The 56,591-nt window shown below is 64.6% G+C and carries 53 protein-coding genes; 25 read left to right on the top strand and 28 right to left on the bottom strand.

All coding sequences use genetic code 11. From position 1 onward, the window contains the following. Window positions 1–15 precede the first annotated feature (15 nt). Window positions 16–3,120, bottom strand: coding sequence for an efflux RND transporter permease subunit (locus VEC01_RS18610; RefSeq protein ID WP_324902408.1), 3,105 nt, complete (start codon window positions 3,118–3,120; stop codon window positions 16–18). Further along, entirely contained in the window at window positions 3,117–4,301 is a 1,185-nt protein-coding gene (locus VEC01_RS18605) for an efflux RND transporter periplasmic adaptor subunit (RefSeq protein WP_324902407.1), read from the bottom strand. Before VEC01_RS18605 ends, VEC01_RS18610 begins: the two co-directional genes overlap by 4 nt. Before the next feature lie 143 nt (window positions 4,302–4,444). On the opposite strand from VEC01_RS18605, the gene hpnC reads away from it, so the two are divergent. From hpnC to hpnE, 3 genes are all read left to right on the top strand, one after another. Beyond that, window positions 4,445–5,287, top strand: a complete 843-nt coding sequence (gene hpnC / locus VEC01_RS18600; RefSeq protein WP_324902406.1) for a squalene synthase HpnC — start codon at window positions 4,445–4,447, stop codon at window positions 5,285–5,287. A gap of 35 nt (window positions 5,288–5,322) precedes the next feature. Further along, complete coding sequence (gene hpnD, locus VEC01_RS18595) at window positions 5,323–6,156, top strand: presqualene diphosphate synthase HpnD (protein ID WP_324902405.1); 834 nt, start codon at window positions 5,323–5,325, stop codon at window positions 6,154–6,156. 95 nt (window positions 6,157–6,251) lie between these two features. After that, on the top strand, window positions 6,252–7,556 hold the full coding sequence (gene hpnE / locus VEC01_RS18590; protein ID WP_324902449.1) for a hydroxysqualene dehydroxylase HpnE: 1,305 nt from the start codon (window positions 6,252–6,254) through the stop codon (window positions 7,554–7,556). A gap of 4 nt (window positions 7,557–7,560) precedes the next feature. Here the strand turns inward: hpnE and radA are convergent, their stop codons facing one another. Both radA and alr read right to left on the bottom strand, forming a co-directional pair. Continuing rightward, entirely contained in the window at window positions 7,561–8,931 is a 1,371-nt protein-coding gene (radA, locus tag VEC01_RS18585) for a DNA repair protein RadA (RefSeq protein ID WP_324902404.1), read from the bottom strand. A 33-nt stretch (window positions 8,932–8,964) separates the two neighbouring features. Next, window positions 8,965–10,041 (bottom strand): alanine racemase, encoded by a 1,077-nt coding sequence (alr, locus tag VEC01_RS18580; RefSeq protein WP_324902403.1) that lies wholly within the window; start codon window positions 10,039–10,041, stop codon window positions 8,965–8,967. Window positions 10,042–10,199: 158 nt separating this feature from the next. On the opposite strand from alr, the gene lplT reads away from it, so the two are divergent. After that, window positions 10,200–11,462 carry a lysophospholipid transporter LplT gene (gene lplT / locus VEC01_RS18575; protein ID WP_324902402.1) on the top strand — a complete coding sequence of 421 codons (1,263 nt, stop codon included), beginning with the start codon at window positions 10,200–10,202 and terminating at the stop codon, window positions 11,460–11,462. Here lplT and VEC01_RS18570 read toward each other — a convergent pair. Genes VEC01_RS18570 through tsaB form a run of 4 tightly spaced genes read right to left on the bottom strand, consistent with a single transcriptional unit; the run spans window position 11,459 to window position 14,367 of the window. After that, window positions 11,459–12,412, bottom strand: coding sequence for a DUF1853 family protein (locus VEC01_RS18570; protein WP_324902401.1), 954 nt, complete (start codon window positions 12,410–12,412; stop codon window positions 11,459–11,461). The two genes, lplT and VEC01_RS18570, sit on opposite strands and share 4 nt — an antisense overlap. Further along, window positions 12,399–13,196: a uracil-DNA glycosylase gene (locus tag VEC01_RS18565; RefSeq protein WP_324902400.1), complete on the bottom strand. Its 798-nt coding sequence runs from the start codon at window positions 13,194–13,196 to the stop codon at window positions 12,399–12,401. The genes VEC01_RS18570 and VEC01_RS18565 overlap by 14 nt, the downstream gene beginning before the upstream one ends. Next, window positions 13,193–13,684, bottom strand: a complete 492-nt coding sequence (rimI, locus tag VEC01_RS18560; protein WP_324902399.1) for a ribosomal protein S18-alanine N-acetyltransferase — start codon at window positions 13,682–13,684, stop codon at window positions 13,193–13,195. Before rimI ends, VEC01_RS18565 begins: the two co-directional genes overlap by 4 nt. After that, window positions 13,681–14,367, bottom strand: a complete 687-nt coding sequence (gene tsaB / locus VEC01_RS18555) for a tRNA (adenosine(37)-N6)-threonylcarbamoyltransferase complex dimerization subunit type 1 TsaB (RefSeq protein ID WP_324902398.1) — start codon at window positions 14,365–14,367, stop codon at window positions 13,681–13,683. The genes rimI and tsaB overlap by 4 nt, the downstream gene beginning before the upstream one ends. A gap of 80 nt (window positions 14,368–14,447) precedes the next feature. Between tsaB and VEC01_RS18550 the strand changes: the two genes are divergently transcribed. Both VEC01_RS18550 and VEC01_RS18545 read left to right on the top strand, forming a co-directional pair. Beyond that, entirely contained in the window at window positions 14,448–14,645 is a 198-nt protein-coding gene (locus VEC01_RS18550) for a YjfB family protein (RefSeq protein WP_324902397.1), read from the top strand. 95 nt (window positions 14,646–14,740) lie between these two features. Further along, window positions 14,741–15,175 carry a thioredoxin family protein gene (locus VEC01_RS18545; protein ID WP_324902396.1) on the top strand — a complete coding sequence of 145 codons (435 nt, stop codon included), beginning with the start codon at window positions 14,741–14,743 and terminating at the stop codon, window positions 15,173–15,175. 12 nt (window positions 15,176–15,187) lie between these two features. Here the strand turns inward: VEC01_RS18545 and VEC01_RS18540 are convergent, their stop codons facing one another. Beyond that, window positions 15,188–17,443, bottom strand: a complete 2,256-nt coding sequence (locus VEC01_RS18540) for a xanthine dehydrogenase family protein molybdopterin-binding subunit (protein ID WP_324902395.1) — start codon at window positions 17,441–17,443, stop codon at window positions 15,188–15,190. Window positions 17,444–17,551: 108 nt separating this feature from the next. Between VEC01_RS18540 and VEC01_RS18535 the strand changes: the two genes are divergently transcribed. From VEC01_RS18535 to VEC01_RS18505, 7 genes are all read left to right on the top strand, one after another. Beyond that, window positions 17,552–18,151 carry a MarC family protein gene (locus VEC01_RS18535; protein ID WP_324902394.1) on the top strand — a complete coding sequence of 200 codons (600 nt, stop codon included), beginning with the start codon at window positions 17,552–17,554 and terminating at the stop codon, window positions 18,149–18,151. Between the two features lie 231 nt (window positions 18,152–18,382). Then, complete coding sequence (locus VEC01_RS18530) at window positions 18,383–18,814, top strand: type IV pilin protein (protein WP_324902393.1); 432 nt, start codon at window positions 18,383–18,385, stop codon at window positions 18,812–18,814. Then, window positions 18,808–19,332 carry a GspH/FimT family pseudopilin gene (locus tag VEC01_RS18525; protein ID WP_324902392.1) on the top strand — a complete coding sequence of 175 codons (525 nt, stop codon included), beginning with the start codon at window positions 18,808–18,810 and terminating at the stop codon, window positions 19,330–19,332. Before VEC01_RS18530 ends, VEC01_RS18525 begins: the two co-directional genes overlap by 7 nt. Further along, window positions 19,332–19,787, top strand: coding sequence for a type IV pilus modification protein PilV (pilV, locus tag VEC01_RS18520; RefSeq protein WP_324902391.1), 456 nt, complete (start codon window positions 19,332–19,334; stop codon window positions 19,785–19,787). Before VEC01_RS18525 ends, pilV begins: the two co-directional genes overlap by 1 nt. Next, window positions 19,772–20,989, top strand: coding sequence for a PilW family protein (locus VEC01_RS18515; RefSeq protein ID WP_324902390.1), 1,218 nt, complete (start codon window positions 19,772–19,774; stop codon window positions 20,987–20,989). Before pilV ends, VEC01_RS18515 begins: the two co-directional genes overlap by 16 nt. After that, window positions 20,977–21,576: a hypothetical protein gene (locus VEC01_RS18510; RefSeq protein ID WP_324902453.1), complete on the top strand. Its 600-nt coding sequence runs from the start codon at window positions 20,977–20,979 to the stop codon at window positions 21,574–21,576. The genes VEC01_RS18515 and VEC01_RS18510 overlap by 13 nt, the downstream gene beginning before the upstream one ends. 16 nt (window positions 21,577–21,592) lie before the next feature. Then, a complete protein-coding gene (locus tag VEC01_RS18505; protein WP_324902389.1) occupies window positions 21,593–24,865 on the top strand; it encodes a pilus assembly protein in 3,273 nt (1,090 codons plus the stop codon). An 88-nt stretch (window positions 24,866–24,953) separates the two neighbouring features. Here VEC01_RS18505 and VEC01_RS18500 read toward each other — a convergent pair whose 3' ends face one another. From VEC01_RS18500 to VEC01_RS18480, 5 genes are all read right to left on the bottom strand, one after another. Further along, window positions 24,954–25,328, bottom strand: a complete 375-nt coding sequence (locus tag VEC01_RS18500; RefSeq protein ID WP_324902388.1) for a Fic family protein — start codon at window positions 25,326–25,328, stop codon at window positions 24,954–24,956. After that, complete coding sequence (locus VEC01_RS18495; protein ID WP_324902387.1) at window positions 25,325–25,549, bottom strand: AbrB/MazE/SpoVT family DNA-binding domain-containing protein; 225 nt, start codon at window positions 25,547–25,549, stop codon at window positions 25,325–25,327. The genes VEC01_RS18500 and VEC01_RS18495 overlap by 4 nt, the downstream gene beginning before the upstream one ends. A 265-nt stretch (window positions 25,550–25,814) precedes the next feature. After that, a complete protein-coding gene (locus tag VEC01_RS18490) occupies window positions 25,815–28,022 on the bottom strand; it encodes a malate synthase G (protein ID WP_324902386.1) in 2,208 nt (735 codons plus the stop codon). 28 nt (window positions 28,023–28,050) lie between these two features. Continuing rightward, window positions 28,051–28,809: a sulfite exporter TauE/SafE family protein gene (locus VEC01_RS18485; protein WP_324902385.1), complete on the bottom strand. Its 759-nt coding sequence runs from the start codon at window positions 28,807–28,809 to the stop codon at window positions 28,051–28,053. Beyond that, window positions 28,806–29,495 (bottom strand): haloacid dehalogenase type II, encoded by a 690-nt coding sequence (locus VEC01_RS18480; RefSeq protein WP_324902384.1) that lies wholly within the window; start codon window positions 29,493–29,495, stop codon window positions 28,806–28,808. The genes VEC01_RS18485 and VEC01_RS18480 overlap by 4 nt, the downstream gene beginning before the upstream one ends. A gap of 116 nt (window positions 29,496–29,611) precedes the next feature. Between VEC01_RS18480 and VEC01_RS18475 the strand changes: the two genes are divergently transcribed. Next, complete coding sequence (locus VEC01_RS18475) at window positions 29,612–30,517, top strand: LysR family transcriptional regulator (protein WP_324902383.1); 906 nt, start codon at window positions 29,612–29,614, stop codon at window positions 30,515–30,517. Between the two features lie 238 nt (window positions 30,518–30,755). Continuing rightward, entirely contained in the window at window positions 30,756–31,223 is a 468-nt protein-coding gene (locus VEC01_RS18470; protein ID WP_324902382.1) for a cache domain-containing protein, read from the top strand. A 57-nt stretch (window positions 31,224–31,280) separates the two neighbouring features. Here VEC01_RS18470 and VEC01_RS18465 read toward each other — a convergent pair whose 3' ends face one another. Then, window positions 31,281–31,580, bottom strand: a complete 300-nt coding sequence (locus VEC01_RS18465; RefSeq protein ID WP_324902381.1) for a hypothetical protein — start codon at window positions 31,578–31,580, stop codon at window positions 31,281–31,283. A 21-nt stretch (window positions 31,581–31,601) separates the two neighbouring features. Continuing rightward, on the bottom strand, window positions 31,602–31,805 hold the full coding sequence (locus VEC01_RS18460) for a cold-shock protein (protein WP_088707577.1): 204 nt from the start codon (window positions 31,803–31,805) through the stop codon (window positions 31,602–31,604). Window positions 31,806–32,028: 223 nt separating this feature from the next. Between VEC01_RS18460 and VEC01_RS18455 the strand changes: the two genes are divergently transcribed. Beyond that, window positions 32,029–33,813 (top strand): ATP-dependent DNA helicase RecQ, encoded by a 1,785-nt coding sequence (locus tag VEC01_RS18455; protein WP_324902380.1) that lies wholly within the window; start codon window positions 32,029–32,031, stop codon window positions 33,811–33,813. On the opposite strand, the gene VEC01_RS18450 is transcribed toward VEC01_RS18455, so the two are convergent. The 5 genes from VEC01_RS18450 to VEC01_RS18430 all read right to left on the bottom strand — a co-directional run bounded on the left by VEC01_RS18450 (window position 33,795) and on the right by VEC01_RS18430 (window position 40,410). Then, entirely contained in the window at window positions 33,795–36,836 is a 3,042-nt protein-coding gene (locus VEC01_RS18450; RefSeq protein WP_324902379.1) for an EAL domain-containing protein, read from the bottom strand. The genes VEC01_RS18455 and VEC01_RS18450 overlap by 19 nt on opposite strands. Before the next feature lie 72 nt (window positions 36,837–36,908). Further along, window positions 36,909–38,615, bottom strand: a complete 1,707-nt coding sequence (locus tag VEC01_RS18445) for a diguanylate cyclase (RefSeq protein ID WP_324902378.1) — start codon at window positions 38,613–38,615, stop codon at window positions 36,909–36,911. A 225-nt stretch (window positions 38,616–38,840) separates the two neighbouring features. After that, window positions 38,841–39,587, bottom strand: coding sequence for a hypothetical protein (locus VEC01_RS18440; protein ID WP_324902377.1), 747 nt, complete (start codon window positions 39,585–39,587; stop codon window positions 38,841–38,843). Window positions 39,588–39,675: 88 nt separating this feature from the next. Then, on the bottom strand, window positions 39,676–39,996 hold the full coding sequence (locus VEC01_RS18435; RefSeq protein WP_324902376.1) for a nuclear transport factor 2 family protein: 321 nt from the start codon (window positions 39,994–39,996) through the stop codon (window positions 39,676–39,678). A gap of 57 nt (window positions 39,997–40,053) precedes the next feature. Next, complete coding sequence (locus tag VEC01_RS18430) at window positions 40,054–40,410, bottom strand: cupin domain-containing protein (RefSeq protein ID WP_324902375.1); 357 nt, start codon at window positions 40,408–40,410, stop codon at window positions 40,054–40,056. A gap of 241 nt (window positions 40,411–40,651) precedes the next feature. Here VEC01_RS18430 and VEC01_RS18425 point away from each other — a divergent pair, with 241 nt between their 5' ends. Continuing rightward, window positions 40,652–41,080, top strand: a complete 429-nt coding sequence (locus VEC01_RS18425; protein ID WP_324902374.1) for a hypothetical protein — start codon at window positions 40,652–40,654, stop codon at window positions 41,078–41,080. A 5-nt stretch (window positions 41,081–41,085) separates the two neighbouring features. Here VEC01_RS18425 and VEC01_RS18420 read toward each other — a convergent pair whose 3' ends face one another. Further along, window positions 41,086–41,994 carry an endonuclease gene (locus tag VEC01_RS18420; RefSeq protein WP_324902373.1) on the bottom strand — a complete coding sequence of 303 codons (909 nt, stop codon included), beginning with the start codon at window positions 41,992–41,994 and terminating at the stop codon, window positions 41,086–41,088. Between the two features lie 145 nt (window positions 41,995–42,139). On the opposite strand from VEC01_RS18420, the gene imuA reads away from it, so the two are divergent. The 6 genes from imuA to VEC01_RS18390 all read left to right on the top strand — a co-directional run bounded on the left by imuA (window position 42,140) and on the right by VEC01_RS18390 (window position 46,891). Then, the gene (gene imuA / locus VEC01_RS18415; RefSeq protein WP_324902372.1) at window positions 42,140–42,880 is read left to right on the top strand and encodes a translesion DNA synthesis-associated protein ImuA; all 741 of its coding nucleotides are present in this window, start codon (window positions 42,140–42,142) and stop codon (window positions 42,878–42,880) included. Further along, window positions 42,813–44,282 (top strand): DNA polymerase Y family protein, encoded by a 1,470-nt coding sequence (locus VEC01_RS18410; protein WP_324902371.1) that lies wholly within the window; start codon window positions 42,813–42,815, stop codon window positions 44,280–44,282. Before imuA ends, VEC01_RS18410 begins: the two co-directional genes overlap by 68 nt. Window positions 44,283–44,545: 263 nt before the next feature. Continuing rightward, the gene (locus VEC01_RS18405; protein ID WP_324902370.1) at window positions 44,546–44,869 is read left to right on the top strand and encodes a hypothetical protein; all 324 of its coding nucleotides are present in this window, start codon (window positions 44,546–44,548) and stop codon (window positions 44,867–44,869) included. Between the two features lie 266 nt (window positions 44,870–45,135). Then, window positions 45,136–46,044, top strand: a complete 909-nt coding sequence (locus tag VEC01_RS18400) for an alpha/beta fold hydrolase (protein ID WP_324902368.1) — start codon at window positions 45,136–45,138, stop codon at window positions 46,042–46,044. A gap of 72 nt (window positions 46,045–46,116) precedes the next feature. Beyond that, a complete protein-coding gene (locus VEC01_RS18395; protein ID WP_324902367.1) occupies window positions 46,117–46,341 on the top strand; it encodes a hypothetical protein in 225 nt (74 codons plus the stop codon). Between the two features lie 37 nt (window positions 46,342–46,378). Next, complete coding sequence (locus VEC01_RS18390; RefSeq protein ID WP_324902366.1) at window positions 46,379–46,891, top strand: hypothetical protein; 513 nt, start codon at window positions 46,379–46,381, stop codon at window positions 46,889–46,891. A 25-nt stretch (window positions 46,892–46,916) separates the two neighbouring features. On the opposite strand, the gene VEC01_RS18385 is transcribed toward VEC01_RS18390, so the two are convergent. Next, the gene (locus VEC01_RS18385; RefSeq protein WP_324902365.1) at window positions 46,917–47,606 is read right to left on the bottom strand and encodes a hypothetical protein; all 690 of its coding nucleotides are present in this window, start codon (window positions 47,604–47,606) and stop codon (window positions 46,917–46,919) included. 161 nt (window positions 47,607–47,767) lie between these two features. Between VEC01_RS18385 and VEC01_RS18380 the strand changes: the two genes are divergently transcribed. Then, window positions 47,768–47,992, top strand: a complete 225-nt coding sequence (locus VEC01_RS18380) for a hypothetical protein (protein ID WP_324902364.1) — start codon at window positions 47,768–47,770, stop codon at window positions 47,990–47,992. Window positions 47,993–48,053: 61 nt separating this feature from the next. Here the strand turns inward: VEC01_RS18380 and VEC01_RS18375 are convergent, their stop codons facing one another. The 4 genes from VEC01_RS18375 to VEC01_RS18360 all read right to left on the bottom strand — a co-directional run bounded on the left by VEC01_RS18375 (window position 48,054) and on the right by VEC01_RS18360 (window position 52,365). After that, window positions 48,054–49,076, bottom strand: a complete 1,023-nt coding sequence (locus VEC01_RS18375) for a cytochrome d ubiquinol oxidase subunit II (protein WP_324902363.1) — start codon at window positions 49,074–49,076, stop codon at window positions 48,054–48,056. Continuing rightward, window positions 49,069–50,445, bottom strand: coding sequence for a cytochrome ubiquinol oxidase subunit I (locus tag VEC01_RS18370; protein WP_324902362.1), 1,377 nt, complete (start codon window positions 50,443–50,445; stop codon window positions 49,069–49,071). Before VEC01_RS18370 ends, VEC01_RS18375 begins: the two co-directional genes overlap by 8 nt. Before the next feature lie 306 nt (window positions 50,446–50,751). Beyond that, window positions 50,752–51,957, bottom strand: a complete 1,206-nt coding sequence (locus VEC01_RS18365) for a polysaccharide pyruvyl transferase family protein (protein WP_324902361.1) — start codon at window positions 51,955–51,957, stop codon at window positions 50,752–50,754. A gap of 216 nt (window positions 51,958–52,173) precedes the next feature. Next, on the bottom strand, window positions 52,174–52,365 hold the full coding sequence (locus VEC01_RS18360; protein WP_324902360.1) for a hypothetical protein: 192 nt from the start codon (window positions 52,363–52,365) through the stop codon (window positions 52,174–52,176). A gap of 159 nt (window positions 52,366–52,524) precedes the next feature. Between VEC01_RS18360 and VEC01_RS18355 the strand changes: the two genes are divergently transcribed. Beyond that, on the top strand, window positions 52,525–55,680 hold the full coding sequence (locus tag VEC01_RS18355) for an error-prone DNA polymerase (protein WP_324902359.1): 3,156 nt from the start codon (window positions 52,525–52,527) through the stop codon (window positions 55,678–55,680). 27 nt (window positions 55,681–55,707) lie between these two features. Here the strand turns inward: VEC01_RS18355 and VEC01_RS18350 are convergent. Continuing rightward, the coding region (locus VEC01_RS18350) for a VCBS domain-containing protein (protein WP_324902358.1) at window positions 55,708–56,591 on the bottom strand (884 nt) is incomplete at its 5' end.

Below are 56,591 nucleotides of genomic sequence, written 5' to 3'. Positions count from 1 at the left end.
CCCTCCTCCTTCGCGTTACGGAATCACCGCCAGCTCCGGCCCGGGCTTCTTCACGCGGAACCATGCGGCGTACAGCGCCGGCAGGAACAGCAGCGTGAGCGCCGTCGCGATGATCAGTCCGCCCATGATCGCGACTGCCATCGGCCCCCAGAACACCGAGCGCGACAGCGGGATCATTGCCAGCACCGCCGCAGCCGCAGTCAGTATGATCGGGCGGAAGCGGCGCACTGCGGCTTCCACGACCGCATTCCAGGGAGCGGCGCCTTGCGCGATGTCATGCTCGATCTGGTCGATCAGGATCACCGAGTTCCGGATGATCATGCCGAACAGCGCGATCACGCCGAGCTGTGCGACGAAGCCGAACGGGCGTTGCAGGATCAGCAAGGCCATCGCCGCGCCCGCGACACCGAGCGGTCCGGTCAGGAACACCAGCAAGGCGCGCGAGAAGCTGTGCAGCTGCAGCATCAGCAAGGTGAAGATGATGAAAATCACCAGCGGCACGTTGGCAGCAATCGACTCCTGCGCCTTGCCGCTGTCGGCCGCGGCGCCGGCGAGCTCGATGCGGTAGCCGGCCGGCAGCGCTGCGCGCAGCTTGTCCAGTTCCGGACTGATCTGGCTCGACACGGTCGGGCCCTGGATGCCGTCGGCCACATCCGACTGCACGGTGATCGCCCATTCCCTGCCCTCGCGCCAGACCACGCCCGGCTCCCACACGAAACGGGCGCGCGCCACCTGCGCCAGGGGCACCGAACGGCCGCTGGCGGTCTGGATGTTGGCTTCGTTCAGCGCGCTGATGGTCGAGCGCTCCTCCACCGGTTGGCGCATCACGATATCAATCAGCTTGTTATCCTCGCGAAACTGGCCGATCGTGGTACCTGTCAGGATGGTGTTCGCCGCGCGCATGACCGTCTGCGTACTCACGCCCAGCGCGCGCAACTTGTCCTGGTCGACGTCCAGGCGCAGCACCTTCACCGACTCGTTCCAGTTGTCGTTGACGCCGATGGTATTCACATTGGCGCGCATGACTTCCTTTACCTGGTCGGCAATCGCGCGCACCTTGGCCACTTCGAAGCCGGTGACGCGGAACTGCACCGGATAGGGAACGGGCGGCCCGTTCGGCAGCAGCTTCACGCGTCCGCGCACCTCAGGGAAATCGTTCTTGAACGCGTCGACGATCTTCAGGCGCAAGGTCTCGCGCGCCTTCAGGTCCTTGGCCAGCACCACCACCTGCGACACATTGCTTTGCGGGAAGATCTGGTCCAGCGGCAGGTAGAAGCGCGGGCTGCCGGTGCCGACATAGGTCGTCACGCTTTCCACGCCTTCCTGCTTGCGGATGAAGTTTTCGAACTTCCTCGCCTGGCCCTCGGTTGCGGCAAACGCGGTCCCCTCCGGCATCCACAGTTCCACCATCAGCTCGGGACGGCTCGAGTCCGGGAAAAACTGCTGCTCGATGAAGCGGAACCCGAGCACGCCGAGCGCGAAGATGGCGAGCGTCGCGAGAATCGTGGTCTTGCGCCATTCCACGCACCAGTTCACCAGCCGGCGGAAGCGCACGTAGAACGGGCTGTCGAACAGCTCATGCTGGCCGTCCGCGTTGGTCGCCGGCTTCACCTTGAGCAGCACATAGCCGATGTAGGGGGTAAACAGTACCGCGACGAACCAGGAAATGATCAGCGCAAGCGCGTTTACGGAGAACATCGAGAAGGTGTACTCGCCCGCGGCCGATTTCGCCAGCCCGATCGGCAGGAACCCGGCGGCCGTGATCAGCGTCCCCGTCAGCATCGGCATCGCGGTCGATGTATAGGCGAAGGTCGCGGCGTCGAAGCGGGAAAAGCCCTCTTCCATCTTGCGCACCATCATTTCGACCGCGATGATCGCATCGTCGACCAGCAGGCCGAGCGCGATGATGAGCGCGCCCAGCGAAATCTTGTGCAGGTCGATGCCAAGGATGCTCATGAACAGGAAGGTCACCGCCAGCACCAGCGGAATCGTCAGCGCCACCACCAGACCCGGCCGCGCATCGATGCGGAACGGCCGCGTATGCAGGCCGAGCGACACGAAGCTGACGGCGAGTACGATCAGCACCGCTTCGGCCAGCGTGAACAGGAATTCATTGACCGAGGACGCGACCGCCTTCGGCTGGTCGGACACGCGCTCGAGCTCGATGCCGACCGGCAGCTTTTCCTTGATCGTGCCGACCGTGGCTTCGAGATTGCGGCCGAGCTGGATGATGTCGCCGCCCTTCTCCATCGACACGCCGAGGCCGATGACTTCCTTGCCGTTGTAGCGCATCTTGTCCTGCGGCGGATCCTTGTACTCGCGCTTGACGGTCGCGAAGTCGCCAAGCCGGAAGGTGCCGGCGCCGGCACGCAGTTCCAGGCTCTCCAGGTCCTTGACGGTCATCATCGCGCCGCTCACGCGCACCTGCAGGTTGTCGGTCGGCGTCACCAGCACGCCGGTGGACTCGACCGCATTCTGCGCGTTGAGCTGCGACACGATGGATTCGAACGGAATGCCGAGCTGTGCGAATTTCTTGCTCGAGAATTCGATGTTGATCTTTTCATCCTGCACGCCGAACATTTCCACCTTGGAGACGGACGGCACCTTCAGCAGCTGCTGGCGCACGAAGTCGGCATAGTCCTTGATCTCCGCATAGCTGAAACCGTCGCCGGACAGCGCGAAGATGGAGCCATAGGTGTCGCCGAACTCGTCATTGAAGAAGGGTCCGACCACGCCCGGCGGCAGCGTGCCGCGGATGTCGCCGATTTTCTTGCGCACCTGGTACCACGCGGGCGGCGTTTCCTTCGGCGGCGTCGATTCGCGCAGCTGCAGGATGATCAGGGTTTCGCCCGGCTTGGAATAGCTGCGGATCTTGTCGATGTAAGGCGTTTCCTGCAGCTTCTTTTCCAGCTTGTCGGTGACCTGTTCGGCCATCTGCAGCGCGGTGGCGCCCGGCCAGTAGGCGCGCACCACCATCGCCCGGAAGGTAAACGGCGGGTCTTCATCCTGCCCGAGGCGCCCGTAGGAGAGGATGCCGCCCAACAGCAACGCCACGATCAGGTAGCGCGTCAGCGGAATGTGTTCCAGCGCCCAGCGGGAGAGATTGAAACCACCCTTCATTTCGCCACTCCGATGGCGGAGCCGGCGTTGGCGGCCTGCGCCGCGACGGCGCTCTCCGCAAGCCTGTGATCCGAGCGCGCCGGATCGTCGCCGAGGATCTTGACCTTCTGCCCTGGCTTGAGCAGGTTGACGCCAGCGGTGACGATGGTCTGGCCCGGCGCCACGCCGCCGCCGACCAGGATGTCGTTGCCGGCCGTGCCGGCGATCTGCACCGGCACCAGCTTCACCATGCCGTTCTCCACCAGCCAGACCGAGGTCGCGCCCTTGTCCTGCAACAGCGCGGTCAGCGGCAGCTTGATCATGGGCTGCTCCGTCTTTGCGGCGAACGCGACATAGGCGGTCATCCCGAGCTTGATGTCATCCTTGGCGTTCGGGATCGAGATTTTCGCGGCATAGGTGCGGGTGGCGGGATCGGCCACCGGCGACAGCTCGCGCAGCTTGCCGGGGAAACTTTCGTTCGGCTTGGCCCAGGTACGCACGCGCACGTCGGAGATCCGGCGCAACGCATCGACCTTGTCCTCGGGGATGCCGATCACGATTTCCTTTTCGCCCGCCCGTGCCACGCGCACCACCGGGCTGCCCGCGCCGACCACCTGGCCGACCTCGGCATCCACGCCGGTCACCACGCCGTCGACATCCGACACCAGGCTGGTATAACCGGCCTGGTTGGTCTGGTTGCGATAGGCGGCCTGGGCCTGCTCGAAGCTCGCCTGCGCCGCCTTGAACGCGGTTTCCTTTCCGTCCAGCACAGCCTGGCTGACGAAATTCTTTTCGCGCAAATCCTGATAGCGCTTCAGTTCGGCTTTCGCCAGGTCGCGGTTGCTCTCCGCCGCCTTCAGCCCCGCATTCGCCTGCGCCTGCGCCAGCTGCAGATCCTGCGGGTCAAGCTGCATCAGCAATTGGCCGCGCCTGACCGTCGTCCCGACATCGACTTGCCGGGAAACGATCTTGCCGCCGACGCGAAAGCCGAGGCGCGATTCCACGCGGGGCCGGACGTCGCCGGAAAACTCTGCGAGAACCTCTACATTATCTGCTGCAAGCTTGACGGCGCGCACCGGGCGGATGTCTTCCGTCTTTTCCACGGGCTTGGAACAGCCTGCGAGGAACACGGCGCCCACCAGGGATAAGGCCGCGAGGCGGCTTAGCTTGTTCTGAAGACATGAATTGATCAGAGCGGCCACGGTTTTTCCTTTACTATTCGGGCTGAAAAATGCAATGTCAGAAATGGCCAAAACGCCATCGATATTAATGACTGACCGGTTAGTAATTATAAGCACGCCAGACGCGATTTGCCTATGGCTTTTTATTCATTGGTGAAAAGACAATGCCGGTCGAGCACTATGAAAACTTCCCGGTTGCCTCCCTCCTGCTGCCGGCGCGCCTGCGGCCAGCGGTGGAAGCGATCTATGCGTTCGCGCGCAGCGCCGACGACATTGCCGACGAGGGCGATGCGCCTGCCGAAGCCAGGCTGCAGGCGCTGCTGCGCTATGAACAAGCGCTCGACCGCATCGAACGAGGCGAGGCCGCCGGCGCCGCGCTGTTTTCCCGGCTGGCCGGCATCGCGACGGAATATCGCCTGCCGCTGCAGCCGCTGCGCGACCTTATTTCAGCGTTTCGGCAAGACGTCGTCACTACCCGCTACCCCACATTAGAGGCTTTACTCGACTATTGCCGGCGCTCCGCCAACCCTGTCGGCGCCCTTATGCTGCACCTGTACGGCGCGGCAGACCAGCGCAACCTGGCGGACTCGGACGCGATCTGCTCGGCGCTGCAACTCATCAATTTCTGGCAGGACGTCGCAGTGGACTGGAACAAGCGGCGGATCTACCTGCCGCAGGAAGACATGGCGCGCTTCGGCGTGACCGAAGCGCACATCGGGCAGGCGCGGATTGATGATGCGTGGCGGCGCCTGATGCGTTTCGAAGTGGAGCGCGCGCGCTCGATGATGCTGTCCGGCGCGCCGCTTGCGCTGCGATTGCCGGGACGCGTCGGATGGGAGCTGCGGCTGGTGGTCCAGGGCGGCCTGCGTATTCTGGAGCGCATCGAGGCGGCGGACTACGACGTCTTCCGCCGGCGGCCGGTACTCGGTCCGTTCGACTGGTTGTGCATGCTCTGGCGCGCTGCCCGCATGAAATTCAGTTTGTCGCGCACCGCGCATGTCGGCTAGCATTACGGCTTCCGAACAGTCCACCTCCCTTTTTCATGTCCCCGGACGAATACTGCCAACAAAAAGCCGTGCAAAGCGGCTCCAGCTTCTATTACAGCTTCCTGTTCCTGCCGCAGGACAGGCGGCGCGCGATCACCGCGCTCTATGCGTTTTGCCGCGAGGTGGACGATACGGTCGACGAATGCAACGACCCGATGGTCGCACGCAACAAGCTGATATGGTGGCGCAAGGAAATCAAGACGATGCTTGACGGCACGCCGACCCATCCGGTCACGCAGGCGCTCAAGCCGCACATAGCGACGTACTCGCTCCAAGGCCAGCATCTGCAGGCCGTGATCGACGGCATGGAAATGGACCTGGACCAGACGCGCTACCTGGACTACAAGGGCTTGCAGCGTTATTGCTGGCATGTGGCGGGCGCCGTCGGCATCCTGTCGGCCAGCATCTTCGGCGCCACCCGTCCGCAGACGCTGCAGTATGCGGAAAAGCTCGGCCTCGCCTTCCAGCTGACCAATATCATCCGCGATGTCGGCGAGGATGCGCGCAAGGGACGCATCTACCTGCCGGTCAACGAACTGCAGCAGTTCAACGTGACGGCGGCCGATATCCTCAACGGGCGGCATGGCGAGAACTTCGAGAAGCTGATGCGTTTCCAGGCCGAGCGCGCCCGCGCCGCCTACGACGAGGCATTCGCCCTGCTTCCCGCCGAAGACCGCCGCGCGCAGCGGCCCGGGCTGATGATGGCCGCGATCTACCGCGCGCTGCTCGATGAGGTCGAGCGCGACGGTTTCCATGTGCTGAACCAGAAGATTTCGCTCACGCCAATCCGCAAGCTGTGGCTGGCGTGGAAGACTTATGTCAGAGGCTGACATTGACGCAATCCGTGCGCGCCCCTCACACCTCCACTCCCAACCTCGCGCCCGGTGAGCGGGCGAGGAGCGCACAGTCTTCCTCCGCAAGGAAGATAGCCGTGATTGGCGGCGGCTGGGCGGGCTGCGCCGCCGGTGTGGAACTGGCACAAAGCGGCGTGTCGGTGCACCTGTTCGAAGCCGCCCGCACCCTCGGCGGCCGCGCGCGGCTGGTCGAAGTCAACGGCCGCCTGCTCGACAACGGCCAGCACATCCTGCTCGGCGCCTATCGCGAGACATTGCGCCTGATGCGCATCGCCGGCATCGATCCCGCGCGCGCGCTGCTGCGGCTGCCGCTGCAGATGCGCTATCCGGAGGGCAGCGGCATGGATTTCGTCACGCCGCGCCTGCCCGCGCCGCTGCACATGCTTGCCGGCCTGCTGCGCGCCAAGGGCCTGGACCGGGATGACAAGTTTGCGCTTGCCCGCTTCTCCAGCACGGCGCGCTGGATGGACTGGACGCTGAATGACGACTGCACGGTTGCGGAGTTGCTTGAACGCTGGGACCAGACCGAGAGGCTGGTGCAGCTGATGTGGCGCCCGCTCTGCATCGCGGCGCTGAATACCCCGCCGCAGCACGCCTCTGCCCAGGTCTTCCTGAACGTGCTGCGCGACAGCCTCGGCGCGCGCCGTGCCGCTTCAGACATGCTGATCCCCCGCGTGGACCTGAGCGCGCTGTTTCCGCAGCGCGCCGGCGCATTCATCGAACAGCACGGCGGCACGGTCCGGCTCGGCAGCGGGGTGCAGCGCCTGCGCCGCGACGACGCCGGCTGGCGCATCGAGATGAGCGCAGCGGCGAACACTGTTCTGCCGGCTTTCGACGCGGTCATCATCGCCACCCAGCCCGGCCACGCCGCATCCCTGCTCGACGGCATTGCCGACACCTCCGCGATCGGCGGACTCGCGTTCGAACCGATCACCACCTGCTACCTGCAATACGATCCGGCACTGGCGCTGGCACAACCTTTCTTTGCGCTGCGGGACGATCCGGCTACCGGACATTGGGGGCAGTTCGTGTTCGACCGCGGGCAGCTGGAACCGTCCAATGCCGGATTGCTGGCAGTCGTGGTAAGCGCATCGGGCGAGGCCGTTGCGCTGGACCAGGAGGCGCTGGCCGCTGCGATCGCCGCGCAGCTGGCGCAGGTGTTCCGGCAGCCGTCGCTGGCTACGCCGGCCTGGAGCAAGGTCATCTCGGAAAAACGCGCAACCTTCGCGTGCACGCCGGGACTGGCGCGCCCCGCGAACGCAACGGGAATCGAAGGACTTTATATCGCCGGCGACTACACCGCGGGCGATTATCCGGCAACGCTGGAATCGGCGGTGCGCAGCGCCGTGGCGGCCGCCCGCGAACTTACCGCCTGAACGCTCACTCCGCGTCGCGCACGCGGTTCAGCGCCTCGTCGATGCGTTCTACCGCAATCACATTCAGCCCCTCGATCTTTTGCTTGGGCGCATTCGCCTTCGGAATCAGCGCAATCGAAAAACCGAGCTTGGCCGCCTCCCGCAGGCGCTCCTGCCCGCGCGGCGCCGGCCGGATCTCGCCGGCGAGGCCGACTTCGCCGAATACCACCAGTCCGCGCGGCAAGGGCTTGTTGCGCATCGATGAGTGAATCGCCAGCAGCACCGCGAGATCGGCCGCCGGCTCGGTGATCTTGACGCCGCCCACTGCATTGATGAATACATCCTGGTCGAAGGCGGCAATCGCCGCGTGCCGGTGCAGCACCGCGAGCAGCATCGCCAGCCGGTTCTGTTCCAGGCCGACCGACAACCGGCGCGCGTTCGGCACGTGCGAGGTATCGACCAGCGCCTGGATTTCCACCAGCAGCGGCCGCGTGCCTTCCTGCGTCACCATCACGCAGGAGCCCGGCACCTGGCTGTCGTGCTGCGACAGGAACAGCGCCGACGGGTTGGAGACGCCCTTCAAGCCCTTTTCCGTCATTGCGAACACGCCGAGTTCATTGACCGCGCCGAAGCGGTTCTTGAATGCGCGCACCAGGCGGAAACTGGAATGGGTATCGCCTTCGAAATACAGCACCGTGTCGACGATGTGCTCGAGCACGCGCGGCCCGGCCAGCGCGCCCTCCTTCGTCACATGGCCTACCATGATGATGGTGATGCCCGACTGCTTGGCCACGCGCGTCAATTGCGCGGCGCACTCGCGCACCTGCGCCACCGAGCCCGGCGCCGAGGTGAGCGCGTCCGAATAAATTGTCTGGATGGAATCGATGACCGCCACCTGCGGCTTGTGCTCGGCCAGCGTATTCAGGATCTTTTCGAGCTGAATCTCCGCCTGCAGCTGCAGATCCTTCGCATCGATCGCCAGGCGCTTTGCGCGCAGCGCGATCTGCGCGCCCGACTCTTCGCCGCTGACGTACAGGACCTTCTTGACCTTCGACATGTTGGCCAGCGCCTGCAGCAGCAGCGTCGACTTGCCGATACCCGGGTCGCCGCCGATCAGCACTACCCCGCCGGCGACCAGGCCGCCGCCGAGCACCCGGTCGAATTCATCGATGCCGGTGCCAAAGCGCGGCACGTCGATCGCCTCGATGTCGGCGAGGCTGAGCACCGGCGCGGTCTGCGCCAGTCCCTGGTACTGCCCGGAGAAGCGGTTGCCGGCGGCTTCCATCACCGTTTCGACCATCGTGTTCCACTGGCCGCAGGACGGGCACTGACCGGACCACTTGCTGGCGACGCCGCCGCATTCGGTGCAGGTGTAATTCGTTTTCTGTTTAGCCATGGACGGAATCGACCGCGAGATGTTGTTGGGATGTCATTGCTCGACGACGCGCACGCGCGGCGCCAGCGCGCACATCAGCTCATAGCCGATGGTGCCGGCCGCCGTCGCGACCTCGTCGATCGGCAACTGTTCGCCCCACAGCTCGACCTTGCTGCCGACATGCGCACCGGGCACCTCGGTCAGGTCCACCGTGATCATATCCATCGATACCCGGCCGATGATCGCGGTCCGTGATCCGTCGACGACCACCGGCGTGCCGGTAGGCGCGTGACGCGGATAGCCGTCCGCGTAACCGCAGGCGACCACACCGACGGTCATCGGCTTGCCGGCGATGAAACGGCTGCCGTAGCCGATCGCCTCGCCGGCTTCGATATGCTGCATGCCGATGATCTCGCTGGCAAGCATCATTGCCGGCCGCAGGCCGAAGTCCTGCGCGCTCCTGCCGCCGGGCGTGCCGCCATAGAGCATGATGCCCGGGCGCACCCAATCGCACGCAAGTTCGGGCTGGGTCAATACCGCTGCCGAATTGGAAACACTGCGCGCGCCCGGCAATCCCTCGGTCGCCAGGCGGAAGCGGCGCAGCTGCTCCGCAAGCGGCAGGCCGGGATTGCCCGCATCGTCTGCGTTCGCGAAATGCGTCATCAGGGTAATGCTGCGCACCGCCGAAAGCGCCTGCAGCCGTGCATGCGCCGCGCGTACCGCATCGGGCGCGAAACCGAGCCGGTTCATCCCGCTGTTGACTTTCAGGTGGACGTCGACCTGCGCGGGCAACCTCGCCTTTTCGAGCATGTCGATCTGTTCATTGCAATGTACCGCGAATTCGACCTGGTGCGCCGCGCACAACGGCAGGTCGCTTGGATCGAAGAAGCCTTCCAGCAACAGGATGGGTTTTTGCCAACCCTGTTCGCGCAAGCCGATCGCGCTTTCCACTTCAATCAGCGCCAGCCCGTCGGCGGCGGAAAACGCGCGGGCGGCGCGCGCCAGTCCATGCCCGTAAGCATTGGCCTTCACCACGGCCCAGGCCTTGGCGCCGGGCGAGCATGCCTTGGCAACGGAGAGATTGTGCTGCAGCGCAGCGATACTGATGGTGGCAACGAGAGGTCTTGGCATGGAGTGCGATCCCGGTCGAAACACGGGGAAGCTGAAAGATCCCGCATTTTACCGGACGCTGCATTTCCGAAGCGGAGGAAATCCGGTGCTGCCCTATATTTTCATGGTATAAAGCAAGCCGGACACATACGAGAGCACTGGCACACCTCAAAATGCGGATGAATCGCGGTTTTTATACCATCATGGCGGCGCAGTTTTTTTCGTCGCTCGCGGATAACGCGCTTCTGATTGCAGCCATCGCGTTGTTGACAACCATGAAAGCGCCGGCGTGGATGACGCCGCTGCTCAAGCTGTTCTTCGTCTTGTCTTACGTGCTGCTTGCTGCCTTCGTCGGCGCGTTTGCCGATTCGATGCCCAAGGGCCGGGTGATGTTCATCACCAACCTGATCAAGATATCAGGCTGCGCGATGATGTTCTTCGATGTGCATCCGCTGCTGGCATATGCAGTGGTCGGCTTCGGCGCCGCTGCCTATTCGCCGGCGAAATACGGCATTCTGACCGAGCTGTTGCCGCCGGAAAAACTGGTCGCCGCAAACGGCTGGATCGAAGGCCTGACCGTGATCTCCATCATCCTCGGCACCGTAATGGGCGGCGCGCTGGTGAACTCCCATGTTTCCACGATGCTGCTGAGCTTCGACCTGCCGCTGATTGATTCCGGCATCGACACCGCCGCTGAAGCGGCGCTTGCCGTCATCATGGTCACCTACGTGCTTGCTGCCGCATTCAATCTGAAGATTCCCGATACCGGCGCGCACTATCCTGACCAGGAGCGCAACCCGATTCGCCTGATCGCCGACTTTGCCGGCTGCTTCACCACATTGTGGAAAGACAAGCTGGGACAGATTTCGCTCGCGGTCACGACCTTGTTCTGGGGCGCCGGCGCGACCCTGCAGTTCATCGTGCTGAAATGGGCGGAACGCTCGCTCAACATGCCGCTGGACAAAGCTGCAATCCTGCAAGGTATTTTCGCAGTCGGCGTTGCGGTCGGCGCAACCGCTGCTGCACGCTTCGTGCCGCTCAAGAAGGCGTTGACGGTGATGCCGCTCGGTGTCGGCATGGGCCTGATCGTGACCACCATGACCATGGTCCACTCCGTCTGGCTTGCGTATCCGCTGCTGGTGTTGATCGGCGTGCTGGCCGGCTACTTCGTGGTGCCGATGAATGCCTTGCTGCAGCACCGCGGCCATGTGCTGCTGAGCGCCGGCCACTCGATTGCGGTGCAGAATTTCAACGAAAACCTGTCGGTGCTGACAATGCTGATGCTGTATGCGCTGATGGTGAAGCTGAACCTGGACATCAATATCGTCATCGTGCTGTTCGGCCTGTTCGTGGCCGGCACCATGCTGCTTGCGATGAAAAAGCATGCTGCCAACCAGCGCCAGTTCGACTCCCTGGCACTGATCGGGGAACACAAGCATTAACCTGTCGCGCGCCGCGCGGCGCGCTCGCGCCAATCGTCCGGAACGATGAAGCCGCGGTCCGTCTCCAGCAGGCAGTCGCCGTGAAGCGCCATCAGCGCAACCAGTACCGGCGCGGGGCTTTGTGCAAAGTGCACGGCCAGCGCCTCCAGCAATTCCTTTTTCCCGACGACCTCGTCCGGCGCCGCTCTTGCCGGCGCGAGCCAACTCAGCCGCGGCAGGATTGCGTAATGCTCGCCCGGCAGGAAGGCGGCCTTGCTCAGTGCGCGCCAGAACCCGCGGCAATGCGCGCTCGCCACGCCCTGCGGAAGCACCGGCGCCGGCGTCTCACCCTGGTAGAACAGCCATCCCTTTACCAGGGCCTGCGCTGCGAAAACCGGTCTTGCCAGTTGAGCCTGGGCTGCCGGATGCAGGTGCAGCGTCAATTGCCGGTCCATCATCTTGCGCACCTTCGCCCCCAGCGTGTCGGCAAGATTCGGCCCGACAAAATAATCCGCATGGTGGCCGTGCCCGCCTGACTCGAGCAGGTAGAGCTTGGTCGCGAATTCCCAGTGCACCAGGCCCTGCTCGCCATGCAGCAGGAAATCGAATTCGCCTATCGTTTCCTTCCTGTCATTGCGGATCTGGACGCCATGCGCATAGAGCAGCTTGTTGTGCTCCAGGTAATACGCCATCAGCTTTTCGGCATAGCGGCCGAGTCGGGTAAACGGCTGGAGCGCGAGGTAGGCATGCAATTGCTGCGGCTCGCGGTCCAACGCCGCGAGCCAGCCGAGGGTTTCCGCATCGGCGGGCCCGAGGCTGGCGATCCTGCCCTGCCACGCTGAAGCGGCGTGGTCGAGCAGATCGGGGGCATCCAAGAGCCACGCCAGCGTGCGCACGTGCGGGTCGTGCAGGAAATCCCAGCGCTCGTGGAACTGCTGCTGATGCGTGAGCGCGGGCTCAGGCGCTTGCATATGCCGACGTCGCCAGGCACAGGTCCGCCCATGCCTTGCGCTTGTCGGCCATGTTGCGCAGCAGGTAAGCCGGATGGTAGGTCACCACCAGCGGCAATCCGGCGTAACGGTGGACAGTCCCGCGCAGCGAGGACACCGGGGTGTCGTGACCGAGTTCGAGCAGCGAGACAGCGGCGGTCTTGCCGAGCGCCACCAGCACGGTCGGCTGGATCAGCGCGATCTGGCGCTGCAGGTAAGGCAGGCAGGCGGCTGCTTCTTCCGGCGTCGGCGGACGGTCCCGCCCGGTGTCGTCGGTGGGACGGCATTTAACGATATTGGCGATGTAGGCATTCTCGCCGCGCTTCAAGCCGATCGCCCGCAGCATGTTGTCGAGCAGCTTGCCGGCCGGTCCGACAAAAGGCTCGCCGCTCAGGTCCTCGTTGCGGCCGGGGCCTTCGCCGATGAACAGCCATTTTGCCTTTTCGTCGCCGACGCCGAACACGGTCTTGGTGCGTCCGTTGCACAGACCGCATTTCACGCAGCCGGCCACCGTGGACTTCAGCCGCATCCAGTCCATGCCGGCGACATCGTCGGCCGGCGGCGCCTCGGGGACGACCGGCGCAAACGGCTCCGCCACGGCGATCGTGGCAGGCGCAGGCACGGGCTCGGCTTCGGCCGCAGCTGCAGCTGCAGCTGCAGCGACCGCGACCGGCGCGGCCGGCTCCGCTAGCGGCATCCCGCGGCGGCGCCAGAGCGGACCGATACCCATTTCATCCAGAAATACGGCGCTGCGTCCGGCGTTCATAAATGGAACCTCATCACGATCGCATCCTCGCGCGTATTGCCGGCCGCCGGGTAATACCCCTTGCGCACGCCGATCTGTTCAAAGCCGTACTTCCGGTACACGCTGAGCGCACGCAGGTTCGACGGCCGTACTTCGAGCAGGATCGAAGCCATGCCCTTGTCGCGCGCGACCTCGACCACTTTGTCCAGCTGCATGCGGCCAACCCCTTGGCCGTGCAGATCGCGGCGCACGCTGATATTGAGCAGATGCGCTTCATCGACTGCCAGCATCAGCAGGAAGTAGCCGGAGAGCGCGCCGTCCGGCTCGCGCAAGGTCCAGGTTTCGTAGCCACTGTACAGGGAGTCGAGGAAATTGCCACGTGTCCAGGGGTGTGGGTAGACGTCGGTCTCAATGGCAAGCACCTCGGGCAGATCGGACACCTGCATCCGCGCAAAGCGCAGCGACGATAGTGCCGGCGAGCTCGCCGCGATCTTGTAGATGGCGCTCATGCCGCCACCTTTGCCTGCCGCTCGCGCGTGGTCAGCGCCACCTTGTTGCGCAGGTAGATCGGCTGCGCGTCGCGCGCCGCGACTTGGCGGCCGGCGGCGTACTCGCGCGCCGCGAGCTGCGCCACCTGCGCTGCATGCGGCTGTACCTCGGGCAGCATCTTCGACAGCGGCAGCGCAGCGAAGGCCAGCGCATAAGCTGTCAAACCGTTGCCGCAGGCAACCGGTGAACCGCTGGCCGCCACGGCCGACGGCACGGATAACGACGGCGCGGTCACGACCTGCCATCCGTCGTCGAAACGATATTGCGCCCAGTACACCTCTTCCATCCGCGCATCGAGCAGCACCAGCACATCGTCGGCGCCGCAGGCTTCGCGGCATGCCTGCGCCATCGCAAGCAGGGTCACCACCGGCACCACCGGCAGATCGGCGCCATATGCCAGTCCCTGCGCCACCCCGCAGGCGGTGCGCACGCCGGTGAACGAACCCGGGCCGGCGCCGAAGGCGATGGCGTCGCACCGGGAGAGCGTCAGGCCGGCCTGTGCCAGCACGCTTTGCGTCATCGGCAACACAGTCTGGGAATGGGTTTGCACACCGGAGGCTTCATGCGATATCAGTTGCCCATTGTGCAACAGAGCGACGGACGCCAGTTCGGAAGATGTTTCAATGGCAAGAATGGTAGGCATGCCTGTATTTTACCGTGACAGGCACCCTAAATTGCGCTGCGTCGCCGCCGTAAACAGGGGGAACAGCAGCGGAGGATTTCATGGAAGTCAAAACCATCGCCAATCTGGCAACAACTATTGCGACAACGGCAACCAACCAGGCGGTCGGCGTCGCCGTCCTGAAGAAAGCCATGGACGTGCAGGCCAGCAGCGCGGCGGCGATGCTGGAAGCGCTGCCGCCCGCTACCGGCGTGAACAACCCGCCGCATCTCGGCCAGAACATCGACATCACCGCCTGAGATTCAGGGCGGATCCGGCCGCGTCCGCCCGCCGCGGCCAAGCAGCGCCGCGTGCCATCCCTTACAATACGTCCTCCTCGACTCGCGGCATCGCCATGTCCTCCAACGGCATTACCCTCGAAAACCATAATCGTCCCCGGCTGGCCGAGTGGCTGGAGCAGGACGCATGGGTGGTCGCCTGCCTGTGCGCGGCGTGGTGCGACACCTGCCGCGGCTATCGCGCCGGCTTCGACCAGCTCGCCACGCGGCATCCGGACAAGCGCTTCGTGTGGATCGATATCGAAGACCAGGCCGACTTCATCGGCGATATCGATGTCGAGAACTTTCCCACCCTGCTGGCCCAGCACGGCGACACGGTCGCCTTTTTCGGCACGGTATTGCCGGACCCGAAGCTGGCCGACCGTCTGATCGCGTCGCTGGCGGAAAAGACCACCGCGGAATTGCGCGCGGAAGCCGAAGCATCGCCGGAACGCCGTGAATGGCAGCGCGTGTGCAACCTGCGCACGCGGCTGCGGGAAACCGCGGACTAGCGGCCTGAGCCACTAAGCCAGGCGCAGCGGCAGGCTGCGCAGCCGCTTGCCGGTCAGCGCGAACACTGCATTGGCGACAGCCGGCGCGACCGGCGGCGTGCCCGGTTCGCCGACGCCTTCCGGCGGTTCCGCGCTCGCAATCACCACCGTTTCGACCATTGGCGCCTGGTTCATCCGGAGCACCGGGTAGTCGTTGAAGTTCTGCTGCTGCACCCTGCCGTCCTTGAGCGTGATCTCGCCGAACAGCGCGGCGCTCAGGCCGAACACCACACCGGACTCCATCTGCTGCGCGATGATGTTCGGATTGACGGCAATGCCGCAGTCGATCGCGCATGTCACCTTGTGCACCCGGATCTGGCCGCCTTCGACCGACACTTCGGCAACCTGCGCGACGATGGAGCCGAAAGAGCGGTGCAGCGCGACACCGTGCGCCCTTCCCCTGCCCGGCCGTCCCGCCTTCGCGACCGCCGCGTCGAGCACCGCGAGGTGGCGCGGATGCGTTTTCAGCAGGCCGCGCCGGAATGCGACCGGTTCCTTGCCGGCCTCATGCGCCAGTTCATCGATGAAGCTTTCCTTGAAAAATGCATTGTGCGAATGGCCGACCGAGCGCCAGTAGCCGATCGGCACCGGCGTCGGTACCGTGACATGCGCAATCTTCTGGTGCGCGAATTCATAGGGCATGTCGAACGCGCCTTCGGCGGTGGTCTTGTCCGGGCCCGCCCCCATCAGTCCGAAGGTGCGCTCCATCACCTGATGCGTGATCGCGCCGGATGCCAGCCGGTTGTCGTACATGACCACGTTGCCGTCCGCATCCAGCGCCGCCGAAAACCGCCCCAGTGCCGCCGGCCGGTAAAAGTCGTGTGCCGTGTCGTCTTCCCGGCTCCAGATCACCTGCACCGGCGCGCCGCCCGCCTGTGCCGCGATCGCCACCCCCTGCGCGATCATGTCGACCTCCAGCCTGCGGCCGAAACCGCCGCCGATGTAGGTCACGTTGAGGCTGACATCCTCCGCCTTGACCTTGGCCACGCGGGCGGCGGTATCGACGGCCAGGCTTGGCACCTGCGTCGCCGACCAAAGGATGACCTTGCCATCCCTGACCTGCGCGGTGCAGTTGACCGGCTCCATGGTCGCATGCGCCAGGAAGGGAGCGCTGTACTCCGCCTTGAGATGCTTCACTGCGCTCGACGCATCCGGCTGGCCCGCTTCGTGATAGACAAAGCCGGAATTGCCATCGAGGCGGGCCGCGAGTTCCTTGAACACCGCGTCGCTCGACAGCCTGGCGTTCGGGCCCTCATTCCAGGAAACCGGCAGCGCGGCGGCCGCCTGCTTCGCCTGCCACCAGGATGTCGCGATGACCGCGATACCGGCCATCCCCGGCGCCGCACCCGAAAAATCGACGACCCGCAGCACCCCGGGCATATCCTTGACCGCCGCGGCGTCGCACGCCTGCACGCTGCCGCCGAACACCGGGCACATCTTCACCGCCGCATACACCAGCCCCTCCGGCCGCGGGTCGAGGCCGAACACGGCCGTCCCGTCGACCTTGGTGCGCGCGTCGCGGCGCGGCTGCGCGGTGCCGATCAGCTTGAATTCCTTCGGGTCCTTCAGGCGGATGCCGGAGGGCGTGCTGCCCGCCGCCTTCGCGGCCAGCGTGCCATAGCTTGCGCTGTTGCCGGCCGGATGGCGCACCACGCCGTTGTCGGTGACGCATTCCGACGCGGCCACGCCCCATTCCCTTGCCGCCGCCGCGACCAGCATCGCGCGCGCGGTGGCGCCGGCTTCGCGCAGCGGGCCCCAGGTATCCTTGACCGAGGAAGAGCCGCCGGTGATCATCAGCCCGAGTTCACGCGCGGCCTTGCCGGTAAACCAGACGGCCGCCTCCTTGAAAGTGCCGGCGCCATCCGGATGAAACGGCAGGCCGTCCTGCAGCACGGCGACATTGCCGTAGATCTTGTCTATCGGCGCACGCTCGATCCTTATCGCGGATAGCGGCACATCCAGCTCTTCGGCGACCAGCATAGGCAAGGCGGTGTAGACGCCCTGGCCCATCTCGCATTGCGGCATCGCCACCGTCACCGTGCCGTCGCCGGCCATCTTGATCCAGCCGTTCAGGCGCACTTCGCCGTCCTCGGCGGGAAGCGGATTGGTAGCGTGCAAGCGCTGGCGAGGCGGCATCACGCCCCAGCCGACGATCAGCGCCCCGGCCACGCCCAGCCCTCCCAGCAAAAAACGGCGGCGGGATTTCCGTTTTGATTCGGTTACCTGCATGCAGTCTCCGTATATTGTTTTGCAATGTTTATGGCATGCTACGCGAAACCTTGCCCGCCGATGCTGGCGCGACATCGAGGGTTTCCTCTATAAATTCCGCCAATAAACATGACAGAAAATTTTTTCCAATCCTTCATCATCCTGCTGCTGGTTACCGATCCCTTCGGTAACGTGCCTTTGTTCGTCAGTGCCCTGTCCAACGTGCCCGCCGAGCGGCGCGGGCGCGTGATCGTGCGCGAATGCGCGATTGCCTTCCTGATCCTGCTGATCTTCATGTTCTTCGGCCGCCATTTCCTGGCGGCGCTGCAGTTGAGCGATATCGCGCTGCGCATCGGCGGCGGCGTAATCCTGTTCCTGATCGCGTTGCGGATGGTCTTCCCGCAGCCCGGCGGCGTCTTCGGCGACGGTGAAACCGGCCAGGAACCCTTCATCGTTCCGCTCGCCGTGCCCGCGCTCGCGGGGCCGTCGGCGCTGGTGACGGTGCTGCTGTTCTCATCCGGCACCGCGAGGGAAGCGGTGCTGCACGTCGCGGTGCTTTCGGTCGTCGCGACCGTGTGGCTGATCGTATTGCTGGGGGCCGAACGGATGCAGCGGGTGCTCGGCACCCGCGTGATGACGGCGTTCGAGCGCCTGATGGGCCTGATCCTGACGGCAATGGCAGTGGAAATGCTGCTCGCCGGGATACGCGCCTACGTGAAATCCCTCTGACCTCCCACGCGCCGGTGCCCTTCCGGCGCAAGGTTCTTTCTCCCCCCCTGCCCCTGCTTTGCCCCGCAGCAGCCGGAGTCGACACGACCCCAGCTCCGGCAAATTGTTTGCAAAATATCAATATCGAGTGTCGGCTTAGCAATAATATTGCCATTTCGACACGCACCGCCCTTTTTATTTGTTTAACTTATTGTCAGTTAAACATCTTTTCGAATTCCTAAAGGAATCGTCATGAAGAACCGCGGCTTCACCCTGATCGAACTCGTGGTGGCGATCGCCGTCGTCGGCATCCTCGCCGCCATCGCGCTGCCCGCCTACACGCAGCATCTGAAGCGCGCGCGCATTACCGAGGCCACCAGCCGGCTGGCAAGCGACCGGGTCCGGCTGGAACAGTTTTACCAGGACAACAAGAACTATGGAGCGAGCGCCTCGGCCTGCGGCGATAACACCGGTTCAGCGTCCACAAGTTACTTTGACTTCAGCTGCAACTGGGGCAGTGCTGCGAGCAACCAGGGCTTCCTGCTGACGGCGACCGGCAAGGGCAGCATGAGCGGCCATGCCTTTTCCGTCGACCAGGACAACAACCGCAAGACCACCGCATTCCCCGGTGCCAGCGGCTTGCCGAAAAACTGCTGGATCACGAGTGCGGGCGAATCATGCTGAATCACCTGCGCCTCATGCCGCGCGGCGGCGGTTTCAGTGTGGTCGAACTGCTGATCGTGGTGGCCATCGTCGCCATCCTGTCCGGTCTGGCCGCCCCCAGTTTCAGCTCCATCTTGACGAACAGCAGGGTGCGCACCGGCGCGGAAGGCATTCTTTCCGGCCTGCAACTGGCTCGGGCGGAAGCGATCCGCCGCAATACGAATGTATCGTTCCGGCTCGATTCCGGCGCCGCATGGACCGTCGCCACCGTCAGCCCGGAATCCGTCGTGCAAACCCGTCCCGCCGCCGAGGCGGGCAGCAACGTACGCGTCAACAGCGCGAACAACCGGACCAGCGTTACCTTCAACCCGCTCGGTGCGGCAGCCTCCTACGGCAGCAGCACGCTCACGCGTGTCACGGTGACGCCGGGCACGTCCGGAACAGGCGGCGACAGCTACCAGATCGACGTCTTCGCGGGCGGGCAGATCCGCATGTGCAATCTCGCGGTAACGGCCGCGGGAGATCCGAGGAAATGCTGATGGCGGCCGACATGAACAGGCAAGGCGGCATGCTGCTGATCGAAGCCCTGGTCGCGATCCTGATTTTTTCGATCGGCATCCTGGGCCTGGTCGGTCTTCAGGCCCGTGCCGTGGCGATGTCGACGGACGCCAAACAACGTGCCGACGCGGCGATACTCGCAAACCAGCTGATAGGCCGCCTGGCGATCGCCTCCCCGGCATCGGCGGCGGGGTTCGCGCACCGGCCGGGCGGCAATGCCGCGTGCGCCCCAAGCGGCGCGGAATCGAGTGACAGTACCGTGACCGAATGGCTGACCGAAGTCGAGGCGAGCCTTCCCGGCGCCGACAAGTCCAGGCAGCAGGTCGTCATCGACACCGCGACCGGCGTCGTGGTTGTCACCCTGTGCTGGCAGCCGCCGGACGGCAAGTTCCACCGGCATGTCGTCACCACGCAGATGCAGTGGCAATCCTCATGATGCGCGCCGACATGCGCGGGCCCGCAATGCCGCGCCAGGCCGGGGTTACGCTGATCGAGCTGATGGTCGGTGTGACGATTGGATTGATCGTGATGCTCGCCATCACGTCGGCGGTATCGACGATGAACCTGCAGCGCCGCACCACGGTGTCCGGGAACGATGCCAAGGAAAACGGCCAGAACGCGATCGCCTTGCTCGACCGGGCGGCCCGCGCGGCCGGCAACGGCTTGTTCTACAACGGCCAGTTGCTGTGCACCACGCTCAATGCCTATTACAACGGCAGCGTCGTCTCTGATGGCGCTCCGTTCGCGCCGGTGAAGATCAGCGACGGCGGAACGAGCGGCTCCGACAAGATCACCTTCGTCTACGCGGAAGCCGCAAGGGGAAGTTCTATCAGCCACATCGTGGACAACATGCCCAATCCCTCGTCGAACTTCGTGGTCAACAACAAGGGCGCGCTCGCCGAAGGCGACCTCGCACTGATTGGCGTGCCGGGAAGCGGCCGGCCTTGCACGCTGTTCCAGGTCAGCGCGCTGGTCCCCGGAGGCGGCAACTGCAACGGCATCACCACCGACTGCGTGAAGATCCAGCACAACCCCGGCGGATCGACGCCGTACAACCCGTCCAATCCGGATCATGCGTTCAGCGACTCGCCGAAGTACGGTTATGAAAAGACCGGAACAACCGCCGGGCCGGCGGTCGTCTCCCGCATCGGCGCATTGCATCATGACACTTACGAGGTGCTATGCAATTCGCTCGTTTCGCACGACGCAAGCAAAGCGCCCGGCTGCACAAGTTCGCCCCTGGCCTTCACCGATGCCATACCATGGGTGGCGAACGTCGTGATGCTCCAGGCGCAATACGGCATCAGCGACAAGGCCGACAGCGACGTCGTGACGTCCTGGCAGAACGCAAGCGGGCCGACCTGGTCGGCGCCCGCCGCCGCGGACGTGCCGAGGATCAAGGCAATTCGCGTTGCGGTGGTCAGCCGCAGCGTGGAACCGGGCGGCAGCCAGGTCAGCGCCCCCTGCACCAACGCCGCAGGCGTGGCCAATAACGGACCCTGCTCTTTCCAGGACGCCGACAGTCCGGTCATCGATCTGTCGAACGTGCCGGTCGCGCCCGGGAAAACCTGGCGTCACTACCGGTACCGTGTCTATCACAGCGTGATCCCCCTGAGGAACGTGCTATGGAACTATTGAGGCAGCGGCGTCGCATGCAGCTTCGATCGCGCGAAAGCGGCAGCGTGCTGCTGATCGCGCTGATCATCCTGATCATCATCACCGCGGCAACGCTCAGCGTGGTCCGCTCGATGGACATCGGCAACGTGATCTCGGGGAATTTCGCTTTCAAGCAGGCGGCGATGCAGGTATCCGACCGCGGCATCACCGATGCGACCAACAACCTCGCGGCCATTGTCGCCGGGGGCGGCGGCAACGCCGACCAGGCGAACCGCTATTTCAGCACGCGGCGCAACGACGTGGACAGTCTGGGCGTGCCCAGCGCCGTCAACTGGTCCAACGTACAGTGCCGCGACGAAGACAACAACGACTGCGACGCGGACAAGGACACCGGCAAGTACCGGGTGCAGTACGTGATCGAGCGCCAGTGTTCGGACAATCCGGTCCTGTCCGACCCGCAGAGCGTCAAGACCAATTGCGACTACGAAGTTCGCGAAGCCTCGCCCGAACAGCTCGCCGTACGCTATCGCATCATCGTGCGGGTGCGCGGCCCGCGCAACGCGACCGGCATGGTCGAGGCCATGGTCAGCGGCCCTGTTTCAAGCTAACGGAATCGGACACGACATGCACCGCCATTTCCATCGCTTCCTCGCACGCCCCGCCGGCGCGGCGCTGATCCTGCTCGCGGCCTTCCAGGCGGCCGGCGCGGTGACCGACATTTCCGATACCCCGATGGCGGTGAAGAACAACGTTGCGCCGAATTTCATGTACATGATCGACAACTCCGGTTCGATGAGCAATATCGTGCCGGATGAGCCGTACTCCGCGAAAACGATCTATCTTGCATGCGGCCAGGACAAGTTCGTGGAACAGGGATTTTCCGACCCGAACAATCCGCCCTCCTCGCCCAGCTATGACATCCTCATCCGAAGTGACGGCAAGCCCCGCTTCAAGAAGGGCTCGACCATCTACAGCTTCGGCACCGGCAACGGGCAGGCATGCTTCAATCCCGCCGGCTACTACAACTTCCGCCTGCTGGCCGACTCCAGCTCGACCAGCAGTGCGACCTGCGGCCCCGGCAACGCGCCCTGCAAGCATCCGGGCACCGGCTATCTCGACGCGGTCTACAGCGGCAACTACCTGAACTGGTACTTCGGAGCCGCGCCGGGCTACAGTTCCGCCGGCACGCTCGACTATGCCGCCGGGCGCAAGAGCGGCACCCGCACCCGCCTCGAAATCGCCAAGAGCAGCACGATTGCGGTTCTCGAATCCATTCCGCTCAAGACCGGCACCGGCAAGGCCAAGGCGCGCGTCGGCCTGACCACTTACAACGGCGCCGACGGCGGCGCGCTGCTAAAGAACGTCGCCGATCTCGATGCGTCGCACCTTGCCGGCCTCAGGACCAGCGTCAACAGCTTGACGTCCTCCGGCAGCACGCCGCTGTCCGAAACGCTGGCCGATATCGGCCATTACTTCACCCTGCCGTACACCGGCAACCTGAAGCTGCATCCGGACGACAAGACGCCCGCCGCGGCATCGGTTGCGAATGTATTCCGGCAGGGCGCCGCCACCCCGCACCGCCTGAACACGACACTGTCGGGAGCGGCGACCAGCCCGATCCAGTACTGGTGCCAGCGTTCCTATGCGATCCTGATGACCGACGGCCGGCCGCAGAGCGACCAGGCGCTTTCCAGCAACCAATACTTGTGCGACTACGACGGCGACTCGAACGGCTGCACGACCAGCGGCGCGAAAGCCTACGACAAGAAGACCGGCAACGCGGCCACCAGCCATCCAGGGCACGAAGGCGGCACGCACAGCTACGAGTCGGAAGGATCGGATTACCTGAACGACGTCGCGCTCGCCCTCTACGAGACGGACCTGCGTCCGGACCTGGCGGCGCCCGCCGGCCGAACCAAGAAGAACAATATCCGCACCTACACCGTCGGCTTCGCCGACGACCAGGCGAAGAACGATCCGCTGCTGAAGGAAACCGCAACGCGCGGCGGCGGCATCGCCGAAGTCGCCGGGAACGAAGCGGAACTCGTTGCCGCATTCAACAAGGCGATGAACGACGCGTTTGCGAAGGACGGCGCGGCAGCGGCGGTGGCCGTGGTCAACACGCAGCTGACAGTCGACAACACCGCCTATGCATCGAGCTACAACTCGGGCTACTGGACCGGCGACCTGCGCGCCTACACCATCAATACTTCCACCGGACTTCCGAACGCCGCGCCTACGTGGTCGGCGCAGGAGCGGATGGACGCGGTGCGCTCGCCCGCATCATCGCGCAAGATCGCCACCTTCAACGGTTCGGCAGGGACGCCCTTCCTCCCGTCCAACGTCACGCTGACCGCTTCCTACAATGCCGAGCTGATCAACTACCTGCGCGGCGACAAGTCGAACGAGGAAGGCAAGGCCGGCCAGCAGCAGCGCCCGGTTTTCCGCAAGCGGAAAAATCTGTTGGGGGATGTGATCAACGCCGAGCCTCTGGTGGAGAAGTACAGTGACGGCACGGTCGTGGTGTTCCAGGCGGCCAATGACGGCATGATGCATGCATTCAACGGCAGCGGCGACGAACTGTGGGCGTACGTGCCGAAAATGGTCTGGGGACATCTGAAAAATGCGGACGGCGGGCTGGCCGACCCCAACTACACGCACCGGTACATGGTGGATGCGACGCCGGCGGTCGTGACGATCGCCAACGGCACCAAGCTACTCGTCGGCGGCCTCGGCAAAGGCGGCAACGGCTATTACGCGCTCGACGTCACGTCCTATGCTGCGGCCGATGACAGCGCGGCGGCCGCCAAGGTGAAATGGGAGTTCCCCGCCAGCGCACCCAGCGTCGCCTCCAGCGTGGGCTACACCTACGGCACGCCGCTGATCGTCAACTCACCCGGCGGCTGGGTTGTCCTTGTCCCGTCGGGCTACAACAACAGCGACGGGTCGGGCAAGGTTTTCGTGCTTGACCCGCTGACCGGCGCGGTGATGCAAACCATCAGCACCGGCGCCGGCAGTGCGAGCGATCCTGCCGGACTCGCCTATCTGGCCAAGCCGGGCTCGGCGGCGGCGACCGACGTGATCAGCCATGTCTGGGGCGGCGACCTGAAAGGCAATGTATGGCGCTTCGACCTGTCGAACTGGAGCGCGACCAGGATAGCCGTGCTCAGGGATGGCAGCGGCAACCCGCAACCGGTATCCACCGCGCCGGTGGTGGGCCGGGCATTGGGTGGCTCCGGCAAGTATTTCGTCTATGTCGGCACCGGTCTATATCTCGGCGACAGCGATGTCCCCGGCAACACGCCCGCAAACGCCTTCAGCACGCAGACGCAGTCGATGTACGGCATCATCGACAATACGGCAAACGCCGCGCCGGCGCTGCCCGACATCCGCGGCACGAACGGCGCGAGCTGCCCCGGCAACGGCGGCGACGGCGCCTTCGTGTGCCAGGGATTTTCCGTTGCCGGCAATGGCTACACCGCGTCGCACAACACGCTCTCGTCTTCCCGTAGCGGGTGGTATTTCGACTTGCCGATCGCGAATGCGCGCGTCGTCACCCATCCCCAGCTCACGGCCGGCGACGCGCTGGTGTTTACCGCCAATATCCCGACCAACCAGACCTGCGATCCGGGCGGCTCCAGTTATTTCGTGAATGTCGATGCGCGCAATGGCGGCGCGGTGGAAACCTCCTATGGCTCGTCCAGATATCACCAGACCATCAGCCTGGTCGGCTATGCGCTGGCAAGCAGGCCGGTCGTCGTGCAGGCGGCAAACGAAAAGCACGGAGTCATCAGGCTGTCGGACCAGTCGTTCAGCAGCCCGGTGATCCATGAACCTCCCAGGCCGGCCGGCAGCCCGGTCCGATGGAAGCGGATCTCCTGGCGCGAACTGATGTAGCGATACGCCGGCGGCATGCAAAACCGGCTGCTGCCGCTTTTCCGGATCGCGGTTCCGGCAGTACAGGCAGGCGCAGGCGCAGCCTGCGTTACAGATAGCCGCGGATCCAGTTCGCCAGGTCGGCCTCGTCCAGCACGTCCGTGGCGGCCTGCCAGATCACCCGCGCGGCTTCCTGCGGCGGCGCCTCGAGACGCCAGTCGTTCAGGTAGAGGAACAGCCCCATTGCCAGCAGCGCCGCGCGTTCATTGCCGGCGGCGAAAGGCCGGTATTTCAGCATTCCCCACGCATACGCGGCGGCGATGTCGGCGATGTCGACGGGGCGCGCCTCGGCTTCATTCAACGGATGGGACAAGGCGGATTCGAGCAGGCTGCTGTCGCAGACGCAGGCATTCGCATCCGCGCCATCCAGGCTTTCCTGATGCAGGACGAGCAAGGCGTCCGGCTCGATGCAGAACAGGTTCACTCCGACAGCGCGCGCAGCGCGTCCCGGTAATCGTCGATGAACGCCCTTCCGGCGTCGATCTGCTCCTGGATCACGGGATGCTGCGACGACAGCAACAGCCCGTCGGCAGTTTCGGTCAGGTAGAGCGTACCGCCCGTGCCGCACCCGAGTTTGGCGAGCACTTCGCGCGGCAGGACGACGCCGACCTCCCTGTCAAAGGGAACCAGTTTCAATGCGTGCATGTTTTCCCCGGTTGATCATGTCACTAATTCATCTTAGTCAACCGGAGCAGGAAAGCAAAAGCCGGGAAGAAATCCGGCTGAAACCGTTCTTTCGTGCGCTGCCGCGGGCGCTGAAGCGGGATCTGTCCACTTTTTCGTACAGGCGCAGTGGCAGGAATTCGCATCGGCATGGAAATACTGCCCGCCGGAATTTTGCCCCCCTTCCTGGCGGGATAAACAAAAACGGGCCGCGATCGCGGCCCGTTTCGACTGCAGCAGATAAACCCTAGCGTGCAGCTTCCTTCACGCGCAGGCGCCATGCGTGCAGCAGCGGCTCGGTGTAGCCGCTCGGCTGTTCCAGGCCCTTGAACACGAGGTCGCACGCGGCGCGGAAGGCGAACGAGGTCTCGAAATTCCCGGCCATCGGCTTGTAAAACGGATCGCCGGCATTCTGCTGGTCCACCACCCCGGCCATGCGCTGCAGCGTTTCGCGCACCTGGGCTTCGGTCACGACTCCATGCAGCAGCCAGTTGGCGATGTGCTGGCTGGAGATACGCAGCGTCGCCCGGTCTTCCATCAGGCCGACGTTATGGATGTCCGGCACCTTGGAGCAGCCCACGCCCTGGTCGACCCAACGCACGACGTACCCGAGTATGCCCTGCGCATTGTTGTCGAGTTCCTGCTGGATCTCGGCGGCGGACCACTTCGCTTCGGCGACCACCGGGATCTCGAGCAGGCCGTCGAGCAGGCGCTCGATCTCGGTATTGTTCGCCGCCGCTTCGAGCTCCTGCTGGATCGACGCGACGCTGACGCGGTGGTAGTGCAGCGCATGCAGCGTGGCGGCCGTCGGCGACGGCACCCAGGCGGTGTTGGCGCCTGCCTTCGGATGACCGATTTTCTGTTCGAGCATTGCGGCCATCATGTCCGGCATCGCCCACATGCCCTTGCCGATCTGCGCGCGTCCGCGCAGGCCGCAGGACAAGCCGGTCAGCACGTTGCTCTTTTCATAGGAAGTCAGCCAGGTGCTGGTCTTCATGTCGCCCTTGCGCATCATCGGGCCGGCATGCATGTCGGTATGCATTTCGTCGCCGGTGCGGTCGAGGAAGCCGGTGTTGATGAAGGCGACGCGTGCCGCGGCTTCCTTGATGCAGGCTTTGAGGTTGACGCTGGTGCGGCGCTCTTCATCCATGATGCCCAGCTTGACGGTGTTGGCCGGCAGGCCGAGCAGCTGCTCGACGCGGGTAAACAGTTCGTTGGCAAACGCGACTTCCGCCGGACCGTGCATCTTGGGCTTCACGATATAGAGCGAGCCGGCGCGGGAGTTGCGGATGTCGCGGCCCGGCTTGTCGGCCAGGTCGCGCAGCGCGATGGTGGTGGTCACTACCGCATCCATGATCCCTTCCGGGATTTCCTTGTTGTCGCCCCACAGGATGGCCGGGTTGGTCATTAGGTGGCCGACGTTGCGCAGGAACAGCAGCGAGCGGCCGTGCAGCGTGACGGTGCCGCCGTCGGCGCCGGTATAGACGCGGTCACGGTTCAGCGTGCGGGTGAAGGTCTTGCCGCCCTTGCTCACGCTTTCGGAGAGCGTGCCGTCGAGGATGCCGAGCCAGTTCGCGTACGCCAGCACCTTGTCGTCGGCATCCACCGCGGCGATCGAGTCTTCCAGGTCGAGGATGGTCGACAGCGCGGCTTCGAGCACGAGGTCGGCCACGCCCGCCGGGTCATCCTTGCCGATGCCCTTGCTGCGGTCGATGCGGATGTCGATGTGCAGGCCGTTGTTCTTCAGCAGGACGGAAGACGGATCGGCTGCATCGCCCTGGTAGCCGACAAACTTCGCGGGCTCGGCAAGGCCGGTGGCCGACCCGTCCTTGAGTGCGACCACGAGCTTGCCGCCTTCGACGCGGTAGCCGGTGGAATCCTTGTGCGAGCCCTTGGCCAGCGGCGCGGCCTGGTCGAGGAAATCGCGCGCGAAGGCGATCACCCTCGCGCCGCGCACCGGGTTGTAGGCTTCGCCGTTGGGGCCGGCGTGGGTTGCGCCGTCGCTCTCGGGAATCGCGTCGGTGCCGTACAGCGCGTCATAGAGGGAACCCCAGCGGGCATTTGCGGCGTTCAGCGCGTAGCGCGCATTCAGGATCGGGACCACGAGCTGCGGGCCGGCCTGCTGGGCGAGTTCGGCATCGACATTGGCGGTCGTGACCTTCACTTCCGCCGGCGTCGGCAGAAGGTAGCCGATCGACTGCAGGAACTGCTTGTAGGCAGCCTTGTCGCGGATCGGGCCGCGGTTGGCCTTGTGCCACTTGTCCATCTCGACCTGGATGCGGTCGCGTTCTGCCAGCAACGCGGCATTCTTCGGCGCGAGCTCGTGGACGATGGCATCGAAGCCTTTCCAGAAGGCGGCGCTGTCGATACCGCTCCCCGGCAGGACCTTGTCCTCGATGAAGCGGTAGAGATTGGTGGCGACCTTGAGGCCGTGGACAGAGGTGCGTTCGGTCATGGTGTTGAGTCCTGAAAGTTGGGAATGGTTATAGCGTTTTTAGAAAATAGAAGACGGTCAGGGTGCCGCCGACCGCAATGATGAACCGGCGCAGCCAGAGCGCGGGGATCTTCCGCGCAATGCTTGCTCCCCAGTAGCCGCCCAGGGTCGCTGTGGCGAGCATGATCATGGTGTACGGCCAGTCCACCGCGCCGGCGACTACAAAGGTGACCACGGTGACGCTGTAAATGACGGCCGACAGCAGGTTCTTGATGGCGTTGATTTCGTGCACATCGTCGTGGCCGGCCATTGCGAGGCTGGCGAGCATCAGGATGCCCATGCCGGCACCGAAGAACCCGCCATAGACGGAGACCACCGCCTGGCCGGCGAGTGCCGCCGGCGTGTTGTCGGGCTTGCCGGCATGCGCGCCGCGCAGCAGCAGGGAAATGCGGCCGGAAAACGCAAACAGCAGCGTTGCGAACAGCAGCAGCCACGGAATCAGCTTGGAGAAGGTCGCATCCTTGGTAGCCAGCAGCAGCAGCCCGCCGCCAATGCCGCCGACCAGGGACACGATGCCCATCGGTACCAGATAACGCTTGTAGCGCGCGAGCTCGCTGCGGTAGGCCCAGGCGCCCGACAAGCTGGCCGGCCACAGCGCAACGGAATTGCTCGCATTGGCCACCACCGGCGGCACGCCTGCCGCCAACAGCGCCGGAAAGGAAAAGAACGTGCCGCCGCCAGCCACCGAATTCATTGCGCCTGCGCAGAACGCGGCGATGCCGACCAGGGCAATCTGCCATGCTGTCATTTGGCCGCTCCATTGCGCTGCTGCACGAACTGCAGCAAGGCATTCATGTCCGGCCCGGTTGCATCCGGCGCCACGCCCAGTTCTTCCAGCGGCGCCGCCGCGCGGTTGACCCAGAAGGTGGTGTAGCCGAACCAGGTGGCACCGCAGACATCCCAGCCATTGCTAGACACGAACAGGATACTCCGCGGCGACAGACCGAACACATCGGGCGCGAGCTGGTAGGCTTCCGGCGCCGGCTTGAACTTCTTCACCGCATCGACTGACAGGATATGGTGGAACACGTCGCGCATGCCCGCCGCTTCGGCTGCCGAGTCCAGCATCTGCGGATTGCCGTTGGAAAGGATCGCCAGTTTCAATCCCATTTGCTGCAGCGCCTGCAGCACGCCGAGGTTTTCCGGGAAGGCTTTCAGCTTCGCGTACTGTCCCATCAGCGCGTTCTGCGCATCCAGCGTCAGGTCAAGGCCAAGCTTCTTGCAGCTGAACACCAGCGCATCCTGCGTCACCTCCCAGAACGGCTTGTAGGTCGCGCACATGGTGCGCAGCCGCGAGTATTCGATCTGCTTGTCGCGCCACAGCGCCGCCAGCGCCGGCCCCTGGCCGGGGAACAGCCGCTCCGCGAGTTCGCCAATGGAATACACGTCGAACAGCGTGCCGTAGGCGTCGAAGGCGATGGCTTGGATGGACATTTACACAGTTCAAGTCTTATAGATGACTGAAAGTATATGCAATGCAAATCCACCTAAACCATACAAAAAATCACTTTATTATTGCGTTTTAGTATCAAATCCCCTATCGTCGGCCCATGGACCAGTTCAAACAGATTTCCACCTTTGTCGACGTTGCCGCCAGGGGCAGCCTGACCGCGGCGGCGCGCGCCGAAGGTATTGCACCGGCGATGATCGGGCGCCGGCTGGACGCGCTGGAAGAGCGCCTCGGGGTAAAACTGCTGCGCCGGACCACGCGCAAGATCGCGCTGACCAATGAAGGCATTGCCTTTCTGGAAGATTGCCAGCGCATCCTGGCTGACCTGGAAAATGCCGAGTCGGCGGTATCGGAACGCAGCGCGCGCGCTTCCGGCCATCTGCTGATCTCGGCCCCGGCCGGCTTCGGCCGCCAGCATGTGGCGCCGCTGATCCCTTCCTTCCTGGCCCAGCATGCGGACGTGAGCGTGACGCTGAACCTGAACGACCGCGTGGTCGACCTGATCGGCGAAGGCATCGACGTCGCGATCCGTATTGCGGCGCTGACGGATTCCAGCCTGATCGGCGTCAAACTGGCGGACAACAAGCGTGTCGTGGTTGCATCCCCCGCTTATCTGCGCCGGCATGGCGCTCCGGCATCGCTCGACGACCTCGCGAAGCACAATTGCCTGGCGATGAGCAGCGACGGCAGCCAGCGCGGCTGGACTTTCCGCCAGAGCGGCAAGAATGTGACGCTGAAGGTCACCGGCAACATGGTCTGCAACGACGGTGCGGTGCTGCACGACTGGGCGCTTGCCGGCAAAGGGCTGGCCTGGCGTTCGATGTGGGAAGTCGGCTCGGCCATCGAGGCCGGGCAGCTGGTGACGGTGCTGGATGAATTCGCCGCTCCGGGCAACGACATCTACGCTGTGTTCGCGCAGCGCCGCCATCTGCCGTTGCGGATCCGCGCATTCGTCGATTTCCTGCGTCATGCGTACGCGCAGCCGGATTACTGGCGCAAGGGATAAGCGCGCGCGTGCAATTATTTCAAGCGCGGCATGAAGCCATTTCAACCACCGCCGCTGCGCCCGGTGTCACCATGCTTCCATTCCGTTGTTTCCCGTCGACAATGTGATCCGGGTCAAGTAGATGTCGTGCACCCTGCTCATATAGTGGAAAAACTTGCCTCACAGGAACGCGGAATATCGCTGCGACCTGTCCCGGACAAGGATCGCGCCCCACTCAATCAATTCAAGGAGACCTCGGATGAACGCGCTGCTCAAGGCATGTGTGCTTGCTTTATGTTTTGCATTTTTCAATACCCCTGCGCTCGCCGGCGACAGGGCAACGGCTGACGAAGCGGTCGCGATGGTGAAGAAGGCGGTCGCCTATATCAAGGCGAACGGCAAGGAAAAGGCGTTCGAGGAATTCAACAACACGAAAGGCCAGTTCGTCGACCGCAACCTCTACATTTTTGTCTACGACATGAATGGCAACAATCTGGCGATCGGTAACGGCAATGCGAAGAAAATGGTCGGCAAGAACCTGATCGACATGCGCGACGCCGACGGAACCTACCTGATCAAGAAGCTGATCGAAGTCTCCAGCACCAAGGGCAAGGGCTGGGTCGATTACAAATGGCCGAACCCGGTGAACAACACGGTGGAAGCGAAGTCGAGCTACGTCGAAAAAGTGGATGACTACTTTGTCGGCGCCGGGATCTACAAGCAATAACAGCGCACCTTATCAGACGAAACGGCCACCCTGCGGTGGCCGTTTTTTTCATGGACCTCAGTACCGGCAGCCGATGCGGAGCGCACCCCAATGCCTGCCGCCCACACACCGCTCTCGGCCGCCATCTCGATCAGTTCCTCCGGACTCGCTGCGGTCCGCGCTTTTCTGGCTGTGTTCCCTCGACTGAATGTCGTCGGCGAGCTTCTTGATGCGCTGCTCCAGCTCCGTCACGGTGCAAATGATCAGCTTGGACGATTGCTCCACCTTTGCGGCCGGCTCGCGCACCGCGTCGGTCGCCGCACTGTCTTCAGTGCGAAAGACAAAAAAAATGCCGCCCGGCTTAGCGCCGGACGGCATTCTCTTTGAAGCTGGATCAGCTTACAGCGGCTGGATCGCGGACGCCTGCTTGCCCTTCGGGCCAGTCGTCACTTCGAAGGAAACACGCTGATTTTCCTTCAGCGACTTGAAACCATTCGATTGGATCGCGGAGAAGTGCGCGAACAGATCTTCGCCGCCTTCATCCGGAGTGATGAAACCAAAACCCTTTGCATCGTTGAACCACTTGACAGTACCTGTTGCCATTACATTTCCTTTTTAAGTGAATGGGCTGTTGCCCGGTAGATCCTTTGAAGCTAGAAAGAAATGACAGACAAACCCGGCACTACTAGTTCAAACTTCAATCGGTAGCTCATTGTACTGCATATGCACGCGAATCTGTAAATTATCTTATTCATATTCCTGGTTGCAAGTTTGCGGCCGCAATCCCTTGCTTTCACGAACGCCTTTGCTCTGGCACGCTTGCTGCATGGACGCGAGCAACTTCCATCGCTTCAGCATTCCCACCATTATGCATGCATCGAATCACGCACCTGCTGCGCGTGCCGGCGACGCCGCGCTTTCAGACACACAAAAGGCAGCCGATCTGAAGGTGATCCCGGGCGCCAAGGCTTTGCAAAAAACGCTGCACGAGACGTTCGGCATCCGGCACCTGCGCCCGGGCCAGCAGGAAGTCATCGACAGCGTACTTCACGGTAACCACACGCTCGCGGTGATGCCGACCGGCGCCGGCAAGTCGCTGTGCTACCAGTTGCCGGCGCTGAAAATGCCCGGCATTACGCTCGTCGTATCGCCGCTGATCTCCCTGATGAAAGACCAGGCCGGCAAGCTCGAAACAGCGGGCGTCGGCGCTACCGAGGTCAACAGCACGCTGAGCACGCGCGAGGAAGCCTCGGTGCTGGAGAGCATCCGCCAGGCTGACAACGAGTTCGTGTTCGCGACGCCCGAGCGCCTCGCCGACCCGGACTTCCTGGCGACCATCCGCCAGCACCGCGTCAGCCTGTTCGTGATCGATGAAGCCCATTGCATTTCGCACTGGGGCCATGATTTCCGTCCTGCCTACCTGCAGCTCGGTGCCGCGATCAATGCGCTGGGCAACCCGACCGTGCTGGCACTGACGGCGACCGCGACCGGGAATGTGGTCGACGACATCATCCGCCAGCTCGGCCTGCCCGACATGCATGTCATTAATACCGGCATCTACCGGTCAAATCTGCATTACCGCGTCGCGGCGGCGACCAGCGAATCGGAAAAACTCGACACCGTATTGCGCCTGGTACGCGAGACGGGCGGCTCCGGCATCGTCTATACGGCAACGGTGAAGGCGGTCGAGGAAGTGCATGATGCGCTGAAGGAAGCCGGCGAAAGCGTCACCTTCTATCACGGGCAGATGGCAGCCAGGGCGCGCCACGCGAACCAGGACGCGTTCATGAGCGGCGCCTGCCGAGTGATGGTGGCGACCAATGCGTTTGGCATGGGCATCGACAAGCCCGACATCCGCTTCGTTATCCATTACCAGATCCCGGCCAACCTCGAGGCGTACTACCAGGAATCGGGCCGCGCCGGGCGCGACGGCGAAGACGCGGAATGCGTGCTGCTGTTTTACGCCAAGGACAAGCAGGTGCAGCAGTTCTTCCTGGCGCGCCGCTATCCCGGCGTGGAAGACCTGGGCGAGGTCTACGCGGCGCTGCAGGCACTGGCGACCGAGCATCCCCGGGTGTCGGCCGCACAGGTTCAGGCGCATCTGGGCCAGGTGTCGGATACCCGCCTGCAGGTCTCGCTCAAGCTGCTGAAGGACGGAGGCTTCCTGGAACAGGATGAACATCTCGAGTACCGGCTGCTGCGCAACCGCGCCAAGACCCGCGAGCTCAAGGAGCTGGTCGCCACCTATCGCGACAAGAGCGTGCACGACCATGATGCGCTCGAGCGCATCGTGTTCTATGCGCAAACCGGCTTTTGCCGCTGGAAAGTATTGCTGGAATACTTCGCCGAACAGGCCGACTGGTCGCATTGCGGCGTCTGCGACAATTGCCGGCGCCCGCCCGAGCAGGCGCTGACGCCGGAGCATGTGCGCGAGCATGTGCCGCCTCAGGCGCGGCTGCAGCAAGTCGTGCCTCTTCAAGCGGGCAGCACCGTGAAGGTGCCGAAATACGGTGAAGGGATGGTGGTCTCGTGCGCAGGCGACAAGGTGACGATCCGCTTTCCCGACAGCCGGACCAGGACCTTCCTGAGCAGTTACGTGGCACCGGTCTGAGCCGGGCGCACCCAGCCGGCCGGCGCGCCGGAATCGATGCGCAGCAGCTTTTCGAACAGCTCGGCCGGCACCGGCTTGCTGAAGTAATAGCCTTGCATCTCGTTACAGCCGTGCCGCTGCAGGTAGGCCAGCTGCTCATGGGTTTCCACGCCCTCGGCGATCACATGCCGCCTGAGGTTGTGCGCGAGTGAAATGATCGACGCCACGATCGCCGCGTCATCCGCCGTATGGGTGATGTCGCGCACGAAGGACTGGTCGATCTTGAGCGCATCGATCGGCAGGCGCTTCAGGTAGGACAGGCTGGAATGCCCGGTGCCGAAGTCATCCAGTGACAGCAGCACGCCCAGCTGCTTCAGGTCGCGCAGGATGCCGATGGCGCGGTCGACATCCGTCATCACCAGGCTCTCGGTCAGCTCCAGCTCCAGCAGGTGCGGCGCCAGCCCGGTCGACGCGAGCACGCCGGCGATCGAACTGACCAGGTCCTGCTCGGCGAACTGCCGCGCCGACAGGTTGACCGCTACGCGCAGCTTGCCCAGGCCGGCATTCTGCCAGGCGACCGCCTGCGTGCAGGCAGTGCGCAGCACCCATTGCCCGATCGGCACGATCAGTCCGGTTTCTTCCGCCAGGCTGATGAAGCGCAGCGGCGGCACCATGCCCAGCGTCGGATGCTGCCAGCGGATGAGCGCCTCCATGCCGATGGTGGAACCGGTGCGCAGGTCGATCTGCGGCTGGTAATGCAGCACGAACTCCCCGCGCTCGAGCGCGTTGCGCAGGTCGCTTTCGATGCGCAGGCGCTCCATCAGGCGCTCGTTCATTGCCGGGGTGTAGAACTGGAAGTTGTTGCGCCCGGTTTCCTTGGCCCGGTACATCGCGATGTCTGCATGCTTGATCAGCGTTTCCGGATCCTCGCCGTCCGAAGGATAGGCCGCCACGCCGATGCTGCAGCCCAGCACGAATTCATGCCCGTCCACTTCGAGCGGCTGGGCAACCGCGTCCATGATCCGCTGCACCACTGCGCTCGTCAGACACTCGTCCGCGCGTTCCGGCAGCACCAGCACAAATTCGTCGCCACCCAGGCGGGCCACCGTGTCGGTCTCGCGCACCGCCGCTTCGAGCCGCGCGGCGATGCTCTGCAATACGATGTCGCCGGCCTTGTGCCCGAGACTGTCGTTGACCAGCTTGAAGCGGTCCAGATCGAGAAACAGCACCCATACCGCGTAGCAGTAGCGCGAGGCGTAGGCAAGCGCCTGGGTCAGGCGGTCCTGCAGCAGCGCCCGGTTGGGCAGACCGGTGAGGATGTCGTGCGCGGCGTGGTACTCGAGCTGCTCGGCATAGCGGCGGCGCGCGGCCTCGGCGCGCAGCGCGGCGATACCATACGCGAGGTTGTCGGCCAGCTCTTCCGCGACCTTCACTTCGTTCGGCCCGAATGCATTGGCTTCGTGCGAATAGATGGAGAGCGCTCCCAGGATCCGGTTGCCGGCGCGCAGCGGCAGCGACATCGCTGAGACGATCTCGTAACGCACCATGAAGTCACGCCACGGCGCATGCACCGCGCTGGTCTGCATGTCGCGCACTACCACCACGCGTCCCTCGCGGATCGCGGTCCCGGTCGCGCCGCGCCCGGTCGCCGCATCGTCCCAGCTGACATGACGGAGGGTCTCCACCAGTGCGCCCTCCTCGATTTCCGCCATCGCGGCCGGTCGGACCTTCTTCTGCGGCCCGTCTTCGGCGAAGCCGACCCAGGCAAACGGGAAGCCGCTGATATCGCGGATGATGAAGCAGATTTCATTGAGCAGCGCCGTCTCGTCGGTCGCGCGCACCAGCGCCTGGTTGCAGGCGCTAAGCACGCGCAGCGCGAGGTCGAGCCGCTTGCGCTCGGAGATGTCGAGCATGATCCCGATGGTCGCGTGCTCGCCGTCGAGCTTCATCAGGGAGCCGAATACTTCGACATCGAACAGCGCACCGTCCTTGCGGCGCGCGCGGCGCTCGTAATGCACCTCCCTGGCTTCGCCGCGCAGCCGCTTGCGGACGTTTTCCGCCACAACTTCACGGTCGCTTTCGGCAACCAGGTCGTAGACGGTGACCGAAGCGGCCATCTCATCCTGGGTGTAGCCGAACATCTGCGCCATCTTCGGGTTGACGAAACGAAAGCGCCCGTTCTGCGCGATGTAGACGCCCACCACCGAGTTCTCGGCGAAGCCGCGGAACATCGACTCGGCCTGCTTCAGGCTCGTGCGGTCGCGTTCGATGCGCCCGACCAGTTCGCCGATGCGCTGCGCCGATTCGTTGAAACGGCTGGCCAGCATGCCGATCTCGTCATCGGAGCTGCAGTCGATGCTCACCCGATAATTGCCCTCCGCGAGTTCCCGGCTGCGCTGCGCCAGCTCGCGCAGCGGGCGCACGATGCGCCGGCGCACCGCGGCAAAGACCGCCAGCAGCACCAGCAGGTCGATGAACAGCAGGCCGTACATCTTCATCAGCGCTTTTTCCTGCGCCTGCTGCGCTTCCCGCGTGAGCGAGCTCACCAGGTTCTCGGCATGGCCGAGCAGTTTTGCGGCATCTTCGGCGATCCGGGGCGCGGCCGGCTGCACGCCTGAAGCCTCGACCAGGGAACGGAAATGCATCCAGTCGCTGCGGATCGCTTCGAGCAAGGGAAGGTGGCGGCTGGAAAGCGGTTTGATTCGGTAGCCAAGCGCGTCGCCGCCATGGATCAGTACGGCAAGGGCGTCGTCGAAAGCTTCGAGCGAGGCCGGCAGGTCGGGAGCGCCGGCGTCCGGAGATTGCAGCGCTCGCGTGGCATCGAACGCGGCTTTCTGGCTCAGCATGCGCAAGCGGCCGGCCACGTTCATTGTCTCGGCAACGCCGTTGACATCATCGAGCATGGTGCGCACGACGACGATATTGGCGACAGCCACCACGAACAGCACGCAGAACACCGCGGCGATCTTCTTGCTGATCGTCGAAGCGGGCGTACCAATGTCGTCTGCGGGATGCGACGGATGCGAAATCACGTCGTCGGCCATGAAATCCCCGGGGGTTGTCGTTCTTCCAGCAGTATGCCGTGTTTCCCAGGGAAAATAAATTAGGGTGAAGAATTATTGTGACTGACGGGTCGCCTTGCGCGACCGTTTGGTATCGAACATGCGCTTGTCCGCAATCCTGAGCAGGGCATCCACGTCCTCGCCATCGTCGGGGAATACCGCCCAGCCGACCGACACGCCGACGCAGGCGGTGCCGGGTTCGAGCGGTACCGGCTCTTCCACTGCTCGGCGGATCTTTTCTTCGGCGGCGACGATGTCCTCGGTCGCTGTCACGCCCTTGAGCAGGACGATGAATTCGTCGCCGCCGTAACGCGCCACGACGTCGCTCACCCGCACCGCTTCCTTCAGGCGGGCAGCGACTGCCACCAGCACCCGGTCGCCGGCGTCGTGTCCGTGCTGGTCATTGATTTTCTTGAAATGATCGAGATCGATGAACAGCAGCGCGAAGCGCGGCTGTTCACCGGCCTTCTGCTCCAGCTGGCGCCGCAGGAACCCGACCTGCGCGAGCAGCGAGGCGCGGTTGAAGACGGCCGTCAGCTTGTCGATGCGCAGGTTGTGCTCCATCTCGGAAAAACGCCGCGCCAGCTGCCCGATCTCGTCGCGCCGGCGGATATTGATCGACGGCAGCGGCTCGCCGTCGCCGATCTTCCTCGCCGCTTCCGCCAGCACGCGGACGTCGCGCAAGAGCCGATTGAGGACGGTCAGCCCCAGGATCAGCGCCATGGCCACGCACAGCACCGCGATGGCCATCCCCTGGACCAGGCTGCGCGTGACGCCGCCCATGAAATCCGAACGCGGCACCGCCACCACCGTGGTCCAGTCCAGGCCGTATTGCGCCCCAAGGCGGCTGGCGGCGATGTCCAGTCCGCCGACTTCCGCCAGCAGGGTATCGGCGGCGCGCGCGCCGCGCTTCCATTGCGCCACCTGCGCATACGCCAGGCGCATTGCGGGAGTGCGCATCTCGTCGCCGCGCAGGCGAACCGGCAGGCCGTTTTCCATCTTGACCGGCAGCTCGCTGCCGGAGGTCGCGACCACGTAGCCCTCGCGATCCAGCACGAAGGCGACGCCGTTTTCGCTCACCTTCAAGGTGCGCAGGAAATCGGTCAGGGCCTTCAGGGTCACGTCGGTGGCGATCACGCCGGCCAGGGCGCCGCCCGGGTGACGCACGGCCCTTGCCAGCGTGATGGTCGGCTCCCTCGAGGTGAAGTCGTTGTACACCGGCGACCAGACCTGGCGGTCGCGCTGCGCGGCGACGCCATACCATGGCCGCCCGCGCGGATCATAGTCGTCGGTGCGCAGCAGGCGTTCGCGTTCCCCAGGTGACTTGACCGCGTAGACCGCGCGGCGCGGTGCGCCGGGTTCGCGCAAGTACAGCTCGATGAGATCCTTGCCGATCCGGTGCACGCCCGCAAAACGCCCGTCCGCGCCACCGAAGTACACGTAGTTGTTCACGTCCATGGACAAGCCGCTGGCGACCCAGAGGCGCGATTCGAGGGAGGGCAGGTCGTCGGAAAACGGCCGCGGCTGCGGCAGCATCGCAGGATCGGGATCGACCGCGTTCAGCGCAGTCAGCGCGCCCGCGAGGTGGCGCTCGGTGGCGCCGCCAATGCGGGCAACCATATCGGCGAGAACGCGCTGCGACAGCATCGCGACCGCCTCTTTCCCCGCCTGGTAGGACACCCAGGCGATCGCCGCGGAGACGAATATCACCAGCAGCACATACGGCAGAACCAGTTGCCGCCGCAAGGAGGAATTGTTCATGGTAGCCCCGAATGACCGAGGCCGCAGGGCTCCGGTTATTGATCTTGTTTGGTCCCGATTATATATCTTTGAGGCAATTTATTTCCCAACAACAACATTAGAAGACGTGCACTAAGTTCCCATGTGAGAACCTGGTGCAGGGCGATACCCTTATTGAAATAAACATATCGTCATTGAGATTTATCAAACGTCCCGCAGGCACTTACGCCCCTTGGATTCCTCCAATTAGCCGAGAACGCAATATTGGAGCCCATTCAACCATGCGATATGAGTGAAATCGGTTCTACAACTATATTTTTTGAGAGGAACAAACATGAAATATTCAGTATTGCTCGCGGCGCTTCTCGCCACTCTGACACTAGGCGCATGTAACAAGGATTCGGGCAGTGCTGGCGGCGGCACCGGCAGCCCAGGTGCGGCAGGTAGCAGCGCCGGCGGATCGAGCGGCTCAGCCGCCAGCCCCGGCTCGACCGGCGGCAGCACCGCAGGCAGCGGCTCGAGTGCATCGCCGAGTGCCGGCGCCGGCAGCGCGGGCGGCAGCACGGGCAGCACGCCTGGCAGCACCGACAGCACCGCAGGCGGCTCAAGTGCGGGCGGCAGCAGCGCCGGCGGTTCGACCGGCAGCACTGCTGGCGGCAGCGGCGGAACCGGGGGCAGCACCGGCGCGACCGGTTCCGGCACCGGCGGCTCGGCCGGGGCGGGAAGCACAGGCGGCTCCAGCGGTGGCACGACCGGCGGAACCAGCAGCTCGGACAGCAGCAGCGCTGGCGGCTCCACGGGTGGCTCGACGGGCGGCTCCAGCAGCGCCGGCGGCTCCACGGGCGGCTCGACGGGCGGCTCCAGCAGTGCCGGCGGCTCGACGGGTGGTTCGACGGGCGGCTCCAGCAGCGGCGCGGGCGGCTCGACCGGAGGATCCAGCAGCAGCACCACGCCGGGAAGCACCACAGGTTCCGGCAGCAGCAGCTCGGCCACGCCCGGTTCCCCTTCGAAATAAGCAGTCTCCGTTTGAGGTAACGTGATGGAAGCGGTACGATCGGCGTCTGCCGGTTGTACCGCTTTTTTATTGCCCGCCCGTCGCGGTCCGCTTAGCGCTCCGGCAGCGGCAACTGGAAGACGGTTTTCCCTCTATGACGTGAAAGAAGCCGCAACCGCGCAGGCCGAGCGGATCGCGCCATTCGAGGATCGCCCATTCCCCGTCCTCGAACAGGTTTTCCACGATGCAGACCATGTTTGCCGATGCGAAGCCGCCAGCGAACATGCGGCGTATCGCTTCCCGGCCATGCACCGGGGATTCGGCGGCCTGGTGGTTGGTCGCATCCTCCGCATAAAAGCCGGCAAGCGCATCGGCATCGGCGCGGTTGAATGCACCGACCCAGGCCATGACCAGTTCCCGCGGTGTCGTCGGCGCCTCCCCCAACAGATGTGAATGCCCTCCATGCTATGGAGGTGCGAGTGCAAAGCCAGCATTGCCCGGGGCGACGACGGACACGAACACGAAGGGCACGGTGCCCGTATTGCGTGCGCCGTGCACCTGGCCGGGCAAGGCGACCGCGACCTCCTTCGCCTGCAGCGATCGCATGACGCCACCTCCCTGGAAATACTCGGCCGCACCCGACAGCACGGTCCAGGTGTCTTGCCCGCGCGGATGCACATGCGGCGCGATTTCCTGGCCGGGGCGCAGATGCCAGACCACGATCAGCGCGTCCGGCGTCTCCAGCACCACCGAGCGGACCGGTTCATCCTGCGACGGCTGCTCATGGTCGGCAACGGCGAAGATTCTCTGCCCGATAGTCATTATGAAAGGCCTCCAAAAGGGAGAGCGCGATCGCGCTTGCGGCACACGCACATGGGACATACGGCGGCGGTCGGCATGGACTTTTCACCGCCTTCCTTGTCCGCAAGAGTATAACGGTGCCCGCCGGAAGTGCGGAACGCGCCGACGCGGCAGTGCGGTTTGACAGCCCCTCGCCCGCGCAGGATACTCGACGCACAACGCATGATTCCCGTTCAGCGCCCTTCCCCGCAATGAGATTCGCATGCCAGAACCGCTCCCCTTTCCGATCCGCAAGGAGTGCCCGCCCGGCGCCTGCATCTGCGGGCGCGATGAACTGCTCGCCGATCCGCACGCCGATATCCGTGCCTTGCGCCTGACGCGCGAGGAAGAAAAAAGGCTGATCGCGCGCATCGAGGGCATCACCAGCTACGCCGACCTGATGCATGTGGCGGACCTGATGCGCGCCCAGCTCGGCATCGTGCTGCGCATCGCGCCCAGGGCGAACGAAGTGCGCACGGTGCGCGGCCTGTCCATCCGGCTCGACGAACAGCCAGGCTTGTGCAGGAAGATCCGGCAATCGGTCCCGGCGGCGGTCAGGCGCTGCCTCGAAAGGAGTCCGGACATCGTCTATGCGATCCTGAATGCGCACGACCTGCTTACCGATGCCGGATCCGCATCCGACGCGGGCTGACCCGCCTATTTCCGCGCCTGTTTTCCTCGTTGCAGCGGCACCGGTTCGAGGCGCAACTCCCCGCGCAGCATCGGTCTGGCCAGGATCTTGTAGGTATCCACGTCGAAGCTGCGCCGCGCCGCATGCTTGACCGGCAAGGCGGCCGCGCCGCGATCGATGGAGCCGAGATAGAACCAGTGGTCGACCACGTGGACCTGCTCCCAGCCGTCGCACTCTTCCACGATGCCCATCGGCCCCGGATAGGGCCAGAGCAGGATGCGCATTTCCTCGAGCGCCGCGCGCAGCCGCAGGTAATGCTCCTCGGCCGGTTCGGTACCGACACAGGCACCGAGGCAGCGCGCGATCTGCCGCGCGAAGCAGGCGCGGCCGCGCACCCGCGTCTCCAGCCCGGTGATTGCCGGGCAGAGCCTTTCCGCATCGACGAGCTCGCGCAGTTTTTCCAGTGCCGCGCGGCGCGTGGCGAACAGGCCGAACAGGTCCGCCGTGGTCGCGAAGTCGACGTCGCGCGCATGGACGATCTGCGGCACTGCATGCGCATCGGGGCCGAGATGCAGCGTGCACATCTCGCGGGTGCGGCGCAGCTTCTTGTTGTGCAGCGGCTGCATCTCCTTGATCAGCCGCGACTCCAGCAGCAAGGCGCCGATATCGCCGGCGGTGCGGCGGAATTCCACATGGCGGCTGGCCTGCAGCATGCGCGCCTCTTCCGGCGTGCGCAGGTGCGACAGCACGCGGCTGCGGATGTTGACGCTCTTGCCGATGTAGAGCGGCCGGTCCTGCTCGTCGCGGAAGATGTAGATGCCGGGCTTCGAAGGCAAGGCATCGAGGCTGGCGCGGTCGATATGGTCCGGATAGGAGAAGGCGTCTGCCGGATCGGGCTTGACCAGGAGTCCGACGGAGGTGATACGGGCTTGCATGAAAAACAAAAAGACCGGGAAAAAGAATAAAGACCAATCAGTCGCATAACCAATTTGACTAATCGGCCTTCGCTTATTACTGTATATTTGTACAGTATAGATTGATGGGCTGCATCTTGCCCAAAAGAAGAATTAAGAGGTCCGGATGTCCGCATTAGTTTCCTCCATATCGCCTTCGGAAGCGATATCTCCCGCACTGCCCGCCTCGGTCTGGCGTGCCGACCAGATGGGTTCGTACCAGGCGGCCGTCGTTCCCACCGGCCATCCCGCGCTCGATGCCCAACTGCCCAACGGCGGCTGGCCGAGCGCGGTGCTGATCGAATTGCTGCTGCAGCAAGCCGGCATCGGCGAGATGCGCCTGCTGCGCCCCGCATTGCGCGCCATTGCCCGCAGGCGGCGCATCGCGCTGCTGCAGCCGCCGCACCGCCCGCACATCGCCGCCTGGCTCGCATGGGGCCTGCCGGCGGAAAGCCTGCTGTGGATCCGGCCGGCGCGCAGCGTCGATGCGCTGTGGAGCGCGGAACAGGTGCTGCGCAACGGCAGTTGCGGCGCGTTGCTGTTCTGGCAGCAGCAGGTGCGCGCCGAATCCCTGCGCCGCCTGCATCTCGCCGCACAGGGCACCGACATCCTGTTCTGGATGATGCGCCCGCTCGCCTGCGCGCAGGATGCATCGCCCTCGCCGCTGCGCCTGGCGCTGCATCCCGCGGCGGGCGGCATCGATCTGCGCATCGTCAAGCGGCGCGGCCCGCAGCACGACGAAGCGTTCCACCTGCGGCTGGAAGACCTGCCGGCCGCGCCCTCCGACACGGGTTCCGCTCATGCGCACATGGATAGGCGTGCACCTGCCGCAGCTGCCGCTCGAAACCTTCCGGCCGCGCTGGTCTGAACCCGGTCCGCATGTCGTCGTCGACCGCGAGCAGGTGCGGGCGGCGAGCGCGCAGGCGGCCGCCGGCGGCGTGCGCCTCGGCATGCGACGCGCCAGCGTGCAGACGCTGTGCCCGGATGCGGTGCTGCATGAGCGCGACCTGGCGCGGGAACAGGAAGCGCTGTCGTCGATCGCGCTCGCGCTGCTGCAGTACACGCCCGAGGTGGCGCTGGCCGGGGAATCCAGCCTGCTGCTCGACGTCACCGCCAGCCTGCGCGCCTTCGGCGGGCGGCTGGCACTGTGCCGGCTGGTGCGCGCTGCCGTCGGCGCGCTCGGCTTCACGCCGCAGCTCGGCATGGCGCCGACCGCGCAAGCCGCCTGGCTGTTCGCGCGCCACCGCAGCGAAGCTGCCTTGCGCCAGCGGCGCGCGGTGCGCATGGAGACAATGGTGCGGCGCATGGACCGGCTGCGCTGCACCCTGCTGCCCGCGCTTTACCCCTATCGCGAATGGCTCGAAGGCATCGGCTGCCACACCTTCGCCGACCTGCGCCGGTTGCCGCGCGCCGGCCTGCAGCGGCGCTGCGACAAGAGCGTGCTCGATGCGCTCGACCGCGCCTACGGGCATGCGCCGGAATTGTTCGAATGGGTGGAGGCGCCGAAGACCTTCGCCGCGCAGATGGAACTGCCCGACCGCATCGAGCATGCGGAAGCGGTGCTGTTTGCCGCGCGCCGGCTGCTGTTGCAGATGACCGGCTGGCTGGTTGCGCAGCAGCTTGCGGTCTCGCGCTTCGTGCTGCTGCTGCTGCACGAGCGCGGCCGCAGCGCGGTGGCGCCGACGCCGGTCGAGATCGCGCTCGCCGATCCCGCCTGGCAGGAAGCGCACCTGACCCGGCTGCTCAAGGAAAGACTCGGCCGCGTGGCACTGCCCGCGCCTGTGATCGCGCTGCGGCTGGAAGCGCTGCAGGTCGCCGCGATGCAGCCGCCTACCGAATCGCTGTTTCCCGATCCGGGCAGTTCGCCCGCCGACTATCACCGCCTGCTGGAGCTGCTGACCGCGCGCCTCGGCGACTGCGGCGTGTTGTCGCCTTCCCCGCGCGCCGATCACCGGCCGGAAGTGAGCAATGCCTGGACACCGGCAGCAGCTCCTGGCCGTGCCGCGCCTGCACCGGCGCTGCAGGCCGAGCGGCCGTTCTGGCTGCTGGAAACCCCCATCGCGCTGATCATGCGCGACAACCGCCCTTTCTATGGCTCGCCGCTGCGCTTGCTCAAGGGACCGGAGCGGATCGAATGCGGCTGGTGGGACGGCGGCCTGGTGATGCGCGATTACTTCATTGCGCAGGATGCGGCATCGACCTGCTACTGGGTGTACCGGGAGCGGTTCGGGGAGGAGGTTTGCTGGTTTTTGCAGGGATTTTTCAGTTGAGGGCTGCTGTCAGCTACAGAAAGAACCACTGAAGCGCGCTCCCGCGACCGGCAGCACCGAATGCATTTTGAATCTGGCTGTTGCGCCTGACGAGAACGGCGTCCAGGGCGCCTCCGGCAAGAAAGCAGGAAAAGCATTATCCTGTCGACCGAATGTCCCATGCAGCCCTGCGGATGCCCGGGACATCTCCTGAATACCTGCGGCCCCGGTTCGGCCTACCGAGGCGGACCGCCCCATCAAAAACAACCCGAGAGGAGAAACGTATGCGCCTTGTCCTGGCCGCGCTTTTGACGATGACTTCTGCCCTGAACACCGCACACGCGGCGACGCAGCAGCAATGCGAATCACTGATAAAACCGTTGGAGGCGAAAATCGACAGCCTGCCGCATATGCGCGGGAACAAGCCGACGTCGAAGGATTGCGCCAGTGCCGCCGAAATGATCAAGCTGTACGCCGGCTATCAGGTCCAGGCCGACCGCATGAACTGCCCGTTCGCCTACGTCGCGGGCCAGGCAATCGGCGGCGCGCCGGAGAGGGCCGATCTTATCGCCGAAATCAAGAAGGCATACAGCGAGAAGTGCCGTTGATCGGATAGCGATCACGAAACGGGGTGGCGTCAGCATGGCGCCACCCGAATTGCAGCGCGAAGTAAACTCCGGCCTGACAATTCCTGAACAAGGCTCCATCCGCGGCCTCGATACATCATCCGGTTCGCGTCGCATCTTCCGCCGGCACCCGGCATGACCTGAATGACTTGATCCGGGAATTCCACGCCGGGCGAAGGTTGAGTTTTCTCAAACGCGGTGACGCCATCCCCCCTACAGTTAAGAACGAAATCATCCGGGGACAGACCATGCGTTTTTCCGAAGACAGACTAGCGAAGCTCAGGTGCTCCGACGGCATCGAGCGCACCATCCATTTGTGGGAACCGGTGCAGCCGCGCGCGGTGATCCTGGCGATCCACGGCGGCATGGCGCATGCGGGCGATTATGTGACGCCGGCGCTCTGGTTTCGCGAGCACGGGATCGCCACCGTCAGCTACGACATGTGCGGGCACGACCGCAAGAAGCGGGTCGACATTCCCGGCTTCCACAATTTCCTCGACGACGGCGAACTGTTCCTGCAATGGGCGAAAGCAAGCTATCCGGGGCTGCCCGTGTTCGTGATGGGACATTCGATGGGCGCCCTGATCGCAACCCATCTCGGGCTGCATCGCTTTCCGCGCGATCCCGGCATCCAGGGATTCATCCTGTCCTCGCCCTATTATGTGAATGCGATCAAGGTGCCGGCGCTGCTGGTCAAGCTCTCCGGCCTGCTGGCAAAGCTGTTCCCGACGATGAAGGTTCCGCTTGCGTCCCTGACCGGACTCTTGACGCATGACGAGGCGATCACCCGGCGCCACTTCGAGGACGAGCGCGACAACACCCGCGCAACCGAGGTCACCATGCGCTTTGCCAACGAACTGCAGCTCGCGCAGCAAGGGCTGGCGGAGAAAATGCCGGCGTGGCGCTATCCGACCTTTGCGGTGGTCGCGGGCGATGACAAGCTGGCCGACTGGCATGCGGCCGATGCGATGCTCAAGTCCATCGACCCCGCGCTGCTCGACTATCATTTTTACCCCGACAACTACCACGAGAACTTCAACGAGCTCAACCGGGTGCAGATCTTCACGGATATCCTGCACTGGATGGAAGGCCGGCTGTCGTCGGAGCTGGACACGCTCCACACGGAAGCGGCGCAGCCGGCACAAGCGAACGGCTGAGCGGCTGGGCGGCACCTCGCCCCTTTCCGCCTGTGCCGCGCGATTTCCGGCATGCCTGGCACCAGGATGGCGGTGTCCGTTGTACTTGCCGCGAAGGCAGCCACCTCCCCTTTGACCCGGGGGATGGCGATCGCGGCAGCGGTCAAGGCGGATGACGCCAGCACGGCGCTCAAGCCGATCGGCATTGCCGATACGCCGATGACGGCCCGGCGCAACATTGCGCAGCCGGGTCTGTTGATCCGGTTGCAAGTACGCGGCAGGTGCGATTCCGAAGAGAACTATTTCCGGTCAGAATGATCTTACCGGGAAGATCTTCTCCCCCTCCGCTACCGTGTTGAAATTCTTCAAAGACCTGCTCGGCGGCGCCAAGGCGCCCTTGCTCGACACCCCGGCTTCGTCCCCAAGGCATATGGCGGAGCTGGTGGAATTCCTGATCCTGCTGCAGGCGCCCGGCACCGCGCCGGCCAGCGGCAAGAAAGGCAACCTGCTGCGCCTGGCGACTTCGCTCAGCCAGGATCCTTACTGCCTCGGCTACATGATGGGCATGTTCGATTCCCTGTGCCAGCAATGGGAGGTACCGGCGAGCGAGCAGCGCGTCATTACCGGCAGTGCGTGCACGCTGCTGTTCCGCGACCTGCTGGAGAACGTCTGCGATTTGCGCCATGCGGCCACCATCGAAGATGCGGCGTTCAACGGCGCGCGCCAGCACGCCTCCGACCCGGCCTTTCAGCGCGGGAAGTTTGACGGCTGCAGCGAACTGACGCGCTATATGGCGACCAAGAAGCGCGACGACATGCCGCTCAGGCTGCATGTCCGGTTGAAGGAATTGCTGGCGCAGGCGGCATAGCGCCGCACGCATGGCGTTCGCGCTTTCAGGGCGCGAATGCGTCATCCGGCAGGCTCTCCGGGTAGGCGACCTTGTGGATCACCGAAAAGCCGGTGTGCTGCCCCATTGCATAATGCTCTTCGCGCGCGGCATGCATCCGGCCCTGTCCATGGCGGAACTCCGAATAGACGGTAGCGAATTCCATGCTGCCGGCGCCGATGCGCTGGATGCCGCGCGAACGCAGGATGCGTCCGTCTTGCGCATCGACTTCCACGACCAGCCTGAGGTTTTCTTCCAGCGGAAATCCGATCGCCCGCAGCGGCTTGCCATCCTCCATTGCGGACGGTCCGAGATCGACCAGTGCCGATGCCTGCGCCAGCATGTTCCAGGGCAGCGCGATGCGCGCGACCTGCAGCACGATGGCGCCGCGCAGGATGGGGTTGGCTGCCGCACCCTGTTGCCATGCCTGCTCCCCCGCGAGCACGCGCGACTCGCTGCCGGTCGCGTATCGGATGCGGATGCTGAAGCGGTCCGGCGCCCGGTACTGGCGCAGCAGCGCGCCCTCGCCGCGCCGGAACGAGGTGGTCGTTCCCTGCTCGACCATCGCCGCCGGCGGCGTCTTCCCATACGCGGCAGACACCCGTTCCAGCACATCCTTCAAGGTTTCCGCCGCGTGGGCAGATCCGGCGAGCAATATCGCCAGCAGATACAGCGCTCCGCGCGCCAGTCGATTCATTTTCCATCCTTCAGCAAGAGCATGCCGCACCGCTTCACCTATTCCGGCCCGCGCTGCAGCTTCGCAGCTGGTTGATGCATGGAATAGAATGCCGGCGCCGAAAACCAAAGCGGCTTCGCACAGTCAGAAGTATGCCCTCTTCCACTCATCCCGTATGCACCATGCCGGACTGTCCCGACTGCATTGCCCTCGATGGCGCGAACGCCGTGGTATCGCCGCATGCGAACCTGCTGCTGCATTCCGACGCAGGCATCAACTTCGGCGCGACCGCGACCGGCCATGTCGCCTATTACATCTGCAACGCCTGCGGCGCGAAATGGGAGCGCATACGGGCCCGCAGCGAGCCGGAAGCGGTCTGGCGCCACACCGACAAGCCGCTGGATTAGCGGCCGGCGCACGCCGCAGCCGGGTGCACGGACGGGGGAAGCAGTGCCTGTCCGCCCCGCGTCAGCTGTAGCTCAGCGCGCGCGCCTTGCCCCGGAACACCCGGTAGGAAAACACCGTGTAGCCGATGATGGTCGGCAGCACCAGCGCCACACCCCACAGAATGATTTTCAGCGACTCGGGCGCGCTCGCCGCCTGCCAGATCGTGATCCGATCGACCACGAGGTACGGGAAGACGCTGTAGGCCAGTCCGTTGAAGGCCAGCAGGAAGATGCCGACCGTCGCCGCGAACGGCAGCCAGCACAGCGGTTCCACATCGGCCGGCGGCGCCGCCAGCATCCGGCGCAGCACCGCGTCGGCGACGACAAACAAGGCCGCGGTCATCACCGGCACCGGCGCCAGCAGCAGGATGTTCGGCAGCGCGAACCACTTGTCGAACACCTGCTGGCTCACCAGCGGCGTGACGACCGACACCGCGGCGATGCCCAGCGCGCACAGCAGCAGGCTGCCGCGCGCCCAGCCGATCGCCTTGCGCTGCAGGCCGCCTTCGGTCTTCATGATCAGCCAGGTCGCGCCGAGCAGCGCATAGCCGGCCAGCAGCGACACGCCGGTGAACATCGCGAACGCGAGCTGCGGCGTGCCGGTATCGAAGCCGACGATGTACAGGCCGATCATCACGCCCTGCGCGCCGGCGGCCAGCACCGAGCCCGCGTAGAACGCGGTGTTCCACGCCTGCTTGTGCGCCGCCCGTGCCTTCACGCGGAAATCGAAGGCGACGCCGCGCAGGATCAGGCCGGCCAGCATCAGCGCCACCGGGAAATACAGGTGGCCGAGGATAACGCCGTGCGCCATCGGAAAGGCGACCAGCAGGATGCCCACGCCGAGCACCAGCCAGGTTTCGTTGGCATCCCAGAACGGGCCGATGGAGGCGACCATCATGTCCTTTTCCTCGTCGTCGGCGCGGCGCAGCAGGATGCCGACGCCGAGGTCGAAGCCGTCGAGGATCACATAGACCATCATCGCCACGCCCATCAGCAGCAGGAAGACGAGCGGCAGCCAGGCGCCGGGTTGGGACAGTTCAGGCATGTTGTTCTCCAGAGGCTTGGATGGGTTGCGGATGGAGCCGGTGCACGGGCCGCGCATCGCCGCGCGCCGCATGGCCGGCCTTGCGTGCGAGGTGGAACAGCACCGTCACATAGGCGAGCGTGAGCGCCGCATACAGCGCGAGATACATCGCCAGCGTGCTGGCGACCATGGCCGCGGGCACCGGCGCCACCGCCTGCGCTGTGGTCAGCACGCCGTACACCAGGTAGGGCTGGCGGCCGATTTCCGTCACATACCAGCCGGCCACCGTCGCGACCCAGCCGGAAAAGCTCATTGCCACCAGCGCGCGCGCCATCCAGCGCGACGGCTCGCCCTTGCGCCGCAACTGCCACACGCACAGCCAGGATGCCACCAGCATCAGCAGGCCGGTACCGACCATCACGCGGAATCCCCAGAACAGCGGCGCGACCGGCGGGCGCTTGTCGCCGAAGGCCTCCAGTCCCTGCAGTTCGCCGGCGATGTCGTGCTTGAGGATCAGGCTCGCCATGCCGGGCACGCCGATCGCGTAGCGGTTCGCCTTTTCCTGTTCGTCGGGCAGCGCGAACAGCAGCAGCGGCGCGCCGCGTTCGGTTTGCCAGATGCCCTCGATCGCCGCGATCTTCGCCGGCTGGTGCGCCAGCGTGTTCAGGCCGTGCATGTCGCCGACGAAGATTTGCAGCGGAATCAGCAGTGCCGCGACGGCGACGCCGGTGCGCAATGCGGCCGCCACCGACGGCGCGCGGTCGCCGCGCAGCCAGCGGTAGGCGGAAATGCCGGCGACCAGGAAGGACACTGTCAGGCCCGACGCGAGCAGCATGTGCACCAGGCGGTAAGGCATGGAGGGATTGAAGAGGATCGCCAGCCAGTCGGTCGCATGGGCGCGTCCGTCCACCATCTCGAAGCCGGCCGGCGTATGCATCCAGGAGTTGAGCGCAATGATCCAGAACGCCGACAGCGTGGTGCCGGCGGCGACCAGGAAGGTGGCCAGCGTATGCGCCCGGTTCGACACGCGCTGCGCGCCGAACAGCATGATGCCGAGGAAGGTCGCCTCGAGGAAGAATGCGGTCAGCACTTCGTAGGCGAGCAATGGCCCGGCGATATTGCCGACGGTTTCCATGAAACCCGGCCAGTTGGTGCCGAACTGGAAGCTCATCGTGATGCCGGAGACCACGCCGAGCGCGAAGGTCAACGCGAAGATCTTCACCCAGAACTGGTAGGCCTCCATCCATTTCGCGTCGCCGGTGCGCCCATGCCGCAGCTTGAAGAACAGCAGCATCCAGCCAAGCGCAATCGAAATCGTGGGGAACAGGATATGAAAGGTGATGTTGCTCGCGAACTGGACGCGCGCGAGCATGGTCGGGTCGATCGTCATAGTGTCTTGAATATGGTGGTTGGTCTTGCGGACGCAAGGCGCGGCGGCCGGTTGCCGCATCACGCTTGCGCGTCAAATGCGTGGCGGCTGCGCCGCTCTCTTTTTCGCATCGCCGCCATGCCGGCAGCCGTGATGCGAGGTCTCCATATCCAACGTAAGAACGGCGCCGGAACGATCTTGCGCCGCGCATGCCGCCTCGTGGGCGGACATGCCGATTGCGGCCTGGCTCTCAGACCGCACAGTCAATATAGATGCAATAAAAGCAAAACAAAAATTAATTTTTTTGGTGAATGGATAAGCAATATCTTATGTTTCCACCAGGCGAGAAAACCCATCGCGATATTGCCGCACCAGTTCCTGCGCCCTCGAGCGGCGCACGTCCTCGCTGGTGACGATCGCTTGCAGCGCGACCTGCGCGAGGCTCTGCACATTAGTGCAGCCCGGCAGGCCGGCATCCCAGGTTGCCGCATACGCGGCCTGCTTTACATGCGGGCCGCCGTAGCCGGGATGCAGCAGATTTACACGGGGCAACGCATAAGCCATCGCGACGATCCTGCCATGCAGGCTGCTGCCGACGTAGCAGCGGCTGGTCGCGAGCAGCGCGCAGATATCCCACAGGTGGAGCGAGTGGAAGATGCGCACCGCCTTGCTCCGCATGTGTGCCATCAGACGCGCATAGCAGGACAGGTCGTCATGCCAGGGCGCCGCTCCCGCTCGAAAGAGCGCGATGCCGCAGCCGGTCGCAGCGGCGATGCTGTCGAGCTGGAGCGCCATCGCGCGCAGGGTCGCCTCGTCGCCGAAGTCCGCGCTGCACTGCACGGCGATGTGTCCATCCGGGAAAGCGGTGCGCATGTCCGCCGTTTCGCCCGCGGCCGCATGGCGGCCAATTTCGCCGCCGAACAGTTCCGCGGCCATCACCGCCGGGTCGGGCATGAGCTGCGCGGCGATGCCGGCCTGCCGCAGCATCGCCTGGGTACGCATGTCGCGCACGCCGATCGCATCGGCATCCTTGAGCGTGCCGGTCACATCGGCGCGGAACGCGGCATCGCGTTGCACGAGCCCGGCGCCGCCGACGGCATTGAAGATGACGCGGCGTGCCTGCGGAAACAGCGTGCGCGGCGCCACATAGGGCGCGAGCGTGGGCAGCCCGAGCATCTGCTGCGCCCATGCCTGCCGCGCTTCAGGATGCGGGCCGAAGTGCGCGATGGCTTGCTGCGCTTCGTCCTGCGGCAGCAGCATCACCGCCGCTTCCCAGATATCGCAGTCCAGGATTTCGCCGCCGGCGTGGATGATGTTGACCGCGCGGCCGCGCCATTGGCGGGCAAGCGCTGGCAGCGCGGCGACCTGGTGCCCGCCATGAGGGCGCAGGTCGCGTCCGGCCAGGCCGGCGAAGATCAGTTCGCGGCCGGGCAGCAAGGCGGCGGCGACATGCGCAAACAGCAGGTCGCCGAAGTTGTGGCGGTCGAAGGCGCCGAACAGGATGACGGGGACGGTGGCGGACGAATCAGGCATTACACGGCATGATAAACCCGCGCCCCGGTATCGGCGCGCCTGGCGGTCAGCGCGCGCGCAGAGGCGGACGCAGCCTGAACACCCGCCGCTGAATGCGGTGGCGTCTCTGGAGCAGGCGCAACAACCGCCGCTGGTGCAGGCGCAGGAAGCGGTGCCGTTGAATGGAGAACATCGGTGCGATGGGCATCGGAGCGCTGTGCATTGGAGCGCGCGGCGTCACTGCTGCGGCGCGGCCGCTTCTCCCGTGGCGGCCCCGCCCTGCGCCGCTTCACCATGCAGCTTGGTGGCTGGACTGTTGGCCGCATGCGGAGAAATGCCCGGAGAACCGCCTCCGCCGCCACAGGCACTGATGCCGGCGACTGCCAGCAGGGCGAGCGTGAAGGTCTGCATGCGTCCGGTTGTTTTCATCTGCGGTCTCCAAAAGTGGTTTCAACGCAGTCTATCGTTGCAGGATAAACAACCTTTGAGAGGCCGCAACCGGAGGATGCGAGGCGAAAATGCAAATGCCGTGACGAAAAGTTGGTATAGATCATATACTGTGTTTTTGTACAGTATATTCTGCATTGCATGTCCTCCCTGTCTTCTCTGCCGGCCACCCTCCCCGCCTATGCGGAATTGCATTGCATGACCAATTTCACCTTCCTGCGCGGCGCATCGCATGCCGAGGAACTGGTGGCGCGCGCCGTGCGGCTCGGCTATGCGGCGCTGGCGATCACCGACGAGTGTTCGCTCGCCGGCGTGGTGCGCGCGCATACGGAGGCCAAGGCGCACGGCCTGCACCTGATCATCGGCAGCCAGTTCAAACTGGTCGACGCCGCCGGCGCCCCGGCCTTTTCCCTGCTCCTGCTGGCGCAGAACCGCGAAGGCTACGGCAATCTGTCCGAGCTGATCACGCTGGCGCGTACCCGTGCCGGCAAAGGCAGCTACCTGCTCAGGCCGGAGGACATCAGTACGCCCGCTCCCGCCTTTGCCCACCTGCGCAGCCTGCCGGACTGCCTGGCGATCCTCCTGCCCGAACACGGCATCGACGCCGACAGGCTCGCGCCGCAGGCGGCATGGATGCTGCGCACCTTCCCCGGGCGCGCATGGATGGCGATGACGCTCCTGCACCGCGCCGGCGACGACCGCCATCGCGCCGCTGTCGAGCAGGTGGCGCAGGCGCATGCGCTGCCTGTGGTGGCAACCGGCGACGTGTGCATGCACGTGCGCTCGCGCAAGCCGCTGCAGGACACGCTGACCGCGATCCGGCTCGGCAAGGCGATCGCGGAATGCGGCTACGAGCTCGCGCCGAATGCGGAGCAGCACCTGCGTTCGCGGCTGCGGCTGGGGAACATCTATCCGGCGACAGCGCTGGCCGAGACGATCCGCATCGCAGAGCGATGCACCTTCTCGCTCGACGAGCTGCGCTACGAATACCCGGACGAGCTGGTGCCGCCGGGCGAAACGCCCACCGACTACCTGCGCCGCGAAACCTACGCCGGCGCGCACCGGCGCTATCCGTCCGGCATCCCGGCCAAGGTGCAGGCGCAGCTCGAGCACGAACTGAAGCTGATCGCCGAACTCGCCTACGAGCCCTACTTCCTGACGGTATACGACATCGTGCGCTTCGCGCGCAGCCGCGACATCCTGTGCCAGGGGCGCGGCTCGGCAGCCAATTCCGCGGTCTGCTACTGCCTCTACATCACCGAGGTCGATCCGGCGCGGGCGCACTCGCTGTTCGAGCGCTTCATCTCGAAGGAGCGCAACGAGCCGCCCGACATCGATGTCGATTTCGAGCACCAGCGGCGCGAGGAAGTGATCCAGTACATCTATGAAAAATACGGCCGCCTGCGCGCCGCGCTGACCGCGGTCGTGATCAGCTACAAGCCGCGCAGCGTGCTGCGCGACGTCGGCAAGGCGCTCGGCGTGGACCTGGTGATCATTGACCAGATCGCGAAATCGCATCGCTGGTGGGACGACAAGACGGGCCTGGCGGCGCGCTTTTCGGAATGCGGGCTGGATCCGGAATCACCCGTCGCGCAGCAATGGGCAGGCCTGGCGGAGAAGCTGATGCGCTTTCCGCGCCACCTGTCGCAGCATCCCGGCGGCTTCGTGGTCGCGCGCGGCAAGCTGTCGCGGCTGGTGCCGATCGAAAATGCGGCGATGCCCGAGCGCAGCGTGGTGCAGTGGGACAAGGACGACCTCGATGCGCTTGGCCTGTTGAAGATCGACATCCTCGCGCTCGGCATGCTGTCGATGATCCGGCGCGCGCTCGACATGATCGGCGAGCGGCGCGGCGAAGTGTTCACCATGCAGGACATCCCGCCGGAAGACCCGGCCACCTACGCGATGATCGGCGAAGCCGACACCGTCGGCGTGTTCCAGATCGAAAGCCGCGCGCAGATGACGATGCTGCCGCGCCTGAAGCCGAGGGAGTTCTACGACCTGGTGATCCAGGTCGCGATCGTGCGTCCCGGGCCGATCCAGGGCGGCATGGTGCATCCCTACCTGCGGCGGCGCCAGGGGCTGGAGCCGGTCACCTATCCGCGCGAGGAGATCCGGCCGGCGCTGGAGCGCACCCATGGCGTGCCGCTGTTCCAGGAACAGGTGATGCAGATCGCAATGCTGGCGGCGGATTTCTCACCCGGCGAAGCCGACCAGCTGCGCCGCTCGATGGCGGCCTGGCGGCGCAAGGGCGACCTCGGGCAGTTCCAGCAGAAGCTTCGGGATGGCATGGGCAGGAAAGGCTACGAGGAAGAATTCATCGATGCCATCGTGCGCCAGATCGAAGGCTTCGCCGAGTACGGATTTCCGGAGAGCCATGCGGCCAGCTTCGCGCTGCTCGCGTATGCGAGTTCCTGGATCAAGCGCCATGAGCCGGCGGTGTTCCTCGCCGCGCTGCTCAACAGCCAGCCGATGGGTTTCTATTCGCCGTCGCAGCTGGTGCAGGATGCGCGCCGCCACGGGGTCGAGGTGCGCCCGGTCGACGTCCATGCCAGCGACTGGGAGGCGACGCTGGAACCGGCATCGGGCGTACAGCCCGCGGTCCGCCTCGGGTTGAACCTGGTGCGCGGGCTCTCCAGCGAGGCCGGCTGGCGCATCGAGGAAGCGCGCGCAATCCGCGGTTTTTCCGATCTCGGCGATCTCGCGCTGCGCGCGCAGCTGACCCGGCGCGACTTGCAGATGCTGGCCGATGCGAACGCGCTGGCGGCGCTGGCCGGCAACCGCCGGCAGGCGCTGTGGCAGGCGGTGGCCGGCGAAGCGGACAAGGACCTGCTGCGCCGGGCTCCGCTGCACGAAGACCCGGTGCCGCTGCCCGCACCGACCGAGGGCGAGGAGATCGTCGCCGATTACCATGCGCTCGGCCTCACGCTCGGCCGCCATCCGCTGTCCCTGCTGCGGCCGGCGTTGACGAAGCTGCGTTTCCTGCCGGCGGACGCACTCAATACTTTCGCCGACCGCCAGTTCGCGCGCGGCTGCGGCATCGTCACCGTGCGCCAGCGCCCGGCCACCGCCAGCGGCACGATGTTCGTCACGATCGAAGACGAAACCGGGCTGGTGAACGTGATCGTCTGGCCAGCGCTGGTGGATCGCTTCCGCAGGGAGCTGCTCGCCTCGCGGCTGCTCGGCGTCTACGGCGTCTGGCAGTGCGAGGGCCAGGTGCGGCATCTGGTGGCGAAGCGGCTGGTCGACATGACCCACCTGCTCGGGGATTTACGAACGCGGAGCAGGGACTTCGCGTGACGTCCCGGCCCGCTTCTCATCGCTGCGTCAAAACACGTCTTGCCAGGAAGCGCCGCCCACCAGCTGGACAAGCTTATCCATGAGTCCGTAGCGGTAGCCAGGATCAAGCTGATTGATGTCGAAACCCATTGTCGCGGTATGGAACTGTTCCGTCTGGTTGAAGGCCGCGACGTGATGGTCTTTGCTCCCATCGAAGTACGCCAAACCTGCATCATCGATAAGCTCCACCACAGACCTTGCCGTTGCCATGCCGAACATGCTCATTGCGTTTCCGCCTGAATTCCCTTTGCCAAAATAAAACCAACTAAAATTCCTTACATCATGTGGAGTGCGGCCGACCAAAAAACCAATTCCTTCAGCATCGGCGGGATAGGTGGTATAGGTGGTATAGGCGAAATTGTCATTGTAATTCCTCACACCCAAGTACTTGTCGACAAACGCGGAAGGCTCACCATGCAGCTTGCCGGAGTAGAGAAGATTCCCCCCGTTATCGAGGTAGGATGACAGGTTCGTTACGTTGGCAGCCGTCAGGTTGCCGACATGGTCACCGGCAGCCCAGATCACCATATCGTAATTGGAAAGATTGGTTGGGTCGCCGTCGACCGCCAGCACCTGGGAATCCACGGTGTAGTTAAGATCTCTCAATATACTGAGCCAGGTATTGCTGCTTGCTGCGCCGCCGTCATCGTCGACGAAAAGGATCTTCGGAGCCAACCGGTCGGCGGCATTAATCGTAAAGCTCACTTGCTTCTGCGTGTCGTCGACGGCCTTCACGGTAAACGTGTCGATCTTGCGTGTACCCGGGTTCAGATATTGCACGGCGCTATTGTCGACCGAGTACACGTAGCTGCCGTCCGCTGCGAGCGTCAAGGTTCCGAGCGTGCCTGCCGCCCGCGTGACGCTCGTGCTGA

This window comes from Noviherbaspirillum sp. (genome assembly GCF_035627455.1).
Taxonomy (GTDB): Bacteria; Pseudomonadota; Gammaproteobacteria; order Burkholderiales; family Burkholderiaceae_D; genus Noviherbaspirillum.
Note: the sequence above shows the minus strand (reverse complement) of the source record. Positions and strands in the feature narration are given on the sequence as shown.

Coding starts and splice junctions, on each gene's coding strand:
- VEC01_RS18570 (WP_324902401.1), bottom strand. CDS start 12,412: ATGCAAGCGCCTGAGCCCGCGCTCACGCATCAGCAGCAGTTCCACGAG.
- VEC01_RS18450 (WP_324902379.1), bottom strand. CDS start 36,836: ATGGCCGACGACGTGATTTCGCATCCGTCGCATCCCGCAGACGACATT.
- VEC01_RS18375 (WP_324902363.1), bottom strand. CDS start 49,076: ATGCCTGAACTGTCCCAACCCGGCGCCTGGCTGCCGCTCGTCTTCCTG.
- VEC01_RS18490 (WP_324902386.1), bottom strand. CDS start 28,022: ATGACCGAACGCACCTCTGTCCACGGCCTCAAGGTCGCCACCAATCTC.
- VEC01_RS18485 (WP_324902385.1), bottom strand. CDS start 28,809: ATGACAGCATGGCAGATTGCCCTGGTCGGCATCGCCGCGTTCTGCGCA.
- VEC01_RS18435 (WP_324902376.1), bottom strand. CDS start 39,996: ATGGCCTGGGTCGGTGCATTCAACCGCGCCGATGCCGATGCGCTTGCC.
- radA (WP_324902404.1), bottom strand. CDS start 8,931: ATGGCTAAACAGAAAACGAATTACACCTGCACCGAATGCGGCGGCGTC.
- VEC01_RS18385 (WP_324902365.1), bottom strand. CDS start 47,606: ATGAATCGACTGGCGCGCGGAGCGCTGTATCTGCTGGCGATATTGCTC.
- VEC01_RS18430 (WP_324902375.1), bottom strand. CDS start 40,410: ATGACTATCGGGCAGAGAATCTTCGCCGTTGCCGACCATGAGCAGCCG.
- tsaB (WP_324902398.1), bottom strand. CDS start 14,367: ATGCCTACCATTCTTGCCATTGAAACATCTTCCGAACTGGCGTCCGTC.
- VEC01_RS18455 (WP_324902380.1), top strand. CDS start 32,029: ATGGACGCGAGCAACTTCCATCGCTTCAGCATTCCCACCATTATGCAT.
- VEC01_RS18425 (WP_324902374.1), top strand. CDS start 40,652: ATGCCAGAACCGCTCCCCTTTCCGATCCGCAAGGAGTGCCCGCCCGGC.
- VEC01_RS18410 (WP_324902371.1), top strand. CDS start 42,813: ATGCGCACATGGATAGGCGTGCACCTGCCGCAGCTGCCGCTCGAAACC.
- alr (WP_324902403.1), bottom strand. CDS start 10,041: ATGCCAAGACCTCTCGTTGCCACCATCAGTATCGCTGCGCTGCAGCAC.
- VEC01_RS18495 (WP_324902387.1), bottom strand. CDS start 25,549: ATGCACGCATTGAAACTGGTTCCCTTTGACAGGGAGGTCGGCGTCGTC.
- VEC01_RS18360 (WP_324902360.1), bottom strand. CDS start 52,365: ATGAAAACAACCGGACGCATGCAGACCTTCACGCTCGCCCTGCTGGCA.
- VEC01_RS18540 (WP_324902395.1), bottom strand. CDS start 17,443: ATGCAGGTAACCGAATCAAAACGGAAATCCCGCCGCCGTTTTTTGCTG.
- hpnD (WP_324902405.1), top strand. CDS start 5,323: ATGTCCCCGGACGAATACTGCCAACAAAAAGCCGTGCAAAGCGGCTCC.
- VEC01_RS18355 (WP_324902359.1), top strand. CDS start 52,525: ATGTCCTCCCTGTCTTCTCTGCCGGCCACCCTCCCCGCCTATGCGGAA.
- pilV (WP_324902391.1), top strand. CDS start 19,332: ATGGCGGCCGACATGAACAGGCAAGGCGGCATGCTGCTGATCGAAGCC.
- VEC01_RS18460 (WP_088707577.1), bottom strand. CDS start 31,805: ATGGCAACAGGTACTGTCAAGTGGTTCAACGATGCAAAGGGTTTTGGT.
- VEC01_RS18475 (WP_324902383.1), top strand. CDS start 29,612: ATGGACCAGTTCAAACAGATTTCCACCTTTGTCGACGTTGCCGCCAGG.
- lplT (WP_324902402.1), top strand. CDS start 10,200: ATGAATCGCGGTTTTTATACCATCATGGCGGCGCAGTTTTTTTCGTCG.
- VEC01_RS18365 (WP_324902361.1), bottom strand. CDS start 51,957: ATGCCTGATTCGTCCGCCACCGTCCCCGTCATCCTGTTCGGCGCCTTC.
- VEC01_RS18480 (WP_324902384.1), bottom strand. CDS start 29,495: ATGTCCATCCAAGCCATCGCCTTCGACGCCTACGGCACGCTGTTCGAC.
- VEC01_RS18535 (WP_324902394.1), top strand. CDS start 17,552: ATGACAGAAAATTTTTTCCAATCCTTCATCATCCTGCTGCTGGTTACC.
- VEC01_RS18420 (WP_324902373.1), bottom strand. CDS start 41,994: ATGCAAGCCCGTATCACCTCCGTCGGACTCCTGGTCAAGCCCGATCCG.
- VEC01_RS18525 (WP_324902392.1), top strand. CDS start 18,808: ATGCTGAATCACCTGCGCCTCATGCCGCGCGGCGGCGGTTTCAGTGTG.
- VEC01_RS18400 (WP_324902368.1), top strand. CDS start 45,136: ATGCGTTTTTCCGAAGACAGACTAGCGAAGCTCAGGTGCTCCGACGGC.
- VEC01_RS18445 (WP_324902378.1), bottom strand. CDS start 38,615: ATGAACAATTCCTCCTTGCGGCGGCAACTGGTTCTGCCGTATGTGCTG.
- rimI (WP_324902399.1), bottom strand. CDS start 13,684: ATGAGCGCCATCTACAAGATCGCGGCGAGCTCGCCGGCACTATCGTCG.
- VEC01_RS18510 (WP_324902453.1), top strand. CDS start 20,977: ATGGAACTATTGAGGCAGCGGCGTCGCATGCAGCTTCGATCGCGCGAA.
- VEC01_RS18530 (WP_324902393.1), top strand. CDS start 18,383: ATGAAGAACCGCGGCTTCACCCTGATCGAACTCGTGGTGGCGATCGCC.
- VEC01_RS18565 (WP_324902400.1), bottom strand. CDS start 13,196: ATGAACGCCGGACGCAGCGCCGTATTTCTGGATGAAATGGGTATCGGT.
- VEC01_RS18380 (WP_324902364.1), top strand. CDS start 47,768: ATGCCGGACTGTCCCGACTGCATTGCCCTCGATGGCGCGAACGCCGTG.
- imuA (WP_324902372.1), top strand. CDS start 42,140: ATGTCCGCATTAGTTTCCTCCATATCGCCTTCGGAAGCGATATCTCCC.
- VEC01_RS18550 (WP_324902397.1), top strand. CDS start 14,448: ATGGAAGTCAAAACCATCGCCAATCTGGCAACAACTATTGCGACAACG.
- VEC01_RS18470 (WP_324902382.1), top strand. CDS start 30,756: ATGAACGCGCTGCTCAAGGCATGTGTGCTTGCTTTATGTTTTGCATTT.
- VEC01_RS18505 (WP_324902389.1), top strand. CDS start 21,593: ATGCACCGCCATTTCCATCGCTTCCTCGCACGCCCCGCCGGCGCGGCG.
- hpnC (WP_324902406.1), top strand. CDS start 4,445: ATGCCGGTCGAGCACTATGAAAACTTCCCGGTTGCCTCCCTCCTGCTG.
- VEC01_RS18545 (WP_324902396.1), top strand. CDS start 14,741: ATGTCCTCCAACGGCATTACCCTCGAAAACCATAATCGTCCCCGGCTG.
- VEC01_RS18465 (WP_324902381.1), bottom strand. CDS start 31,580: ATGCCGTCCGGCGCTAAGCCGGGCGGCATTTTTTTTGTCTTTCGCACT.
- VEC01_RS18610 (WP_324902408.1), bottom strand. CDS start 3,120: ATGAAGGGTGGTTTCAATCTCTCCCGCTGGGCGCTGGAACACATTCCG.
- VEC01_RS18405 (WP_324902370.1), top strand. CDS start 44,546: ATGCGCCTTGTCCTGGCCGCGCTTTTGACGATGACTTCTGCCCTGAAC.
- VEC01_RS18370 (WP_324902362.1), bottom strand. CDS start 50,445: ATGACGATCGACCCGACCATGCTCGCGCGCGTCCAGTTCGCGAGCAAC.